Origin of the sequence: Klebsiella sp. JN_Kp127 (assembly GCF_040062505.1) — a bacterium.
In the GTDB taxonomy this organism is placed as follows: Bacteria; Pseudomonadota; Gammaproteobacteria; order Enterobacterales; family Enterobacteriaceae; genus Klebsiella; species Klebsiella quasipneumoniae.
Map to the genome: position 1 here is coordinate 1 of NZ_JBEAHS010000010.1, position 42,253 is coordinate 42,253.

Here is a 42,253-nt window from a genome sequence, read left to right on the forward strand (position 1 = left end):
GCTGCGCCTTACCCGGCCTACCTGTCCGGGTCTGACTGCCAGTAGGCCCGCGCAAACTACGCTGAAGCCGCAGATAACATAAAGGACTTCCCGCGGCGAAACCGTTGCAAACCGCTTGCAGTCTCAATGGCTCAAGAAACGGCCAACAGAGCGCCAGCGGTCAATTTTCCGCCATTACGCCGGGAAATCCCCCTGCTGGCGCGCCACCAGGGTCAGAATGGAATACAGCGCCACCGCCTGCTGGTGCTGGTTGAAAATCTCCACCGCCCATTCCACCACGCCGGTAGCTTTCTCCTCGGCGCTACGCTGACGTTTAACGGTTTTCCGCTTACAGGTCAGACGCACCTGGATGGTGTCTCCCGGCTTGACCGGTTCAATAAAGCGCAGGTTTTCCATGCCGTAGTTGGCGATAACCGGCCCGACGCCGGCATCGACGAACAGACCGGCCGCCGCGGAGATCAGGAAATAACCGTGGACCACGCGCTCGCCGAAAATCGAGTCGGCGGCGGCGATTTTGTCCATGTGGGCGTAGAAATGGTCGCCGCTCAGACTGGCGAAGTTAACGATATCCGCTTCGGTCAGGGTCCGCCGCGGGGTCAGCAAACTGTCGCCGGGCTGGATCTCTTCGAAATATTTGCGGAACGGATGAATGCGGTCTTCGCTCACCTGGGCGCCGCGCACCCACTGCTGGCCAATGGTCGCCAGCATCGTCGGGCTACCCTGGACGGCGGTGCGCTGCATATAGTGTTTCACCGAACGCAGTCCGCCGAGCTCTTCGCCGCCGCCGGCGCGGCCGGGGCCGCCGTGCACCAGCTGCGGCAGCGGCGAACCGTGGCCGGTTGACTCGACCGAGGACGCCTCGTTCAGTATCTGAATACGGCCATGGGCGCGGGCGGCGCCGAGGATAAACTCGCGCGCCAGTTCGCCGCTGGCGGTGACCAGCGTGCCCGCCAGGCTGCCGCCGCCGGCACGAGCCAGCGCCAGGGCATGCTGGCGATCCTGGTAGGGCATCAGGGTCGCCACCGGACCAAAGGCTTCAATGGCGTGAACCGCCGGGGTTTCATCCGGCTGCGCGCAGTAGAGCAGCGTCGGCGGGAAAAAGGCCCCGGCCGCGCTGAGGTCCGCCTGTCCGCCAAGCAGCGCTTCGCAGCCGGCGGCAATCAGTTTATTGACGCTTTCCTGAACGTCCTGACGCTGCTCGTGATTAACCAGCGCCCCCATCTTAATCCCTCCCTGCGCCGGGTCGCCGACGGTCACTTTATGCAGGCGGGCGATCAGCGCATCGCTAACCGCATTGATCTGCGCCAACGGGACGATGATGCGGCGGATAGCGGTACATTTTTGCCCGGCTTTCGCCGTCATCTCGCGGACCACTTCCCGGATAAACAGCGCGAACTCCGGCTGCTCCGGCTTGACGTCTTCGCCTAACACACAGCAGTTGAGCGAATCCGCTTCCATGGTAAAGGGAATCGATTTGGCCACCAGGTTGGGGTGCGACCGCAGCTGCTGGCCGGTGGCGGCTGAGCCGGTAAAGGTCACCACGTCCTGGCTGTCGAGATGGTCGAGCAGATCGCCCGCGCCGCCGCAAATCAGGCTGATGGCGCCTTCCGGCACCAGGCCGCTGTCGACAATCGCCTTCACCATGGCCTGGGTGAGCTGGGCGGTGGCGGTGGCCGGTTTAACGATCGCCGGCATGCCGGCCAGCCAGGTGGGGGCCAGTTTTTCCAGCATTCCCCAGCAGGGGAAGTTGAAGGCGTTGATATGCACAGCGACGCCTGATTTTGAGGTCAGCACGTGACGCGCGGCAAAACCGCCCTGTTTAGAGAGCGGGATCAGCTCGTCTTCCGGCCACAGGATATCGTCCGGCAGTTCGCGACTACCGAGCCCGGCATAGGTGAAAAGGGTGCCGATGCCGCCTTCGATATCCACCCAGCTGTCGGCGCGGGTGGCGCCGGTTTGCGCGGAAATCGCGTAGAACTGGTCTTTCTGCTCCAGCAGATGTTTCGCTACCGCTTTTAACATCGCGCTGCGTTCAATAAAGGTCATGGCTTGCAGAGCCTGACCGCCGCGCTCAATTGCGAAGCGGCGCGCCTGCGCCATATCCAGGCCTTCGCTGGTCACCTCCCACAGCGCCGCGCCGGTGATGGCGTGATGGATAGTACGGGCGCGGCCCCGGCCGGTCTGCCAGGCGCCGGATAAGTAGCTGGCTAACTGCTGCATCGCGAATCTCCAAATATGTTACGTGGAATGTCTATAAATAGTTCTTTTATGAATCATAAAATGCAAGCACGTATTTAATAAATTATTAACATTGTGATCGCGATGACGTTATGTTTTCGGCCTAATTAACTGTATTTGTTGTGGTTTACAAAAGGTTTTGCGGAGGCTATCACAAAAAGAGCAAACAAAATTTGTGGTTTTCTTTAACCAATATGTAACCTTCAACAAACAAAGTGATTCACATAAACGATTGTTGTGTGAATATCGGAATCATAAAGGTGATGACGTGACAGAAGAACAACGCTTTGACCAGCGCATCGCGCAGGAAACGGCCATCGAACCGCAGGACTGGATGCCGGATGCCTATCGTAAAACCCTGATCCGTCAGATTGGTCAGCATGCGCACTCGGAAATCGTCGGCATGCTGCCGGAAGGCAACTGGATCACCCGGGCGCCCACTCTGCGCCGCAAAGCGATCCTGCTGGCTAAAGTGCAGGATGAGGCCGGCCACGGGCTGTATCTCTATAGCGCCGCGGAAACTCTTGGCTGCGCGCGGGAAGATCTGTATCAGAAGATGCTCGACGGGCAGATGAAATACTCCTCCATTTTTAACTACCCGACGCTGAGCTGGGCCGATATCGGCGTGATCGGCTGGCTGGTCGATGGCGCGGCCATCGTCAACCAGGTGGCGCTGTGCCGGACGTCCTACGGCCCCTATGCCCGGGCGATGGTCAAAATCTGCAAAGAAGAGAGCTTTCACCAGCGCCAGGGATTCGAAGCCTGCATGGCGCTGGCGCAGGGTAATGACGCTCAGCGGCAGATGCTGCAGGACGCCATTAACCGCTTCTGGTGGCCGGCGCTGATGATGTTTGGCCCCAACGACGACAACTCGCCGAACAGCGCCCGCAGCATGGCGTGGAAAATCAAACTGCACTCCAACGACGAGCTGCGTCAACGCTTCGTCGACAACACCGTGCCGCAGGTGGAGATCCTCGGCATGACCGTCCCGGACCCGGAGTTGCACTTTGATGAAGCCAGCGGCCACTACCGCTTCGGCGAGATCGACTGGCAGGAGTTTAACGAGGTGATTAGCGGCCGTGGCGTGTGCAACCACGAGCGGCTGGCCGCCAAGCGTAAGGCCTGGGAAGAGGGCGAGTGGGTTCGCGAAGCCGCGCTGGCCCATGCGCAAAAACAGCAGGCCCGCAGCGCGGCATAAGGAGAGACAACATGAGCAAAGTTTACTGGCCGTTATATGAAGTGTTCGTTCGCAGCAAACAGGGGCTTTCCCATCGTCACGTCGGCAGCCTGCATGCCGCCGACGATCAAATGGCGCTGGAGAACGCCCGCGACGCCTACACCCGCCGCAGCGAAGGCTGCTCCATTTGGGTGGTGAAGGCCAGCGAAATCGTCGCCTCGCAGCCGGAAGCGCGCGGCGAATTCTTCGACCCGGCGGAAAGCAAAGTCTACCGTCATCCGACCTTCTATACCGTGCCGGACGGCATGGAACACATGTGAGGCGGCGATGAATAACCCCAATCCTGTAGCCACCTACGCTTTGCGTCTTGGCGACAACGGCCTGGTGCTGGCCCAGCGCTTAGGCGCCTGGTGCGGCCATGCCCCGGAGCTGGAGATCGATCTCGCATTGGCCAATATCGGCCTCGATCTGCTTGGCCAGGCGCGCAACTTTTTGAGCTATGCCGCCGAGCTTAACGGCTGCGGCGATGAAGATACCCTGGCCTTTGGCCGCGATGAGCGACAGTTCAGCAACCTGCTGCTGGTGGAGCAGCCGAACGGCAATTTTGCCGACACCATCGCCCGCCAGTTCTTTATCGACGTCTGGCACGTCGCCCTGTACAGCCGGCTGGTGAACAGCCGCGACGCGCAGCTGGCGGCCATTGCCGCCAAAGGGCTGAAAGAGGTGCGCTACCACCAGCGCTTCAGCCGCGGCTGGCTGGAGCGTCTTGGTCACGGCACCGAGGTTTCAAATCGCAAAATGCAGCAGGCGGTCGACAATCTGTGGCGCTTTACCGGCGAACTGTTCCTTGCCGATGACCTGGAGCTCAGCCTGGCCGGGCAGGGCATTGCGGTTGATCCGCGCGAGCTTCAGGCCGAATGGCAAAGCACCGTGCATACCGCGCTGCTTGACTCAGGCTTACCGGTCCCGCAGGAAGCGACCTTTCGCAGCGGCGGCAAACAGGGGCTGCACAGTGAACATCTCGGCCCGCTGCTGGCGGAGATGCAATATCTGCAGCGTTCCCATCCCGGCCTGCAGTGGTAAGGGAGGGGACGATGCAACGTTTAGATGACATCGCTCCCGCCGAGGTGCGCGCCATCTGGGGAGTGTTAAGCGCGATCCCGGATCCGGAAGTGCCGGTACTCACCATCACCGATCTCGGCATGGTGCGCAGCGTCGCGCGCCACGGCGACGGCTGGGTGATTGGCTTTACCCCGACTTATTCAGGGTGCCCGGCGACGGAGCATCTGCTGAGCGAGATCCGCGCGGTGATGAGCGAGCATGGTTATCTGCCGGTCCACATCGTCCTGCAGCTGGACCCGCCGTGGACCACCGACTGGATGAGCCAGGAGGCCCGCGAGCGCCTGCGCCAGTACGGCATCAGCCCGCCGCAGGGGCACGCCTGCCACGCGGAAATGCCCGCCGAGGTGAGCTGTCCGCGCTGCGGCAGCACCCGCACCTCGCTGATTAGCGAATTCGGTTCCACGGCCTGCAAAGCGCTCTATCGCTGCGACAGCTGCCGGGAACCCTTTGATTACTTTAAATGTATTTGAGGTTGCCATGACGACGTTCCATGCGCTTAAGGTCGCGAGAGTCGAGCCGGAAACCCGCGATGCGGTGACCATTACGTTTGCGATTCCGCAAGCCCTGCAGGCGGAGTACTGCTTTCGTCCGGGCCAGCATCTGACGCTGAAAGCCCGGCTGGGCGGTGAAGAGCTGCGCCGCTGTTACTCCATCTGCCGCAGCCCTACGCCGGGAGAGATCAGCGTCGCGGTCAAAGCCATCGACGGCGGGCGCTTCTCGCGCTTCGCCCAGCACGCTATCCAGCAGGGGATGGAGCTGGAGGTAATGGTGCCGCAGGGGCATTTCGGCTATCAGCCGCAGGCCGGACGGCAGGGCGACTATCTGGCGATCGCCGCCGGCTCCGGGATCACGCCGATGATGGCGATCGTTAGCGCCACCCTGGCCACCGAGCCGCACAGCCGCTTCACGCTGATCTACGGCAACCGCAGCAGCCACAGCATGATGTTCCGCCAGGCGCTGGCCGATTTAAAAGACCGCTATCCGCAGCGCCTGCAGGTGGTGCATCTGTTCAGCCAGGAGTCGATGGACAGCGATCTGCTGCAGGGGCGCATCGATGGCGACAAACTGCGCCAGCTCGCGGACCATCTGCTGGATTTCAGCCGTTTCGACGAGGCCTTTATCTGCGGCCCGGCGACGATGATGGATGAGGCGGAAACGACCCTGCGCGAGCTCGGTGTGCCGGAGCACGCCATTCATCTCGAACGCTTCAATACGCCGGGCGGCAGCGTTAAGCGCGCCGCCGGGGTGCAGGCGGAAGGGCGCACGGTAACCATCCGCCAGGACGGGCGCGATCGGCTGATCGCCCTCAGCGCCGAAGACGACAGCATTCTGGATGCCGCATTGCGCCAGGGGGCAGACCTGCCGTTTGCCTGCAAGGGCGGAGTGTGCGCCACCTGTAAATGTAAAGTGCTGCGCGGCGAAGTGGCGATGGCCGCCAACTATAGCCTCGAAGCGGATGAGCTGGCGGCGGGTTACGTGCTGAGCTGCCAGGCGCTGCCCACCAGCGGCGACGTGGTGGTCGACTTTGACGCGCGGGGGATGGCATGAGCGAGCTGATGATCCACCGCCATGGCCGGGTGCTGCAGCTGACGCTCAACCGTCCGCAGGCCCGCAACGCGCTGAACAATGCCTTATTAACCCGGATTGCCGAGGCGCTGGAGGCCGCGGCCGCTGATGACAACGTCAGCGTCTGCGTCATCAGCGGCAATCCGCGCTTCTTTGCCGCCGGAGCCGACCTGAACGAGATGGCGGAGAAAGATCTCCCGGCGACCCTGGATGATATCCGCCCGCGGCTGTGGGCGCGTATCGATGCCTTCCCCAAACCGCTGATCGCCTCGGTCAACGGTTACGCCCTCGGCGCGGGCTGCGAGCTGGCCCTGCTGTGCGACCTGATTGTCGCCGGGGACAACGCCCGCTTTGGCCTGCCGGAAATTACCCTCGGCATCATGCCGGGCGCTGGCGGCACCCAGCGGCTGATCCGCAGCGTTGGCAAGGCGCTGGCCAGCCGGATGGTGCTGAGCGGCGAGAGTATTGACGCCCGTCAGGCGCAGCAGGCCGGACTGGTAAGCGATATCCATCCGGCGGCGTTAACCAATGAATATGCCCTGCAACTGGCGACCACCATCGCCCGCCACGCGCCGCTGGCGCTCCGGGCGGCGAAACAGTCGCTGCGCCTGTCGCAGGAGGTGAGCCTGCAGGCCGGTCTCCAGCAGGAGCGCCAGCTGTTCACCCTGCTGAGCGCCACCGAAGACCGCCGCGAAGGCATCGACGCCTTCTTACAAAAACGTACCCCGGACTTTAAAGGACGCTAATCGTGGAAGCTTTCATTCTCAGCGCAGTGGAACAGGGCGTCATGACCATTACCCTCAATCGCCCGGACCGCCTCAACAGTTTTAACGACCTGATGCATCAACAGCTGGCGGAATGCCTGAAGCAGGCCGAGCGCGACGACGGCGTGCGTTGCCTGCTGATCACCGGCGCCGGCCGCGGCTTTTGCGCCGGCCAGGATTTGAACGACCGCAACGTCGACCCCAGCGGCCCGCCGCCGGATCTCGGCCTGTCGGTGGAACGCTTTTACAACCCGTTAGTGCGTCGTCTGGCGGCGCTGCCGAAACCGGTGATTTGCGCGGTCAACGGCGTAGCCGCTGGCGCAGGGGCCACCCTGGCGCTGGGCTGCGATATCGTGCTGGCCGCGCGTTCGGCCAAGTTTGTGATGGCCTTCAGCAAGCTCGGGCTGGTGCCGGACTGCGGCGGCAGCTGGTTCCTGCCGCGGGTGGCCGGCCGCGCGCGCGCCATGGGGCTGGCGCTGCTGGGCGATAGCCTCAGCGCGGAACAGGCCGCGCAGTGGGGGATGATCTGGCAGCTGGTGGATGATGCCGAACTGGCGGACACCAGTCTGCAGCTGGCGCGCCATCTGGCGGCTCAGCCGACGTTGGGTCTTGGGCTGATTAAAAAGGCGCTGCTGGCGGCGGAAACCAACGGTCTCGACGCGCAGCTGGACCTGGAGCGCGATTATCAGCGCCTCGCCGGGCGCAGCGATGATTACCGCGAAGGGGTCAGCGCATTTCTGGCCAAACGGCCACCACAGTTCAGCGGGAAATAGATGATGACGACATCCATAGCCAACGTGGCGGTGATCGGCAGCGGCACCATGGGGGCCGGCATCGCCGAAGTGGCGGCTGCCGCCGGGCATCCGGTGCTGATTTACGACATCGATCATCAGGCCATCGCCCGGGCGATCGAGGGTATTGCCAGGCGGCTCGCCTCACGGGTCGAGCGAGGCAAACTGGCGTCAGAGCAGGCCGACGCGCTGCTGGCACGCCTGCATCCGGCCCACGATTTAGCCGCGCTGGCCGACGCAGATTTAGTGATCGAAGCGGCCTCTGAACGCCTGGAGGTAAAAACGGCGCTGTTCGCGCAGCTGGCGGCGATCTGCGCGCCGTCAACGTTGCTCACCAGCAACACCTCGTCGATTTCGATTACCGCCATCGCCGCCGGGGTAAAGCATCCCGAACGCGTCGCCGGGCTGCACTTCTTTAATCCGGCGCCGGTCATGAAGCTGGTGGAGGTCGTCAGCGGCCTGGCGACGTCTGCGGAAGTGGTGGAGCAGCTGTGCCAGTGCGTGAGCGGCTGGGGGAAATGGCCGGTGCGCTGCCGCTCGACGCCCGGCTTTATCGTTAATCGCGTGGCGCGTCCATTCTACGCCGAAGCCTGGCGGGCGCTGGAGGAGCAGGTGGCCGCCCCGGAGGTCATCGATGCCGCTTTGCGTGACGGCGGCGGTTTCCCGATGGGGCCCCTGGCGCTGACGGACCTGATTGGCCAGGACGTCAACTTCGCCGTGACCTGCTCGGTATTTAACGCTTTCTGGCAGGACCGCCGCTACCTGCCATCGCTACTCCAGCAAGAGCTAGCGCTGGCCGGGCGGCTGGGCAAAAAGAGCGGCCATGGCGTCTATCGCTGGCCTGCGGAAGTCAGGACGGCGGCGGCGCTGCCGCCGGTTGCCCATGGCGCTCAATCCGTCATCACTATAAGTGACAGTGTCACTGAGCTGGACGAGCTGCTGTTGCTGGAGACCGAAGGCGAGACTGCCCTGGCGCTGAGCGTTAAGCATCGCCGTCCGGTGGTGGTGTATGACCTGTGCGCCAGCGATACGGTAGTGCTGGCCGCAGCGGCGACCAACGCGCCGGCGGCGACGGACAAAGCGGTGCACTACTTCCAGCAGCAGGGCAAGAACGTGCTGCGTATCGCCGATTATCCCGGCCTGCTGGTGTGGCGCACGGTGGCGATGCTGATTAACGAAGCGCTGGATGCACTACAGAAAGGGGTGGCCAGCGCACAGGATATCGATACCGCCATGCGTCTGGGCGTCAATTACCCGCAGGGCCCGCTGGCGTGGGGGGACAGCCTCGGCTGGCGCCGCGTGCTGCGCCTGCTGGAGAACCTACACCACCATTATGGCGAGGAGCGCTATCGCCCCGGCTCCCTGTTGCGCCAGAAGGCGCTGATGGAGAAGCACCATGAGCAATGACGCCTGGCGCAACGCGCGCGCGATGTACGAAAAAGATACCTGCGCCAGAACGATGGGGATCGAACTCATCGAGATGGACGACGGTTTTGCGCAGATGACCATGACCGTCTCGCCGGACATGCTTAACGGCCATCAAACCTGCCACGGCGGTCAGCTATTTACCCTTGCCGATACCGCTTTCGCCTACGCCTGTAACAGCCAGGGGCTGGCGGCGGTGGCTTCGGCGGCCAGCATTGATTTTCTCCGCCCGGCGTTTGCCGGCGACCGGCTGGTCGCCACCGCCAGAGTCAAACAGCAGGGCAAGCTGACCGGGGTCTACGACATTGAAATTGTTAATCAACAGCAAAAAATTGTGGCCCTCTTTCGCGGCAAATCGCACCGCATCGGCGGCACAATCACAGGAGAAGTGTAATGCGCGAGGCCTTTATTTGTGACGGGATCCGCACGCCGATTGGCCGCTACGGCGGCGCGCTGGCCAGCGTGCGCGCCGACGACCTGGCGGCGATCCCGCTGCGTGCGCTGCTGAGCCGCAACCCCCGGCTTGACCCGACAGCGATCGATGATGTGATTTACGGCTGCGCGAATCAGGCGGGCGAAGATAACCGTAATGTGGCGCATATGGCGACGCTGCTGGCCGGCTACCCGCACACCGTGCCGGGTACCACCCTCAACCGCCTGTGCGGCTCCGGGCTGGACGCCGTCGGTTTTGCCGCCCGGGCGATCAAAGCCGGCGATGCCGATCTGCTGATCGCCGGCGGCGTGGAGTCGATGTCGCGCGCGCCGTTTGTGATGGGGAAGGCCAGCGCGCCGTATCAGCGTCAGGCGGAGCTGTTCGACACCACCATTGGCTGGCGTTTTGTGAACCCGCTCATGGCGCAACACTTCGGAACTGACAGCATGCCGGAAACCGCCGAGAATGTAGCCGAATTGTTAAATATCAGCCGCGCCGATCAGGATGCTTTCGCCTGGCGCAGCCAGCAGCGCACGGCGCAGGCCCAGCGCGACGGCATTCTGGCGCAGGAGATCGTGCCGGTGCAGGTTGTCGGCCGGAAAGGGGCGCTTAGCGACGTGCGCGAGGACGAGCATCCGCGACCGGAAACCACGCTTGAGCAGCTGGCGCAACTGAAAGCGCCGTTCCGTCAAGGCGGCGTCATTACCGCGGGCAATGCTTCCGGCGTCAACGACGGCGCCGCGGCGCTGATCATCGCCAGCGAACAGCAGGCCGCTAGCCAGGGGCTCACGCCGCGGGCGCGGATCGTGGCGATGGCGACGGCGGGCGTCGAGCCGCGCCTGATGGGGCTGGGGCCGGTACCGGCGGTGCGTAAAGTGCTGGAGCGGGCGGGGCTCAATATTAACGATATGGATCTGATTGAGCTGAATGAGGCCTTCGCCGCCCAGGCGCTGGGGGTGCTCAGACAGCTCGGCGTGCCGGACGATGCGGCGCATGTGAATCCCAACGGCGGCGCCATCGCTTTAGGCCATCCGCTGGGCATGAGCGGCGCGCGTCTGGCGCTGAGCGCCAGCCTTGAGCTGCAGCGCCGCGGCGGGCGCTATGCGTTGTGTACGATGTGTATTGGCGTGGGTCAGGGCATCGCCATGATCCTCGAGCGAGTGTGAGCTAATTTACCTGCGAGTACCCTACAATGATAACTACTACAAAATTAGATCCGATTGAAACCGCCTCGCGTGATGAGCTGCAGGCCCTGCAAACCCAGCGTCTGAAGTGGACGCTGAATCATGCGTATAACAATGTGCCAATGTATCGTCGTAAATTCGACGCCGCAGGCGTGCACCCTGACGACTTCCGCGAACTGAGCGACCTGACCAAATTCCCGTGCACCACCAAACAGGATCTGCGCGACAACTATCCCTTCGATACCTTCGCGGTGCCGATGGAGCAGGTGGTGCGCATTCATGCCTCATCCGGCACCACCGGCAAACCGACGGTGGTGGGTTATACGCAAAACGATATTGATAACTGGGCCAATATCGTCGCCCGTTCGCTGCGCGCCGCCGGCGGCACGGCGAAAGATAAAATTCACGTCGCCTACGGCTACGGCCTGTTTACCGGCGGCCTTGGCGCGCACTACGGCGCGGAACGCTTAGGCGCGACGGTGATCCCGATGTCCGGCGGACAGACCGAAAAACAGGCGCAGCTGATCCGCGATTTCCAGCCGGATATGATCATGGTGACGCCGTCATACTGTCTGAATCTGATTGAAGAGCTGGAGCGCCAGATGGCCGGCGATGCCCGCGGCTGTTCATTACGCGTCGGCGTCTTTGGCGCCGAGCCGTGGACCCTGGCGATGCGCGCGGAGATCGAGCGCCGGCTGGGGATCACCGCCCTGGATATTTACGGTCTGTCAGAGGTGATGGGCCCGGGGGTGGCGATGGAGTGTCTGGAAACCGTTGACGGCCCGACCATCTGGGAAGACCACTTCTTCCCGGAAATCGTTAACCCGGACGACGGCACGCCGCTGGCCGATGGCGAACACGGCGAACTGCTGTTCACCACGCTGACTAAAGAGGCGCTGCCGGTGATCCGCTACCGTACCCGCGATCTGACGCGCCTGCTGCCGGGCACTGCGCGCACCATGCGCCGTATGGACCGCATCAGCGGACGCAGCGACGATATGCTGATCATCCGCGGGGTTAACGTCTTCCCGTCGCAGCTGGAAGAAGAGATCCTTAAGTTTGAACACCTGGCGCCGCACTACCAGCTGGAGGTGAATCGCCGCGGCCATCTCGATTCGCTGGCAGTGCGCGTGGAGCTGAAAGAGAGCGGGCTGGCGCTGAGTCACGAGCAGCGCTGCCAGATTTGTCACCAGCTGCGCCACCGCATTAAGTCGATGGTCGGGATCTCCACCGATATCACCATCGTCAACTGCGGCAGCATTCCGCGCTCTGAAGGCAAAGCCTGTCGCGTATTCGACCTGCGTAAAGCGGTGGTCAGCGGTTAATTCTCACCCCGATAACCCGGCTGAGGCCTTTACGCCGTAGGCCGGGAATTTCCTGTGCTATGATTCATAAAGGAAAAATATAACAACAGAATGAATCAGATGAGTAAACTCGACGCCTTTATTCAACAAGCGGTGACGGCGACGCCGATCAGCGGCACATCATTAATCGCCTCGCTGTATGGCGACGCCTTATTACAACGCGGTGGGGAAGTGTGGCTGGGCAGCGTCGCGGCGCTGCTGGAAGGATTAGGCTTCGGCGAGCGTTTCGTCCGCACCGCGCTGTTTCGCCTCAATAAAGAGGAGTGGCTCAATGTCGTCCGTATCGGCCGCCGCAGCTTCTATCGTCTGAGCGATAAAGGGCTGCGCCTGACCCGACGCGCGGAACATAAAATTTATCGCGCGAACGCTCCGGAATGGGACGGCACCTGGCTGCTGCTGCTTTCGGAAGGCCTGGAGAAAAATGTGCTGGCCGACGTCAAAAAGCAGCTGCTGTGGCAGGGGTTTGGCGCGCTGGCGCCGAGCCTGTTAGCCTCGCCGTCGCAAAAGCTGGCGGATGTCCAGTCGCTGCTCCATGAAGCGGGGGTCGCCGAAAACGTCATCTGTTTTGAAGCCCACTCGCCGCTGGCGCTCTCCCGGGCGGCGCTGCGCAGCCGGGTGGAGGAATGCTGGCATCTCACCGAACAAAACGAGATGTATGAGGCTTTTATCTCGTTATTCCGGCCGTTACTGCCGCTGCTGCGCGACTGCGACCCCGCGGAGTTAACGCCGGAACGCAGCTTTCAGATCCAGCTCCTGCTGATTCATTTCTATCGCCGGGTGGTGCTCAAAGATCCGCTGCTGCCGGAAGAGCTGCTGCCGGCGCACTGGGCGGGGCAAACCGCCCGCCAGCTGTGTATCAATATTTACCAACGGGTGAGTCCCGGCGCGCTGGCGTTCGTCAGCGAGAAAGGTGAAAGCTCGGTCGGCGAGCTTCCCGCGCCGGGCCCGCTCTATTATCAGCGCTTTGGCGGTTTGCCGGGCGCATAAGGAGGTTGCATGCCGATTTATCAGATTGATGGACTGACCCCGGTGGTGCCGGAGGAGAGTTACGTCCACCCGACCGCGGTGTTGATTGGCGACGTGATCCTCGGCAAAGGGGTCTATGTTGGGCCTAACGCCAGCCTGCGCGGCGATTTTGGCCGCATCGTGGTCAAAGACGGGGCCAATATTCAGGACAACTGCGTGATGCACGGCTTCCCCGGCCAGGATACGGTGGTGGAAGAGGACGGACATATCGGCCACGGCGCTATTCTGCACGGCTGCGTGATTGGCCGCAACGCGCTGGTGGGGATGAGCGCGGTGATTATCGACGGGGCGACCATCGGCGAAAACAGCATTGTCGGCGCCTCGGCCTTTGTCAAAGCCAACGCCGAGATGCCCGCCAACCATCTGATCATCGGCAGCCCGGCAAAAGCGATTCGCGTCCTGAGCGAACAGGAGCTGGCGTGGAAAAAGCATGGCACCCGTGAATACCAGGTGCTGGTGGAACGCTGTAAGCAGACGCTGCATCAGGTTGAGCCATTACGGGAAGTGGAAGAGGGGCGTAAGCGGCTGGAGTTTGATGAAAACCTGCGGCCAAAATCCTCAACCTGAGGGGGAAATATATGGCAGAGAAATTATCCGCTCACTGTCACTGCGGTGCGGTGGCGTTTACCGTTGAACTCAGCGACGGCTTCAATACCGCTCGGCGCTGTAACTGCTCATATTGTCGAATGCGCGGGGCGGTCGCGGTCTCTTCGCCGCGTTCAGGCATAGAGGTGGTACGCGGAAGGGATAAGCTCACCGAGTATCGCTTTAATACAGGGGAAGCCGTGCACTTTTTCTGCTCGGTATGCGGGATCTACACCTTTCATCAACGGCGTTCAAACCCACAGGAGTATGGGGTGAATGTGGCCTGCATTGATGGCGTTTCGCCTTTCGATTTTTCCTGCGTGGAGGTCAACGACGGGGTGAATCATCCAAACGATGGCGGCGGAGGCGTGGTGGGGTATTTGCGCTACGAGAAAAAGTAAAACACTCCTCCCGCAAGAAGCGAGAGGAGTGAAATATTAGGCTGCAACCACGCTGTCGATGGCCGCTTTCGCGTCAGACTGCGCTTTGGCCGCGACTTCCGGGCCGTAAGCGATACCTTCGGCGAACACGAAGTTCACGTCGGTGATGCCGATAAAGCCGAGGAAGGTGGACAGGTACGGGGTGACCAGGTCGGTCGGGGTATCTTTATGGATACCGCCGCGGCTGGTCACGACGACCGCGCGTTTACCGGTCACCAGACCTTCCGGCCCTTTCTCGGTGTAGCGGAAGGTCACGCCGGCGCGAGCCACCAGGTCAAAATAGTTTTTCAACTGCGTCGGAATGTTGAAGTTGTACATCGGCGCAGCGATAACAATCACATCATTGCCTTTCAGTTCGGCGATCAGCTCGTCGGAAAGGGCCAGCGCTTCCTGCTGACGCGGCGTCAGCGGCGCGTCGCTCGGACGCAGGGCGCCAACCAGTTCACCATCCAGAACCGGGATCGGATTAGCGGCCAGGTCACGCACGGTGATCTCGTCGCCCGGGTGTTTTTCCTGCCATTGTTCAACAAAATAGTCGGAAAGCTGACCAGATTGTGAGTACCCTGCCAGAATACTGGATTTCAGAACTAATACTTTGCTCATGGGTGTTTCCTTTTTTAATGTGATTGACGGGCCAGTGCCCTGGTGCTTGATGACACTGTATTCACAATCGCGCCACAGAGATAGCGCAATATATCGAATCCTATGTTCAGATTTTTTGAACAAGGCACGGATGACACAGATGTGGTACTCTAAGGCAATACTTCAAAAGAGATTTTCCCGGCAGAGCTCTGCCCGATAACGCTATGACAGAACAACAAAAAATCACCTTCCCCCAGCTTTATCAACAGCTCGACGGCCTGATGCTGCGCGACAAAACGCGCTTTGCCCGCCGTCTGCACGGCGTGAAGAAGGTTAAAAATCCTGAATCGCAACAGGCCATCCTCCAGGAGATGGCGCAGGAGATAAGCCAGGCAGCCGGTAAAGTCCTGCTGCGCGAAGCGGCGCGACCGGCCATCACCTATCCGGAAAACCTGCCGGTTAGCCAGAAAAAACAAGAAATTCTCGAGGCGGTACGCGATCACCAGGTGGTGATTGTCGCCGGGGAGACCGGTTCGGGTAAAACCACCCAGCTGCCAAAAATCTGCATGGAGCTGGGCCGCGGGCTAAAAGGGCTGATCGGCCATACCCAGCCGCGTCGTCTCGCCGCGCGAACCGTCGCCAACCGTATCGCCGAGGAGCTGCAAACGGAGCCGGGCGGTTGTATCGGCTATAAGGTCCGCTTTAGCGATCACGTCAGCGACAACACCATGGTCAAGCTGATGACCGACGGTATTCTGCTGGCGGAGATCCAGCAGGATCGCCTGCTGATGCAGTATGACACCATCATTATCGATGAAGCGCACGAGCGCAGCCTGAACATCGACTTCCTGCTCGGCTATCTGAAAGAGCTGCTGCCGCGCCGTCCTGACCTGAAAATCATCATCACCTCGGCGACTATCGACCCGGGACGTTTCTCAAAGCATTTCAATAATGCGCCGATTATCGAAGTCTCCGGGCGGACTTACCCGGTGGAAGTGCGCTACCGGCCGATAGTGGAAGAGGCGGACGATACCGAGCGCGATCAGCTGCAGGCGATCTTTGATGCCGTCGACGAGCTGGGGCGCGAAGGGCCTGGGGATATTCTGATCTTTATGAGCGGCGAGCGGGAGATTCGCGATACCGCCGATGCGCTGAATAAGCTGGATCTGCGCCATACCGAAGTGCTGCCGCTGTACGCCCGCTTATCCAACAGCGAGCAAAACCGCGTCTTCCAGCCGCACAGCGGACGGCGCATCGTGCTGGCGACCAACGTGGCGGAAACCTCGCTGACCGTGCCGGGCATCAAGTACGTTATCGATCCCGGTACCGCGCGTATCAGCCGCTACAGCTACCGCACCAAGGTGCAGCGCCTGCCGATTGAGCCGGTTTCCCAGGCCTCCGCCAACCAGCGTAAAGGCCGCTGCGGCCGCGTCTCGGAAGGGATCTGTATTCGTCTTTATTCAGAAGACGATTTCCTGTCGCGCCCGGAATTTACCGACCCGGAAATTCTGCGCACCAACCTGGCGTCGGTCATCCTGCAGATGACCGCCCTGGGCTTAGGCGATATCGCCGCCTTCCCGTTCGTTGAAGCGCCGGATAAGCGCAACATTCAGGACGGCGTGCGCCTGCTGGAAGAGCTGGGCGCGATCACCACCGATGAGCAGGCCTCCGCCTATAAGTTAACGCCGATGGGCCGCCAGCTCAGCCAGCTGCCGGTGGACCCGCGCCTGGCGCGGATGGTGCTGGAGGCGCAGAAGCACGGCTGCGTGCGGGAAGCGATGATCATCACCTCCGCGCTGTCGATTCAGGATCCGCGCGAGCGGCCGATGGATAAGCAGCAGGCCTCCGACGAGAAGCACCGCCGCTTTCACGATAAAGAGTCTGATTTCCTCGCCTTCGTCAATCTGTGGAACTACCTCGGCGAGCAGCAGAAGGCGCTGTCGTCGAATCAGTTCCGCCGCCAGTGCCGGGTCGATTTTCTGAACTATCTGCGCGTGCGCGAGTGGCAGGATATCTACACCCAGCTGCGTCAGGTGGTGAAAGAGCTTGGCCTGCCGATCAACAGCGAACCGGCGGAATACCGCGAGATCCATACTGCGCTGCTGACCGGTCTGCTGTCGCACATCGGCATGAAGGATGCCGATAAACAGGAGTTTACCGGCGCGCGTAACGCCCGCTTCTCCATCTTCCCGGGGTCCGGTCTGTTTAAAAAGCCGCCGAAGTGGACGATGGTGGCGGAACTGGTGGAAACCAGCCGCCTGTGGGGCCGCATTGCCGCCCGCATTGAGCCGGAGTGGGTGGAGCCGGTCGCGCAGCACCTGATCAAACGCTCATACAGTGAGCCGCACTGGGAGCGGGCGCAGGGCGCGGTGATGGCGACGGAAAAGGTCACCGTCTATGGCCTGCCGATCGTTGGCGCGCGTAAGGTCAACTACAGCCAGATCGATCCGGCGCTGTGCCGCGAGCTGTTTATCCGCCACGCGCTGGTGGAGGGTGACTGGCAAACGCGCCACGCCTTCTTCCGGGAGAACCTGAAGCTGCGCGCGGAAATCGAAGAGCTGGAGCATAAGTCGCGCCGCCGCGACATTCTGGTGGATGACGAGACCCTGTTCGAATTCTACGACCAGCGCATCAGCCACGACGTCATCTCCGCCCGGCATTTTGACGCCTGGTGGAAGCAGGCCAGCCGCGACACCCCGGATCTGCTCAACTTTGAGAAGAGCATGCTGATTAAGGAAGGGGCGGAGCAGGTCAGCAAACTGGACTATCCGAACTTCTGGCACCAGGGCAATCTGAAGCTGCGTCTGACCTATCAGTTCGAGCCGGGCGCCGACGCCGACGGCGTGACGGTGCATATTCCGCTACCGCTGCTTAATCAGGTGGAGGAGGCCGGGTTTGAATGGCAGATCCCGGGTCTGCGCCGGGAGCTGATTATCGCCCTGATAAAATCGCTGCCGAAGCCGGTGCGGCGCAATTTCGTCCCGGCGCCCAACTATGCGGAAGCGTTTCTTGGCCGGGCGACGCCGCTCGAGCTGCCGCTGCTCGACTCCCTCGAGCGCGAACTGCGGCGGATGACCGGCGTGACCATCGACCGCGAAGCCTGGCAGTGGGATCAGGTGCCCGATCACCTGAAAATCACTTTCCGGGTGGTGGATGATAAAAACAAGAAGCTGCAGGAAGGGCGCTCGCTGCAGGCGCTGAAAGAGGCGCTGAAGGGCAAAGTTCAGGAGACGCTGTCGGCGGTCGCTGATGACGGCATCGAGCAGAGCGGGCTGCATATCTGGAGCTTTGGTACCCTGGCGGAGAGTTACGAACAGAAGCGCGGCAACTATAAGGTGAAAGCCTGGCCGGCGCTGGTGGACGAGCGCGACAGCGTGGCCATCAAGCTGTTTGATAATCCACAGGAACAGCAGCAGGCCATGTGGCGCGGTCTGCGTCGCCTGCTGCTGCTTAACATTCCGTCGCCGATTAAGTATCTGCACGAGAAGCTGCCGAACAAAGCCAAGCTCGGGCTCTATTTTAACCCGTACGGCAAAGTGCTGGATCTGATTGACGACTGCATCTCCTGCGGCGTTGATAAGCTTATCGACGAGGCGGGCGGGCCGGTGTGGACGGAAGAGGGCTTTAGCCAGCTGCATGATAAAGTTCGCGCCGAGCTCAACGAGACGGTCGTGGAGATCGCCAAACAGGTCGAGCAGATCCTCACCGCGGTGTTCAATATCAACAAACGGCTGAAAGGCCGGGTGGATATGACCATGGCGCTGGGGCTGTCGGACATCAAAGCGCAGATGGCGGGGCTGGTTTACCGCGGCTTTGTCACCGGCAATGGCTTCCGTCGTCTTGGCGATACGCTGCGCTATCTGCAGGCGATTGAAAAGCGTCTGGAGAAGATGGCTATCGATCCGCACCGCGACCGCGCTCAGATGCTGAAAATCGAGAGCGTGCAGCAGGCGTGGCAGCAGTGGCTGAATAAGCTGCCGCCGAACCGCCGTGAGGACGACGATGTCCGGGAGATCCGCTGGATGATCGAAGAGCTGCGGGTGAGCTTCTTCGCCCAGCAGCTGGGGACCCCGTACCCCATCTCGGACAAACGCGTGCTACAGGCGATGGAGCAGATTACGCCGTAACCTGGCCGGTTGTCCCCGGTGGCGCTGCGCTTACCGGGGCGACGGGCCAGGCGTCCACGCTTAAGCGTTGACCCACGCCAGGGTAAAGCCGTCCCAGCCTTTCGTGCCCACGGTTTGCAGCGCCGTTGCCGTCAACCGTGGCTCGGCGCCCATCATCTCAATGAACTGACGCACGCCCTGAACGCGCTCGTCGGCGCTCTGTGGGTTGACCACTTCGCCGTCGCGTACCACGTTATCGCCAATAATTAAGGTTCCCGGGCGGGAATAACGCAGCGCCCAGCGCAGATAATGGGGGTTATTCGGCTTATCGGCATCGATGAAGATCAGGTCGAAAGCGGGACATTCGCCAAGCGCCTCCAGGGACTGTAGCGCGGGCCCCTCCCGCAGCGTGACCCGCTGGTCAACACCCGCCAGCTGCAGATTCTCCCGCGCCACGCGGGCATGATGCGCGTCGGCCTCCAGGGTGAGGAGTTGGCCGTCGGCAGGAAGCTCGCGCGCCATCCAGATGGTGCTATAGCCGCCGAGGGTGCCGATCTCCAGGATCCGCTTAGCCTGGGTAAGCCGTACCAGCAGGGCGAGAAACTGACCCTGATTGGCGGCGACATCGTGTGCCGGGAGCCCGGCACGATGGTTGTTTTCCAGTACCCGATCGAGCATAGGATTGCTGGGAATTAAGGCCTCAATCAAATAATTGTCTACTGCAGACCACTGTTGTTGCATATGACGCTTCCCCATTTAGCTCCCTGATGAGTCAGACCAGCCGCCTCCCAGCGCCCGGTATAGATCGATCTGCGCCAGCAGCAGGTTATTCTTCACCTGTACCACGCTAAGCTGGGTGGAGAACAGCGTTCGCTGGGCATCAAGCACATCCAGATACGAAGAGTAGCCGTTACGGTAGCGGTTCTGCGCAATGCGCAATGTTTCTTCCGCCACCGCCTCCTGCCCCTGCAGTTCGGTCAGCTGTTCGCCGTAGCGGCTAATGGCGTCCAGGCCGTCATTGACCTCTTTAAACGCGCCGCGCACCGTGTTCTCATAGCTGTACAGCGCCTGGTTGCGCTGGGCCATCGAGACATCCACCTGGGCATTTAACGCCTGGCGGTTAAGCAGCGGCGCCAGGATGCTACCGCCAATGCTCCAGAGTCGCAGCGGGTTGTCCAGCAGATCCGGCAGCGTCCGGTCCTGCAGGCTGCCGGTGGCGGTCAGGTTGATAGACGGCAGCAGCTGCGCCTGGGACGAGGCCAGGGTGGCATCGGCGGCGACCAGCTGACGCTGGGCCTGTACGATATCCGGGCGGCGGTTGAGCAAGGTGGACGGCAGCTGCGAGGGCAGACGCAGCGGGGTGAGCCCGGCGAATTCGCCGCGTTTTATCGCGCCGGGGTTATCCCCCAGCAGCACGCTGAGGGCGTTTTCCTGCTGCGCAATCTGGTGCTGCAGCGGCGGGAGCTGCGCCCGCGTGGAGCGCAGCTCCGAATCCGCCTGCATCAGCTCAAGGCGCGAGGTATACCCGGTTTCATACTGACGTTTGGCCAGGCGCCAGGCGTCTTCCCGCGCCTGGAGCGTCTGCTGCGTGACCCGCAGTTGCTCATCCAGCGACAGCAGCGTCACGTAGCCCACGGCCACCGAGGCGGCGACGCTCAAATTGGCCGCGTCGGCAGCGGCTTTCTGCGCCTCGAGGCTGGCCCCGGCGGCGCTGGCCGCGCTGCGGTTCGCGCCCCAGATATCGACATCATAGCTGGCGGTCAGGCCGCCTTTGTACAGCGTGCTGTGGATCGGCAGGCCGGTGGCGGCGGACTGCGCGCGGGCGCGGGTGCCGGTCAGGCTGGCATCCAGCGAGGGGAAAAGACTGCTGTCGGCGGCATACACCCGCGCCTGATACTCATTCACCCGCTCGCGGGCGATCAGCACATCGCTGTTATAGCGCAGCGCCCGGTCGACATACTGATTCAGCGCGCTGTCATGAAAATTGCGCCACCATACGCCTTCCACCGGGCTGGCAGGGCCAACGTCGGCCCGCCAGGCGGCAGGGATGGCGAGCGTCGGCTGGGCGCGCTGCACATCGGCGGACTGACAGCCGACCAGCGCCAGGACGATGGCAAGGGTGACCGGGCGGATCATGGCTGCTTCTCCGCGCGGGTATCAATGGTCACCTGCACCGACATGCCGGGGCGCAGGCGCTCGCTGTTGCGTTGCCCCTCGTTAACCGTGATGCGCACCGGGATGCGCTGGGCGATCTTGACGAAGTTGCCGGTGGCGTTGTCCGGCGAAATGGCGCTGAACTCCACCCCGGTCGCCGGGGAGATACTCTGCACCTTGCCGTGGAAGGTCTCGCCGTTGAGCGCGTCAACGGTGAAGGTAACCGGCTGGCCGATACGCACATCGGCCAGCTGGGTCTCTTTCAGGTTGGCGATCACCCAGTGCTGCGGCGGCACCAGCGAAGTCAGATGGGTTCCGGCGCTGACGTAAGCGCCAAGACGCACCGAAATCTGCCCCAGCTGGCCGCCGGTGGGGGCGATGATCTGCGTATTCTGCAGGTCAATCTGCGCCAGCTCGAGGGCGGCTTTGGCGCTGGCCACGTCGGCCTCCAGTGAATCGCGATTGACGATGGTCGATTCGCGGTCCTGGCGCGACATCTCCAGCGCCGCTTTCGCCTGTTCAATATCCGCTGCTCCCTGGGCGGCGCTGGCGCGGGCGGAATCCCGCTCGCGGATCGACAGCGATCCATCGGCGGTCAGCTCCTGCACCCGTTTTAAATCAGCCTGGATTTTCAGATTCTGCGCGCGGGCGTTCTGCAGCGCGGCTTCATTTTTGGCGATCGTCGCCTCGGCGCTTTTGCGCTGCTGCAGGTTGTTGCGCAGCGCCGCCTCCTTCATCGCCAGGGTGGCCTGGGCCTGGTGCACCCGCTGCTTATAGATGCGATCGTCTATCTGGAACAGCACCTCGCCCGGCTGAACGATGGCGAAATCCTTGACGTTGACGGCAGTGATGTAGCCGTTGACCTGCGGACTGATAAAGGTGGTCTGCCCGCGCACGTAGGCGTTGTCGGTAAACTGGCTATGGCGGGTGAACGGCGGCAGTTGCCAGGCATAGAGGATCACCAGTACGCCGACGAGGCCTATCGCCGCGGCGGTAAAAATGGAAACCACGCGAATGTTGTTCCGGGTGTTGGCCTGTTGTTTGGCCGCATCCTGCTGACTCATAACGACTCCAGAGATGAAATGATGATAATTATTTGCTGCCGGTGGCGCGTTTTAAGGCGATACGGGCGGTCAGTCGTAAGCGAATTAAGCGCCAGAAAACCCACACTAACGTCCCGGCGGAGATCGCCGCCGTCAGCAGATAGGTGTCATTCCAGGCGAGAATATTGGCCTGCAGCGTCGCGGCGTTTTGCAGCAGGGTGGTGGCCTGGACGTTAAGCAGCGTGCTGTCGCCGATCTGGCTCTGGTACATCTGGCTGTACTGCTGCAGCCGCTCGACGATCAGCGGGTTGAGCGTGGTGATCTGGTCCGCCAGCTGGCTGGAGTGAAATTTCTCCCGCCAGGTCTGGAAGGTGCCGAGTATCGCCGACCCCAGCAGACCGCCGATGTTCTGGCTCATGCCGAACAGCACCGAGAAGCTCACCAGGTTGCGCGGATCGGCGAACACCCCGCCAATGCCGGCGAGCATCGCCGGCGCCAGAAAGAAGGCGCTGCCGAAGCCAAGCAAAAACTGGCTGAACATCAGCTGTTCCGGACGGGTGAGGGCGTTGGACTGGCTGTCGAGCAGCGAGGCCACCATGATCAGCGCCAGGGCGGTGGCGGTCGGCCAGTAGAGCTTCTGCGGGTTAAGCGTCAGGCAGCTGGCGATGATCCCGCACAGAATGCCGGCGAAAATTGACCACGCAAGGTTGGTCATCTGTTCGTTTTGCAGGCCAACGTACTGCAGCCAGCCGATCACCCCGGTATTCTGCTCCGCCAGCACGATGCGGATCAGCAGCATAATCAGACCGAGGCGCAGGATACTGCCGCTGGAGAGCCATTTGGTATTGAGCAGAGGATTGCTGCGGTTATGCTCAAAGGCGATGGCGGCGACGATCAGCACCACCGCCGCGGCCAGCGACCAGCCGATCCACGGCGCTTCGAACCACCACTCGAGCCGCCCCAGCGAGAGCACCGCGCAGACCAGCGCCATGCCGGGGGCCAGCAGGAAGAAGGTAATAAAATCCTTCTTCTCGAACACCTTTTTACGATCGCTCGGCGGCAGCTTCAGGGCGATGACGCAGGCCAGCGACACCAGTGCCAGCCCCAGCTCAAAGAAGTAGAGCCCGCGCCATTCATCGATCTGCAGCAGCTCGGTGGAAAAGAGGCGCGCCAGCGGAATGGCCAGCGACGAGCCGGTGATACCGATAGTCAGCCCTTTCAGGCGGTGGCGTGCGGGCCAGGCCTGCACCTGATAGTAGATCCCCAGCGAGCTGAGCGCCGCGGCCACCATGCCGTGGGCGGCGCGGACCATCATCGCCGAGCTGAGATCGTTGACGAACAGGTGGAAGAAGGTGACCAGCACATAGAGCACCAGAAAGCCTTCGGTAAAGGCGCGCAGCCCGAACTGCTGACGAAATTTCACCAGCAGCAGGTTAATGGAGACGTTGGTCATGACATACACCGCCGGTAGCCAGGCGATCTCCGTCGACCAGGCGGCGAAGGTGCCCTGCAGCAGCTGCAGATTGGCGGTGACCACCGCGTTGCCCAGCGCGCCGGTTAGGCACACCAGCAGCCCGACCACCCCGTAGGCCAGGCGCTTCGCCGGGCTGTGCAGCGGCGTCGATGGCGAGCCGAGCAGGGCCGGTTTTTCATGCGGCGCCCAGTCATGAGGGACGTAGGGGTTACTCTGGCGACGAGGCATTATTTCTTCTCCACTTCGCGCAACAGCTTTTCCAGCACCCGCTGAGTTTGTTCCCGCTCCTGCGGCGTGATCGCCGTCAGGATCTCTTCACGCAGATCGTCCGCCACCGTTTTGACCTGCTCGAAGAGGGCCTGCCCCTGGTCGGTGACCACCAGCAGCCGCTTGCGTTTATCGCGGTCGGTGGTGACGCGCTCCACCAGACCGAGGGCCACCAGGCGGTTGATCAGCGGCACAATGGTTGGGCTCTCCACTCCCAGTTCCTGCGCCAGTTCGCTTTGCGACAGCGGCTGGTGGTGGCGGGCGATGGCGGCGACCGCCACCCAGCTGGCCTGGCTGAGGCCGAGGTTTTTCAGCCGACGATTAACCGCCAGCCGCCAGTGATGGGCGGTCAGATATAAAAGATGGGAGAAGCTAAGCTGTCGATGGTCCATAGGTCGTCTGTCAAAATCGTTAGAGCTCTAACGATTTTATGTCTGATAACCGGCGGAATTCAAGGGAAAGGATAAAAAATGGTTAACGGTGTGTGCGTTTATTGTGGCGACAGGAGGATACCCCCTCAGGCCATTTACTCATGGAGGATGCTCTTATTCTGCGCCATCACCCAGGTGATAAAAGCGCGCAGGGGCGCGGGAATATGTTTGCGACTCGGATAGTAGACGCAGAAATGATCCGCCGGGTAGCGGTAGCTGGGTAATAAGCGAACCAGGCTGCCGGCGTTCAGTTGCGCGGACACCAGCGACTGATAGACAAAGGCGATCCCCAGTCCGCTCTCCGCCGCCTGGATCATCGCCGTATCGGAATCGACGACCAGATCGCCCTTGACGGCGACTTCGCCTGGCTCGCCGTCGGGGCTGATAAATTCCCACCGGTACTTTTCGCCGCTGGGGAAACAGCGGTTAATGCAGCGGAAATTGACCAGCGACTGCGGGGTGTCGGGCGCACCGGCCTCGTGGAGATAGTCCGGGCTGGCCACCGGGATCAGCGACAGCTTCTCGCCAAAGGGGATGGCAATCATATCTTTGGGCACGTCCCGGGAATAGCGAATGCCAGCGTCAAAACCGGACTCGATAATATTCACTTTCCGATCGGTGGTAAACAGCTCCAGCGTCACGTCAGGATAGGCGGTTTTAAAAGCAATAAAATAGCGCTGAAAGAAAAGGTCGAGAACAATGCGCGGTAAATTGACTTTCACCACCCCTTCCGGGGTCAGACGGTGATAATTCAGACTGTCGACCACCCGGCGATAATCATTCACCACCGGCGTCATATTATTAAGAAATTCCTCACCCACGGCGGTTAAAGACAAACTGCGCGTCGAGCGATTGAGCAGGCGCACGCCTAATTTTTCTTCCAGATGATTAATAGCGCTGGTGAGGGCCGGCGGTGAAAGATTTAATGCTCTGGCAGCTTGCCGAAAACTGCCATGTTTCACTATGAGTATTAATATTTCAATTTGTTGCAAATCAGGCAACGTTTTCATTGTTAATTTCCAGCTAACACCGCGTTCGGAATAGATTAATTGTTATCAATGTAAAAGGGAAGTATATATTTAATAACATTCAGCACGTAAGGAAAATAAGGTGAAAACACGTTATCTCGGAAAAGAGAAGTTCCAGGTTTCCGCATTGGGTCTCGGGTGTATGGGAATGAGTTTCGCCTATGGCGGCGCTGAGGAGTCGCAGGCGATTAATACCATCCATGCCGCAGTGGACATGGGGGTGACCTTCCTGGATTCCGCCGAAGTGTATGGGCCTTTTGACAATGAAGTCCTTGTTGGGAAAGCGATTAAAGGCATCCGCGATAAGGTGCAGATTGCCACCAAATTTGGCTTTCGTATTCTGCCGACCGGCCAGGGGCTGGAGCGGATGGCCGGCGTCGACAGCCGTCCGGAACATATTCGCGAGGCGGTGGAAGGGTCGCTGAAGCGGCTGAATATCGAGACCATCGATCTGCTCTATCAGCACCGCGTCGATCCCGCGGTGCCGGTGGAAGAGGTGGTGGGCACCATGGCCGACCTGGTCAAAGAGGGTAAAATTCGCCATATCGGGCTGTCGGAAGTGTCAGCCCAGACGCTGCGCCGGGCCTGCAAGGTGCATCCGATCGCCGCGGTGCAGACGGAATACTCGCTATGGACCCGTGAGCCGGAGGGCGGCATCCTCAAGGCCTGCCGCGAGCTGGGCGTGGGCTTTGTCCCTTACAGTCCGCTGGGCCGCGGCTTCCTGACGGGCCAGATCACCGACCCCGGCGTCTTCGCGGCCGATGATTTTCGTCGCAATCTGCCGCGCTTCCAGGCCGAAACCATGCGCAAAAACCAGCAACTGCTCGACCGTCTGCAGCAGGTCGCCAGCCGCTACGAGGCCACCCTGGCGCAGATGGCCCTCGCCTGGGTGATGAGCAAAGGGGAAGATATCGTGCCGATCCCCGGGGCGCGAAAAATGAACCATCTGCGCGATAATGCCGCTGCAGCCGATATTATGCTCTCCCCTGAGGATATTCTCGCCATCGATCATATTTTCGCTCCCGAAAACGTCGCCGGATTACGCTATAACCAGGGCGACTTTAATTTAATCGATAAATAATCTCCTGAATACGCTCCTCCCGCCGGTCTGGCGGGAGATAAGGTAACTTATGACTATTGCTGTTTCCCGTCCGGCGGGATTGCCTGCGGCGGTGTATGCGCTTTCCGTGGGTTCATTTGGTATTGGCACCACCGAATTTGTGATTATGGGTTTATTACTCGATGTGGCCCATGACTTTCATATATCCATTACGCTCGCCGCCTGGTCTATTACCGCTTATGCCTGTGGGGTGGTGATTGGCGCGCCGCTGCTTACGCCGCTATTAAGCCGTTATCGCAAAAAACCGGCGCTGTTATTTTTAATGATCTTATTTTCCATTGGAAATTTAGGCTGTGCGATCGCCGGTAATATGACCATGCTAATTATTGCCCGGGTAATAACTGCGTTCGCTCACGCCTCGTTCTTCGGAATAAGCTCGGTCTATGCCGCGGAGCTGGCGCCGGTGGATAAACGGGCTTCGGCGGTCTCCGCCGTGTTTCTCGGCGCCACCCTGGCCAATATTCTGGGCGTGCCGCTCGGCGCCTGGGTGGGGCAGTACCTTGGCTGGCGCTATACCTTCTATATGGTCACGCTGATCGGCATTCTCTCCGCCCTGGCGGTGATCGCCCTGGTGCCTGGCCGTCAGGCGCAGCCGTCGGCCCAGAGCCGGATCCGCGATGAGCTGAAGGTGCTCCGTCATCCCGCGGTGCTGCGCAGCCTGCTGATCACCGCCCTCGGGTTCTCCGGCGTCTTCGCCGCCTTCACCTACATCGCGCCGATGCTGAAAACCGTCACCGGGATGAGCGACCACCTTATTCCGCCGGTGCTGATGCTGTTCGGCGTCGGGATGGTCGCCGGGAATCATCTTGGCGGCCGACTGACCGACGGCGGCGTCCGCCGGGCGCTGCTGCTAACTCTCGCCTTGCTGAGCGTCGTCCTGTGTCTTTTTCCGTGGGCGATTCAGACGCTGCCCGGCGCCTGCGCGGCGGTGTTTCTGCTGGGGGCGGCGATGTTCTCCACCATTCCGCCGCTGCAGATGCAGGCCCTGGACAGCAGTGAGAGCGGCAAAAGCATGGTCTCTTCGTGCAATATCGCCGCCTTTAACCTCGGCAATGCCGGCGGCGCCTGGTTTGGCGGGCTGCTGCTCGCCTCCGGCGTTTCTCTCTCGCACATTCCCCTGGCCGGTGCTTGCCTGACCGCCAGCGGATGGGTTATCGCTAGTGTGACGTTGTCACCTTTAAAAGGAAGTCAAGCATGAAGTATCGATATTTAGGTTCCACCGGGCTGTCGGTTTCGGAGCTCTGTTTTGGCGCCATGACGTTTGGCGAGAAAGGGGCCTTTCTCGGCGCGCCGGGGCGCAACTGGTCGGAATTCGGCGTGGTGCCTGAGCAGACGGCCTACGATCTGGTGTACAAAGCGCTGGACGCCGGGATTAACTTTTTTGATACCGCGGACTGTTATAAGAACGGCCAGGGCGAAGAGCTGCTCGGCAACGCGCTGAAGGGAAAACGCCAGCAGGTGATTATCGGCACCAAAGGACGCTGGCAAACCGACCCCAACCCGAACGCGCTGGGGGCGTCGCGCTACCATATCATCAATGCCGTCGAGGCCAGCCTGCAGCGGCTGAAGACCGATTATATCGATATCTATCACCTTCACGGGTTCGATCCGCGCACCGCGCTGGAGGATACCCTGCGCACGCTGGATACGCTGATCCGCGCCGGGAAAATTCGCTATATCGGGGTCTCCAACTACGCGGCCTGGCAGCTGGCGAAGGCGCTGGGGATCTCGGAGCGCCTTGGGCTGGAGAAATTCTGCGTCTATCAGGGCTATTACAATATCGCCGCGCGTGAACTGGAGCATGAGATTATCCCGCTCAGCGTCGATCAGAACGTCGGCATCACCGTCTGGAGCCCGCTGGCCGGGGGCTTTCTCACCGGCAAATACCCACGCAATCAGGCGTTTCCCGAGGGCAGTCGCCTGGCGAACGCCACGCCGTTCGAATCCGCGCCGATCGCCAACCGCGAGCAGGCCTGGCAGACCCTGGAGGTGATGCAGGAGATTGCCCGCCAGCGCAACGCCAGCGTCGCGCAGGTGGCGCTCAACTGGCTGCGTACCCGTCCGGGGATCGCTTCGCTGGTGATCGGCGCGACCAAACTGGCCCAGCTGGAGGATAACCTGGCGGCGCTGAACTGGACGCTGAGCGACGAGGAGACGGCGATCCTCAACAGCGTGAGCGAGAAAGAGAAACCATACCCCTACTGGCATATCTGCAATGTCGCCGGCGATCGTCGTCTGGCCGATGATATCTATCCCTAATCACCCTATACCCAGGCAACACGCGTATGCCCCGCACGGGGCATACAGAGAGGCTCGATCGTGAAAAAAGTACTCATTGTTGGCGCCGGCCCGGTAGGGTTAATCATTGGCTGCTATTTGAATAAGTATGGAATTGATTTTGATATCATTGATAAAAATATCCACAGCACCACCTGGTCCAAAGCGCTGAGCGTCAGTCCGGCGACCATTAAAGCCTTCCACGGCTTAGGCCTTGCCGGGGAACTGATCGCCCAGGGAAAGCAGGTTCAGTCAGTCTACGCTTACTATAAAAACCGCAAATTTCTGCATATCGATAACCGCCGACTCGCCACCTGTTACCCCTTCCATGTCAGTATCCCGCAGCCGCGGACGGAGAAGATCCTCGAAACGGCGTTGGCCGACGCCGGGCGGGAGGTCAAACGTGGGCACCAGCTGGTCTCCTGGCGCCGGGAGGGGGAACGCTATCACGTCTCCCTGCTCGACGATGCCCGCCGGGCCTGTTCCGCCGCTTATGACTATATTATCGGCGCCGACGGCGCGGCCAGCACCGTCCGCGAGCTGGCCGGGATCGGCTTTAGCGGTCATGACTATCCGCTGCATTTTGTGATGGCGGACGTGCAATTCGACCGCGCGGCGGCGCTCCCGGGAACCTCCTACCATATTGATGAGCAGGGCTTTTTGATTTTCCTGCCCATGCCGGACAATCAGGTCAGGATCGTGATTAAAAAAGCCGGGCGCCTGCCGACGCCGCGTCCGGTGCCGGACCTGCAGGAGATCAACGCCGCGCTGGCGCGCTACTGCCCTCAGGTGCCGCCGGCGCAGACGCTCACCTGGTCTTCCAGCGCCAATTTCTATAACCGCATCGCCGATGACAATCTGCAGCATCATATTATGCTGGCGGGAGATGCCTTCCACCTGTTCAGTCCCATTGGCGGGCAGGGGATGAACACCGGCGTCCAGGATGCGGTGAACCTCGCCTGGAAGCTGGCTTTCTATCTGCACGGGGTGGCTACTGACCGACTGCCAGCGTCCTATCGCGCCGAGCGCTTTGCGGCGGTGAGCGGTGTGCTGCGCTCCACCGATCGCGATACCGGCCTGATTGCCGGTCTGGTGCCGAGAAATCATATCGACGGGGTCTACTTTCCGGAGTTTTGCAACCGTCACTACTATCGTCACCAGCTGCCGCTGCAGTACGCCGGTTTCACCGCGACGCAGGCGCAGCACCCGGACGGCCTGGCAGGGCACCATGTTCCCTGGTACGTTTTTGCCTCGCCGCAGGCGATGTTTCGCAACAGCTATGACGTCTTCGCCAGCGGTAAGGTGGTGATCTTTTCCGCCCGCGCCGCTTGTCCTCCTATGTCCCGCCTGAAGCAGGCCGGCTGGTTTATATTCTGCCCCCTCGAACCGGCGGACGAGGCGTTTCTCGAAGCGCTACAGATCGGCCCCGATGACTATGCGGTGGTCAATCCCGATGGCTATGTGGGCTTTACCGGCAGCGAAGCCGGGACACGGCAGTATCTTTCCTCGCTCTACGTAATGGAATAATCATGAACAAAGTCTATATCGTCGCGGCCTGCCGTACGCCGGTGGGGCGCTTTCTTGGCGCCCTGAAAACGGTCTCCGCGGTGGAGCTGGCCGCGCTCACCGTCAGGCACAACCTGCAGCAGGCCGGCATTGACCCGGCGTGGATCGATGAGGTGATCTGCGGCTGCGTCCTTGCCGCCGGGCAGGGGATGGGACCGGCGCGTCAGGTTGCGCTGCGGGCGGGGATCCCGGTGCAAAAGCCGGCTTACACCCTGAATATGATCTGCGGTAGCGGCATGAAAAGCCTGACCGAAGGGGCGATCCATATCCAGAGCGGTTATGCCGACCTGGTGGTCGCCGGCGGAATGGAAAATATGAGTCAGGCGCCGTTTTTGCTGCGGGGAGAGATAAGGGGCGGGATGAAATTCGGCGCGTTCAGCAGTGAGGATGTGATCCAGCGCGACGGATTAACCGATCCGCTGCTGCAGATCCCGATGGGGGAAACGGCGGAGGCCATCGCCGCGCAGGAGCAGATCTCGCGCGCGGCGCAGGACCAGTATGCCCTGGAGAGCCATCACAAAGCCTCCGCCGCCAGCCGCGCCGGCTATTTTGCCGATGAGATGGTGCCGGTGACGGTCAGCGCGAAGCGGGGCGTCAGCACGGTCCGCGAGGATGAGCCGATCCGCCATGATCTTAGCGCCGAGCAGCTGGCGGCGTTGAAACCGGCCTTTCGCGCTGACGGCAGCGTCACGGCGGGCAATGCCTCCGGGCTGAACGATGGCGCCGCGTCGGTGATCCTCGCGTCGGCGCGCGCCGTTGCCCGCTATGGCCTACAGCCGCTGGCGGAGATTGTCTCCTTTGGCGAGGGCGGCGTTGACCCGTCCATGATGGGGCTTGGCCCGCTGCCGGCGATAGCGTGCGCCCTGCGCCGCGGGCGTTTTCAGCTCAGCGATATGGCCCGGCTGGAGATCAACGAAGCCTTTGCCGCGCAGGTGCTGGGGGTGGTCAAGGGACTGGCCAGAGCGCATCAGATGACGGAGGAGGAGATTGCTTCCCGGCTGAACGTCCACGGCGGCGCGATCGCCCTCGGCCATCCGCTGGGCAGTTCCGGGACGCGGATTGTGGTCAGCCTGGTGCACGCGCTGCGCCGGGAGAATCAACCGACCGGCCTGGCGTCGCTGTGCATCGGCGGCGGGATGGGGATTGCGTTACTGGTGAAAACGATCTGAGGAGACAAGCGCCATGGAAAAATTAATTGTGGTGGGTGAGAAATTTACCGATTTTGCCCGGCGGCATGAGAATGTGCTGACGGTGAATGAGTTTGAACGGTTTGTCTGGAGCGGCGAGCTGGCCGGGGTCGATAAAATCGTTATCGGTCAGGGGGTACAGCTCGACGACATCTCCCGCACCATCTGCATTATTCGTCAGCACTATCCGGACACAATGCGCCAGATCGTCAATCTGCAGGATCTCTATTATCAAAACAATCGCGATCATCAGCGGCTGGTACATAAACGTAAAAAAGCGAATATCCTCATCACCTCGCCGGAAAAACGCGATGAGGATAGCTATTGCGCGCGCCTGATCCTGCAGGATGCCTCTGAGCTGCTCTGCGACCACCAGACCGGGCAACATATTCAGGGGATGGTGCTGATCGAGGCGGCGCGGCAGACCATCATCGCCACCACGGAAAAATTCCTGCTGGCGGAGGCCGGCGTGGCGATGGCGGAGAAGTACTTTACCCTGAGCTCGCTGCAGGTGGCCTTTTCCTGCTTTGTTTTTCCGCTGCCGGTGACCATTGTCCTCAACGTGGTGTCGCGCAAAAGTTCAGCCCATGGACGCTTCACCTGTGAATGCTCGGTGGGGTTTGACCAGACCGGCACCCGCAAAGCGGAAGTTGGCTTTAGCTTCAGCGTCTATGACCTTAACTACATCACTCGCAAAGAGTGCGAGCAGGCGGCGCAGTGCCATCAACATTATCTGGTCAGTATTGAGCAGGGGGACGGGGATGAGCATCGCCTTTTTTGATGTGGATGAAACGCTGATTACCGGCAAAAGTATGTTCCTGTTTCTGCACCGCTATGCCGCGGAATATCCGCTGCAGTGCGGTTTGACGGCCGCGGCGATTGTCCGGCAGCTGCAGGCGCTCAGCGAAGCGGGTCAGCCGCGGGAGGCGATCAACCGCTACTATTACTCGCTGTTTCGCCACGAGTCGCGCCCCCGGGTGCGGGCGGTCGCCGAGAGCCTGTATCGCGAAGGCGGATATGGTTTTCACCGCGAGGTGGCGGCGCGCCTCAGGCAGCACCAGGCGCGGGGGGATGACGTGGTGTTTGTCTCCGGGTCGATGACCGACATTCTCTGGCCGGCGATGGCGGCGCTGGGGGTGGAGCATGCCCTGTGCTCAGAGCCGGTCGTGGTGGATGACCGCTATACCGGCGAACTCTGGCGGACCGCCATCGGCGAACACAAGGCGGCGCATGCCCAATGCTATGCGCAGGAACAGGGCCAGCCGCTGGCGGCATGCTACGCCTTCGGCGATCATATCTCGGATCTGCCGCTGCTCGCCGCGGTCGGCCACCCCTGTGCGGTGAATCCCTCTCCGGGGCTGCTGGCGGAGGCGCAGCGTCGGGGATGGCCAGTGCTGTGGTCCACCGGCGGCTGACGGCGCGACGGCAAAAAAAAGGGGCGGCGCAATGCCACCCCTGATTCACTCCCTGACGGGGATCAGCCCGGGTAGATGCCGCGGTCTTTACGCGCCATCAGGATGCGCTCGCAGGCCACGATATAGGCGGCGGTACGCAGGGTACATTCTTTCTCGGCCGCTTTATCGCAGACGTGAATAATGGCATCGGTCATGATGCGGTCCATCTTGGCGTTGATCTCCTCTTCGCTCCAGAAGAAGCTGGCCATGTCCTGCACCCACTCAAAGTAGCTGACGGTCACCCCGCCGGCGTTGCAGATAACGTCCGGCACCACGATCACCCCGCGCTCGGCCAGCACATCGTCCGCTTCCGGATAGGTTGGGCCGTTAGCCCCTTCCAGCACCAGTTTGCAGCTCAGTTTCTCAGCGCGCTCGCGGGTGATTTGCCCTTCCAGCGCCGCCGGGATCAGGATGTCCATCGGGGTGGTCCAGAATGCCTCTTTATCGATCTCCTGGGCGCCCGGGAAACCGGCGATCTGCTTTTTCTCCGCCTGCCAGGCGGTGAGGGCGGCCATATCAATCCCGCCTTCGTTGTACAGGGTGGCGGTGTGATCCTGAATGACCACTACGCGGGCGCCGACGCCGGCGAACAGGCGCGCCGCTTCGCTACCGACGTTACCAAAGCCCTGCAGCGCCACTTTAGCGCCTTCAATTTCGATGCCGGCGCGACGGGCCACTTCCCGGCCGGTGACGAACACGCCGCGTCCGGTGGCTTTTTCACGACCGAGGGAGCCGCCGAGGTGGATCGGCTTGCCGGTGACCACGCCGGTGATGGTGGTGCCATGGTTCATGGAGTAGGTGTCCATCATCCACGCCATCACTTTGCCGTTGGTGCCAACGTCCGGCGCCGGAATATCTTTCTGCGGCCCGATGATAATGCCGATTTCGCTGGTATAGCGGCGAGTCAGGCGTTCCAGTTCACCTTCCGACAGCGAGAAGGGGTCGACACGGATGCCGCCTTTGGCCCCGCCGTAAGGAATATTGACCGCGGCGCACTTAATGGTCATCCAGGCAGAAAGTGCCATGACTTCGTTAAGATCAACATCCGGATGGTAGCGAACACCACCTTTACCCGGCCCACGCGAAAGATTGTGCTGAACGCGATAGCCCTCGAAGTGGCGAATGGTGCCGTCGTCCATCTGCACAGGGATGTCGACGATCAGCGCACGCTTCGGATGGCGCAGGGTTTCCACCCAGTAGGCAAGATCGCCGAGATAAGGCGCGACACGGTCGATCTGGCGCAGGTAGGTGGTCCATGGAGATGTACTACTTTCAGATGCGTAAGATAACTTTTCCATAAGAGTCCTGTTTCTCAGTGTTATTTATGTCGTGTAAAACCGTGGAATAGCTACAGCAGTAAACTCTGTGCAATGAATGGTATCACCAATTTTATAAAGCGGTATTTGACGGCAATTCCGATTTTTAAATTTTTGTTAGAAATTTTATTTTTTAAGTGAATAACTACGCACGAGAACCACCCGCAAGCTGTGCATTTTAATTCACTTTTTATTCACTTAAGTGCATAAGAAAATATTTTTTCTATGTTTTTCATTATCTTGATGATCTTCAAAAAGTGAATAAATTGCGTTTCCCCATATTGACAATCTTATTGTTCACAGGCCAGCATTAGCCCACACAACAACATGGCGTTAACCATGAATTAACAAATACCCGTAAAAAGAATAGGGCTTAAGTTTTCTGTGGTGAATATTTTTACCATCGCAGCGGGCGCGCTCGTGCCCAAAATAAGCCGAGGGTCAGGGTTAATGTCGATTGTCCAACGCGGCGGGAGCGTTTTCCGTCGTCTTACGTTCCGGAGATGAATGATGTCAGGCAGTATGACTCGCGAAGATTTTGACGCTTACCTGGTTCCCTGTTTTGCCCCCGCGCCGTTTATTCCGGTGAGGGCGGCGGGCTCCCGCGTCTGGGACCAGCAGGGGAAAGAGTATATCGATATGGCCGGCGGCATCGCAGTGAACGCCCTCGGCCATGCCCACCCGGCGCTGGCTGAGGCCCTGCAGGGGCAGCTGGCGAAACTGTGGCATATCGGCAATGGCTATACCAACGAACCGGTGCTGCAGCTGGCGAAAACCCTGGTGCAGTCCACCTTTGCCGACAAGGTGTTCTTCTGCAACTCCGGCGCTGAAGCGAACGAGGCGGCCCTTAAGCTGGCGCGGAAATATGCCCACGATAAGTTCGGCGGTGAAAAAAGCGAAATCATCGCCTTCAACCACGCCTTCCATGGCCGCACGCTGTTCACCGTCTCCGTCGGCGGCCAGCCGAAATATTCCAGCGATTATGCGCCGCTGCCGCAGGGCATTACCCATCTGCCCTATAACGATATCGAGGCGGTCACCGCGGCGATCTCCTCACGTACCTGCGCGGTGATCGTCGAGCCGATTATCGGCGAAGGCGGGGTGATCCCGGCGGACCCGGCGTTCCTCCAGGCGCTGCGCGCCCTATGCGATCGCCATCACGCCACCCTGATATTCGATGAGGTGCAGACCGGCGCCGGGCGTACCGGCCATCTCTACGCCTACCAGCATTACAACGTCGTCCCGGACATCCTCACCAGCGCCAAAGGGCTGGGGGGCGGCTTCCCGATCGGCGCGATGCTGGCGAAAGAGGCCTGGGCGCAGGTCTTCCAGCCAGGCACCCATGGCACCACCTTCGGCGGTAACCCGCTGGCGGCGACCGTCGCCAACGCCGTGCTGGACCATCTGGATGCGCCGCTGCTGGCGGGCGTCGGCGAGCGCCATGCGCTGATCGTCGACCAGCTGAATGCCCTCTCTGCCCGCTACGATGCGTTCAGCGCCGTGCGCGGCGCCGGTCTGCTGATCGGCGCCGAGCTGGCCGGACCGCTGCGCGGGAAGGCCAAAACCCTGACCAACCTGGCGGCGGAAGAGGGGGTGATCGCCCTGATTGCCGGTCCGGACGTGCTGCGCTTCGCGCCGGCGCTCAATATCCCGCTGGCGGATATTGAGCAAGCCTTCGTGCGCCTTGATCGCGCCGTTGCCCGCTTAACCCGCTAACCGGGAGGACGGCCTGTGATGCTATTTCGTCCCGTAAGGGAAAACGATCTTGACGACATCGTCCGCCTTGCCGCGCGGGCGGGGGTCGGCATGACCTCTTTACCCCATGATGCTGGGCGCCTGGCCGCCCGGATACGCCGCAGCATTGACACCTTCGCCGGCGCGCTGCCGCGCGGCCAGCAAGGCTTTCTGTTTGTGCTGGAAGACACCGCGCTGGAGCGGGTAGTGGGGGTCAGCGCCATTGAGGTGGCGGTGGGCCTGGACGAGCCCTTTTACAATTTTCGCATTCAGAAAACGGTTCGCGCCTCGAAAGCGCTGGGAGTCTATAAGCCTCAGGAGCTGCTCAATCTGAGCTATGACCACACCGGTCACAGCGAGCTGTGTACGCTGTTTCTCGACCCCGGGTATCAGCGCAACCGCAACGGTCTGCTGCTCTCCAAGGCGCGGTTTTTGTTTATCGCCGCCTTCCGCGAGTGGTTTTCGCCGCACCTGTTTGCCGAACTGCGCGGCTGCAGCGATGAGCAAGGGCAGTCGCCGTTCTGGGATGCGCTGGGCCATCACTTCTTCGAGATCCCGTTCGCCGATGCCGACCGGCTGACCGGCACCGGCATGAAAACCTTTATTGCCGAGCTGATGCCGGCGTACCCGATCTATATCTCGCTGCTGCCGGAGAATGCCCGTCAGGTCATCGGTCAGGTGCATCCCAACACCGCCCCGGCGCGGGCGATCCTCGAGAAAGAGGGGTTCAGCTGGCGCGGCTCGGTGGATATTTTCGATGCCGGTCCGGTGCTGGAGGCGGAGACCGATCAGATCCGCGCCGTGCGCGACTGCCAGTGCCTGCCGGCTCAGCAGCTGACGGGCACGCTGTCGGCGCCTACGCTGGTCGCCAACGGTCAGTTCGACAATTTTCGGGCGCTGCTGGTGGCCCACGAAGAGCAGGTCTCACTGGACGCCGCCGCGCTGGATGCGCTGCAGGTCACTGAAACCGACCGCGTTTACACGGTAACCCTGAACCCAGAGGAAAACAGATCATGGCGGTAAAAGCACAGTTCATAGCCGGGCAGTGGCAGCCGGGCAGCGGCGCTACGATGAGTAAACTGGCCCCGGAGGATCAATCTCTGCTGTGGCAGGCGGCCAGCGCGGGGGCTGACGACGTCCAGGCGGCCTGCGCCGCGGCGCGCGCGGCGTTTTATCCCTGGTCGCACCGCCCGCTGGCCGAGCGAATTGACGTCGTCCAGCGTTTCGCCGCGCTGCTGGAGACGCACAAAGAGGCGCTGGCGACCCTGATTTCCCGGGAGACCAGCAAGCCGCTGTGGGAGACCCGCACCGAAGTGCAGGCGATGATCGGCAAAGCCGCCATCTCCGTCGAGGCCTATCACCAGCGGACAGGCTTTCACGAGTCGACCCTGCCGGACGGTAAAGCGCAGCTGCGCCACAAGCCGCACGGCGTGATGGCGGTCTTCGGTCCCTACAACTTCCCGGGCCATCTGCCCAACGGGCATATCATTCCGGCGCTGATCGCCGGTAACACCGTGGTGTTTAAACCCAGCGAGCTGACGCCGGCCACTGCGGAACTGACGGTCCAGCTGTGGCAGCAGGCGGGCGTCCCCGACGGGGTGATTAACCTGCTGCAGGGCGGGAAAGCCACCGGCCAGGCGCTGCTGGAAAACCGCGATATCGACGGCGTGCTGTTCACCGGCAGCGCGGCGGCGGGTTTCCACTTCCATCGCTACTTCGGCGGTCAGCCGGAGAAGATGCTGGCCCTCGAGATGGGCGGCAACAACGCGCTGATCGTGGCCGACGTGGCCGATGTCGATGCGGCGCTGCATGTGATTATCCAGTCGGCGTTTATCTCCGCCGGACAGCGCTGCACCTGCGCGCGCCGGCTGATCGTTCAGCGCGGCGAGCAGGGGGATGCGCTGCTGCGGCGACTGGTGGAGGCCAGCGCGCAGATCCGCGCCGGGAAATGGGATGACCAGCCGGCGCCGTTTATGGGCGGGGTGATTTCCCTTGAGGCGGCGCAGAACATGCTGGCGGCGCAGCAGAAACTGGAGGCGCTCGGCGGCAAGGTGCTGCTGCGTATGCGCCAGCCTGACCCGCACTCCACGATGCTGACCCCGGGGATCGTCGATGTCACCGGTATCGAGGTGCCGGATGAAGAGTACTTCGGTCCGCTGCTGACGGTTATCCGTTACGACGACTTCCCGGAGGCGATTCGCCTCGCCAACCAGACCCGCTATGGCCTGGCCGTGGGGCTGATCTCCCGCGATGCGGCGCAGTTTGACCAGCTGGCGGACGAGGCGCGAGCCGGGATCGTCAACTGGAACAAGCCGCTGACCGGCGCTTCCAGTAAAGCGCCGTTTGGCGGGGTGGGCGCCTCCGGCAACCACCGGGCGGCAGCGTGGTACGCCGCCGATTACTGTGCCTGGCCGATGGCCTCTCTGGTCAGCGACACGCTGACGCTTCCGGCGAACGTATCGCCGGGCCTGCCATTCTGATAACGGATCCTGTGAGGACATATGTCTGGTTTTGAAGCTAACTTTGATGGCCTGGTCGGCCCGACGCACCACTACGCCGGACTCTCCGTCGGCAATGAAGCCTCGCAAAATAACCGCGATGGTCTCTCTAACCCGAAAAAGGCCGCGCTGCAGGGGCTGTATAAAATGAAAGCCCTGGCCGATCGCGGATTCGTGCAGGGGATCCTGCCGCCGCAGCCGCGGCCGAACCTGCGCCTGCTGCGCGACCTGGGATTCGAGGGCAGCGATGAGCAGGTCATCCGCCAGGCGGCCCAGGCGGCGCCGCAGCTGCTCTCCGCCTTCAGCTCCGCCTCGTCGATGTGGACCGCCAACGCGGCGACCGTTTCGCCGTCGGCGGACAGCGCCGATGGCAAAGTCCATTTCACTGTCGCCAACCTGAACAATAAGCTGCACCGCATGCAGGAGGCGCCCACCACCTCGGCGATCCTGCGCGCCACCTTCGCCGATCCGCGCTTCTTCGCCCACCACGCGGCGCTGCCGCAGCATGGCGACCTCGGCGACGAAGGGGCGGCCAACCATAACCGCTTCTGCCGGGAGTACGATCGTCAGGGCGTGCAGCTGTTTGTCTACGGTCGACGCGCCAGCGGCGGCATCGCCCCGGTGAAGTATCCGGCGCGGCAGACCCTGGAGGCCAGCGAAGCGGTGGCCCGTCTGCACCAGCTGGATCCGCGCTATACGGTGTTTGCCCAGCAGGCGCCGCAGGCTATCGATCGCGGCGTGTTTCATAACGACGTTATCGCGGTCAGCAATCGCCATGTGCTGTTCCACCATCAGCAGGCGTTTGTCGATCAGTCGACAGTATTGGCGACGCTGCGGGCAAAAAGCGACCGTCTCGATATCCCGTTTACCAGCGTGGAAGTGCCGGACGAGCGGGTGTCGCTTGATGACGCTGTGGCCTCCTATCTGTTCAACAGCCAACTGCTGAGCAAACCCGACGGCAAGATGCTGATCGTGGTGCCAGAGGAGTGCCGGCAGCGGGAAAACGTCTGGCGCTACCTGGGCGACCTGGCGGCCGACAGCGCCTCGCCGATCGATGAAGTGGCGGTTTTTGACCTGCGGGAAAGTATGCGCAACGGCGGCGGCCCGGCCTGCCTGCGGCTGCGGGTGGTGCTCAACGAGGCGGAGCGCGACGCGGTCAACGCCCACAGCCTGATGAACGACGAGCGTTACCAGCAGCTGAAGGCGTGGGTGGAAAAACACTACCGTGACCGGCTGCACGCCCGCGATCTGGCGGACCCGCAGCTGCTGCGCGAGGTTTATCAGGCGCTGGATGAGCTGACGCAGATCCTGCGTCTGGGCCCTGTCTATGATTTTCAGCGTTAAGGAGCGGCAGATGGAGCATCTGGTTAACGATTTACTGCACTGCCGCCTGCAGGAGTGGACCTTTCCGGCGGACATCGAGGCCCGCTGGCTGGGCGAGGGCATCCTGCAGCTGTTGCCGTCCACGCCGTGGCGTCAGGCGACGATCCTCTCCGCTGGCGTCCATGGCAATGAGACCGCGCCGACCGAGCTGCTGCTGCAGCTGACCCACGATCTGAGCCAGGGGCGGCAGCCGCTCACCCAGGCGCTGCTGATCGTCTTTGGTAACCTGCCGGCGATCCGCGCCGCGCGTCGCTATCTGCACAACGACCTCAATCGCCTGTTCGGCGGCCGCCATCTGGCGGTCTCCCCGGGCAATGAGTCGCGGCGGGCTTTTGCCCTCGAGCAGGCGGTGCAGGCCTTCTATCGCGCCGCCGATGCGGCGGGGCCGGTCAGCCGCAGTCATCTCGATATGCATACCGCCATTCGCGGGTCGCTGTATCGCCAGTTTGCGCTGCTCCCGGCCCACGCGGAGGATTTTTCGCCCGGCTTCTACCAGCTGCTGCAGGCCAGCGGGATGGACGCCATCGTGCGCCATACCGAAGCGGGCGGCACCTTCACTCATTTCACCTGCGAAAAATTCGCCGCGCAAAGCGCCACCCTTGAGCTGGGAAAAGTGATGCTGTTCGGCGCCAACGATCTCAGCCTGTTCGCCGCCGCCGACGCGGCGATCCGGGCCTGGATTTCTGACGCGCCGCTGCCCACGCGCGACAAAGCGCCGGTGGATTACTTCCTGGTCGAGGAGAGCATCATCAAGCGCGAAGGGGAATTTACGCTCAATCTGGCGGCCAACGTCGAGAACTTCACCGCGCTCCCGGCAGGGTATGAGATCGCCCGCCAGGCAGAGAAACGGTGGGTGGTGCAGGCCCGGGCCCCCTATATCCTCTTTCCCAATGCCGGGGTCGCCACCGGCCAGCGCGCCGGGCTGCTGCTCCGCGCCGCGGCGCTTCGCCTCCCGCAACCAGCCTGAGGAAACACCATGACTGAACATCAACATCAGGCGCCATCTGCCGCCGGAGGTGAAGGCGCGTCACAGCTTAAGCGCGGGCTTGGCGCCCGCCATATCCAGATGATCGCCCTCGGCGGCGCCATCGGCACCGGGCTGTTTATGGGGGCAGGGCGCAACATCGCCGTCGCCGGCACCTCGATTCTGGTTATCTATGTGCTGGTCGGGTTCTTTACCTATATGGTGATGCGGGCGATGGGGGAGCTGCTGCTCACCCGCCATGACTACCGCTCGTTTGCCGACTTTGTCGGCGAGTATCTCGGACCGCAGGCCAGCTTTTATCTCGGCTGGACCTACTGGCTGAGCTGGGTGGTGACCTGTATCGCCGACGTGGTGGTGTGCGGGAGCTATATGCAGTACTGGTTCCCCGAGCTGTCAGCGTGGATGCCGGCCCTCAGCATGCTGGCTATCCTGTTTCTGCTCAACCTGCTGTCGGTGAAAATGTTTGGCGAGGCGGAGTTCTGGTTCGCCCTGATCAAGGTGATCACCATTATCGCCCTGATCGCCACCGGCGGCTGGATGATTGCCACCGGCTGGACCTCTCCGGACGGCGTGACGGCTTCTCTGAGCCATCTCACCGACCCGACGGCCTTTATGCCTCACGGTATCACCGGCTTTTTCGCCGGCTTCCAGATAGCGATCTTCTCCTTTACCGGCATTGAACTGCTGGGGACGATGACGGCGGAGACCCGCGATCCACAGCGCATTTTGCCCAAGGCGATCAATGCCCTGCCGCTGCGGATTATCATCTTCTATCTGCTGTCGATGGTGGTGATCATCGCTGTCGCCTCCTGGCCGGGAGTGTCGGCGGAGACCAGCCCCTTCGTGACGCTGTTTGCCAAAGCCGGGCTGCCCGCGGCGGCGGCGGTGATTAACTTCGTGGCGCTGACCTCGGCGATGTCCTCGGCCAACAGCGGGGTCTTCTCCAGCACCCGCATGCTGTACGGCCTGTCGGTGGAGAAGCATGCGCACTGGCAGTTCCGTATTCTGTCGCGCAGCACCCGCATCCCGGTGCGCAGCCTGCTGTTTTCCTGCTTCTGTATGCTGATCGGTACGCTGCTGCTGTTCCTGGTGCCGAATGTGATGACCCTGTTTACCATCGTCTCGACCCTGGCGGCGATTATGGTGGTGTTCAGCTGGGGGATGATCCTCGTGGCCTATCTGGTTTATCGCCGTCAGCGTCCGGACCTGCACGCCGGTTCGATCTTTAAGATGCCCTTTGGCGTGGCGATGAGCTGGGTGAGCCTGCTGTTCTTCGCGTTCGCCATCTTCATCATGATCTTTGACCCGGACACGCTGCTGGCGCTGCTGGCTTCTCCGCTGTGGTTTATCGCGCTGTGGGCCTTCTGGAAGCTGAAGCAGCGGCGCGAGGGGCAGCTTCAGCTGGACAATCAGAGCGCCTGACACCCGCCGGCCCTGGCGGCCGGCTACAAGTCGTCTTAACCGTTGTTCTCGTTTGTCTGCCCGGTGGCGGCTGGCGCCTTACCGGGCCTACTGTCTTACTGAGCCTGGGAT

At 61.6% G+C, this 42,253-nt stretch carries 37 protein-coding genes and 1 pseudogene; 28 read left to right on the top strand and 10 right to left on the bottom strand.

The annotated features are described in order from the left end of the window. Nucleotides 1–174: 174 nt before the first annotated feature. Complete coding sequence (paaZ, locus tag ABLV04_RS06600; RefSeq protein WP_180266308.1) at nucleotides 175–2,220, bottom strand: phenylacetic acid degradation bifunctional protein PaaZ; 2,046 nt, start codon at nucleotides 2,218–2,220, stop codon at nucleotides 175–177. A 286-nt stretch (nucleotides 2,221–2,506) separates the two neighbouring features. On the opposite strand from paaZ, the gene paaA reads away from it, so the two are divergent. The 14 genes from paaA (at nucleotide 2,507) to ABLV04_RS06670 (ending at nucleotide 14,076) form a co-directional block, all read left to right on the top strand. Further along, a complete protein-coding gene (paaA, locus tag ABLV04_RS06605; RefSeq protein ID WP_032452647.1) occupies nucleotides 2,507–3,436 on the top strand; it encodes a 1,2-phenylacetyl-CoA epoxidase subunit PaaA in 930 nt (309 codons plus the stop codon). An 11-nt stretch (nucleotides 3,437–3,447) separates the two neighbouring features. Further along, entirely contained in the window at nucleotides 3,448–3,735 is a 288-nt protein-coding gene (gene paaB / locus ABLV04_RS06610) for a 1,2-phenylacetyl-CoA epoxidase subunit PaaB (RefSeq protein WP_023289451.1), read from the top strand. A 7-nt stretch (nucleotides 3,736–3,742) separates the two neighbouring features. After that, nucleotides 3,743–4,498 carry a 1,2-phenylacetyl-CoA epoxidase subunit PaaC gene (gene paaC, locus ABLV04_RS06615; protein ID WP_110211258.1) on the top strand — a complete coding sequence of 252 codons (756 nt, stop codon included), beginning with the start codon at nucleotides 3,743–3,745 and terminating at the stop codon, nucleotides 4,496–4,498. An 11-nt stretch (nucleotides 4,499–4,509) separates the two neighbouring features. Next, entirely contained in the window at nucleotides 4,510–5,007 is a 498-nt protein-coding gene (gene paaD, locus ABLV04_RS06620) for a 1,2-phenylacetyl-CoA epoxidase subunit PaaD (protein WP_023289453.1), read from the top strand. A gap of 7 nt (nucleotides 5,008–5,014) precedes the next feature. Beyond that, entirely contained in the window at nucleotides 5,015–6,085 is a 1,071-nt protein-coding gene (gene paaE / locus ABLV04_RS06625) for a 1,2-phenylacetyl-CoA epoxidase subunit PaaE (protein WP_044522626.1), read from the top strand. After that, nucleotides 6,082–6,849, top strand: a complete 768-nt coding sequence (gene paaF / locus ABLV04_RS06630) for a 2,3-dehydroadipyl-CoA hydratase PaaF (protein ID WP_049013331.1) — start codon at nucleotides 6,082–6,084, stop codon at nucleotides 6,847–6,849. The genes paaE and paaF overlap by 4 nt, the downstream gene beginning before the upstream one ends. 2 nt (nucleotides 6,850–6,851) lie before the next feature. After that, nucleotides 6,852–7,640 carry a 2-(1,2-epoxy-1,2-dihydrophenyl)acetyl-CoA isomerase PaaG gene (paaG, locus tag ABLV04_RS06635; protein WP_050534152.1) on the top strand — a complete coding sequence of 263 codons (789 nt, stop codon included), beginning with the start codon at nucleotides 6,852–6,854 and terminating at the stop codon, nucleotides 7,638–7,640. Continuing rightward, nucleotides 7,641–9,065 (top strand): 3-hydroxyacyl-CoA dehydrogenase, encoded by a 1,425-nt coding sequence (locus ABLV04_RS06640; RefSeq protein WP_180266307.1) that lies wholly within the window; start codon nucleotides 7,641–7,643, stop codon nucleotides 9,063–9,065. Beyond that, the gene (gene paaI, locus ABLV04_RS06645; RefSeq protein WP_023289458.1) at nucleotides 9,055–9,477 is read left to right on the top strand and encodes a hydroxyphenylacetyl-CoA thioesterase PaaI; all 423 of its coding nucleotides are present in this window, start codon (nucleotides 9,055–9,057) and stop codon (nucleotides 9,475–9,477) included. The genes ABLV04_RS06640 and paaI overlap by 11 nt, the downstream gene beginning before the upstream one ends. Further along, entirely contained in the window at nucleotides 9,477–10,682 is a 1,206-nt protein-coding gene (gene pcaF / locus ABLV04_RS06650; protein ID WP_044522629.1) for a 3-oxoadipyl-CoA thiolase, read from the top strand. The genes paaI and pcaF overlap by 1 nt, the downstream gene beginning before the upstream one ends. A gap of 26 nt (nucleotides 10,683–10,708) precedes the next feature. Beyond that, on the top strand, nucleotides 10,709–12,025 hold the full coding sequence (gene paaK / locus ABLV04_RS06655) for a phenylacetate--CoA ligase PaaK (RefSeq protein ID WP_023289460.1): 1,317 nt from the start codon (nucleotides 10,709–10,711) through the stop codon (nucleotides 12,023–12,025). Nucleotides 12,026–12,124: 99 nt separating this feature from the next. Then, the gene (gene paaX, locus ABLV04_RS06660) at nucleotides 12,125–13,051 is read left to right on the top strand and encodes a phenylacetic acid degradation operon negative regulatory protein PaaX (RefSeq protein ID WP_180266306.1); all 927 of its coding nucleotides are present in this window, start codon (nucleotides 12,125–12,127) and stop codon (nucleotides 13,049–13,051) included. Between the two features lie 9 nt (nucleotides 13,052–13,060). Then, nucleotides 13,061–13,657: a phenylacetic acid degradation protein PaaY gene (gene paaY, locus ABLV04_RS06665; RefSeq protein WP_023289462.1), complete on the top strand. Its 597-nt coding sequence runs from the start codon at nucleotides 13,061–13,063 to the stop codon at nucleotides 13,655–13,657. Between the two features lie 11 nt (nucleotides 13,658–13,668). Continuing rightward, a complete protein-coding gene (locus tag ABLV04_RS06670; protein ID WP_023289463.1) occupies nucleotides 13,669–14,076 on the top strand; it encodes a GFA family protein in 408 nt (135 codons plus the stop codon). A 36-nt stretch (nucleotides 14,077–14,112) separates the two neighbouring features. Here ABLV04_RS06670 and azoR read toward each other — a convergent pair whose 3' ends face one another. After that, nucleotides 14,113–14,718, bottom strand: a complete 606-nt coding sequence (gene azoR, locus ABLV04_RS06675) for an FMN-dependent NADH-azoreductase (protein ID WP_002902889.1) — start codon at nucleotides 14,716–14,718, stop codon at nucleotides 14,113–14,115. Between the two features lie 203 nt (nucleotides 14,719–14,921). On the opposite strand from azoR, the gene hrpA reads away from it, so the two are divergent. Next, nucleotides 14,922–18,824: an ATP-dependent RNA helicase HrpA gene (hrpA, locus tag ABLV04_RS06680; protein ID WP_180266305.1), complete on the top strand. Its 3,903-nt coding sequence runs from the start codon at nucleotides 14,922–14,924 to the stop codon at nucleotides 18,822–18,824. A gap of 60 nt (nucleotides 18,825–18,884) precedes the next feature. Here the strand turns inward: hrpA and ABLV04_RS06685 are convergent, their stop codons facing one another. From ABLV04_RS06685 to ABLV04_RS06710, 6 genes are all read right to left on the bottom strand, one after another. Then, nucleotides 18,885–19,559: an O-methyltransferase gene (locus ABLV04_RS06685; RefSeq protein ID WP_348815514.1), complete on the bottom strand. Its 675-nt coding sequence runs from the start codon at nucleotides 19,557–19,559 to the stop codon at nucleotides 18,885–18,887. Next, nucleotides 19,560–20,939 (bottom strand): efflux transporter outer membrane subunit, encoded by a 1,380-nt coding sequence (locus ABLV04_RS06690; protein ID WP_348815516.1) that lies wholly within the window; start codon nucleotides 20,937–20,939, stop codon nucleotides 19,560–19,562. It abuts the gene before it with no gap. After that, entirely contained in the window at nucleotides 20,936–22,021 is a 1,086-nt protein-coding gene (locus ABLV04_RS06695) for an HlyD family secretion protein (RefSeq protein WP_032452665.1), read from the bottom strand. The genes ABLV04_RS06690 and ABLV04_RS06695 overlap by 4 nt, the downstream gene beginning before the upstream one ends. A 28-nt stretch (nucleotides 22,022–22,049) precedes the next feature. Then, nucleotides 22,050–23,702 (bottom strand): MFS transporter, encoded by a 1,653-nt coding sequence (locus ABLV04_RS06700; RefSeq protein WP_032452666.1) that lies wholly within the window; start codon nucleotides 23,700–23,702, stop codon nucleotides 22,050–22,052. Then, nucleotides 23,702–24,133: a MarR family transcriptional regulator gene (locus ABLV04_RS06705; protein WP_048297412.1), complete on the bottom strand. Its 432-nt coding sequence runs from the start codon at nucleotides 24,131–24,133 to the stop codon at nucleotides 23,702–23,704. The genes ABLV04_RS06700 and ABLV04_RS06705 overlap by 1 nt, the downstream gene beginning before the upstream one ends. Nucleotides 24,134–24,267: 134 nt before the next feature. Beyond that, nucleotides 24,268–25,182, bottom strand: coding sequence for a LysR family transcriptional regulator (locus ABLV04_RS06710; RefSeq protein ID WP_023289470.1), 915 nt, complete (start codon nucleotides 25,180–25,182; stop codon nucleotides 24,268–24,270). Nucleotides 25,183–25,282: 100 nt separating this feature from the next. Between ABLV04_RS06710 and ABLV04_RS06715 the strand changes: the two genes are divergently transcribed. The 7 genes from ABLV04_RS06715 to ABLV04_RS06745 are packed head-to-tail and all read left to right on the top strand — an operon-like array spanning nucleotide 25,283 to nucleotide 32,765. Further along, on the top strand, nucleotides 25,283–26,281 hold the full coding sequence (locus ABLV04_RS06715; protein ID WP_023289471.1) for an aldo/keto reductase: 999 nt from the start codon (nucleotides 25,283–25,285) through the stop codon (nucleotides 26,279–26,281). Between the two features lie 49 nt (nucleotides 26,282–26,330). Continuing rightward, nucleotides 26,331–27,518 carry an MFS transporter gene (locus tag ABLV04_RS06720; protein ID WP_023289472.1) on the top strand — a complete coding sequence of 396 codons (1,188 nt, stop codon included), beginning with the start codon at nucleotides 26,331–26,333 and terminating at the stop codon, nucleotides 27,516–27,518. Further along, nucleotides 27,515–28,579, top strand: a complete 1,065-nt coding sequence (locus ABLV04_RS06725; RefSeq protein WP_023289473.1) for an aldo/keto reductase — start codon at nucleotides 27,515–27,517, stop codon at nucleotides 28,577–28,579. The genes ABLV04_RS06720 and ABLV04_RS06725 overlap by 4 nt, the downstream gene beginning before the upstream one ends. A gap of 60 nt (nucleotides 28,580–28,639) precedes the next feature. Beyond that, complete coding sequence (locus ABLV04_RS06730) at nucleotides 28,640–30,124, top strand: FAD-dependent monooxygenase (protein WP_180266302.1); 1,485 nt, start codon at nucleotides 28,640–28,642, stop codon at nucleotides 30,122–30,124. Nucleotides 30,125–30,126: 2 nt separating this feature from the next. Next, complete coding sequence (locus ABLV04_RS06735) at nucleotides 30,127–31,332, top strand: acetyl-CoA C-acyltransferase (protein WP_023289475.1); 1,206 nt, start codon at nucleotides 30,127–30,129, stop codon at nucleotides 31,330–31,332. A gap of 13 nt (nucleotides 31,333–31,345) precedes the next feature. Continuing rightward, on the top strand, nucleotides 31,346–32,131 hold the full coding sequence (locus tag ABLV04_RS06740; RefSeq protein WP_023289476.1) for an AfsA-related hotdog domain-containing protein: 786 nt from the start codon (nucleotides 31,346–31,348) through the stop codon (nucleotides 32,129–32,131). Further along, on the top strand, nucleotides 32,112–32,765 hold the full coding sequence (locus tag ABLV04_RS06745) for an HAD-IB family hydrolase (protein ID WP_050534160.1): 654 nt from the start codon (nucleotides 32,112–32,114) through the stop codon (nucleotides 32,763–32,765). Before ABLV04_RS06740 ends, ABLV04_RS06745 begins: the two co-directional genes overlap by 20 nt. 62 nt (nucleotides 32,766–32,827) lie before the next feature. Here ABLV04_RS06745 and ABLV04_RS06750 read toward each other — a convergent pair whose 3' ends face one another. Continuing rightward, nucleotides 32,828–34,102, bottom strand: coding sequence for a Glu/Leu/Phe/Val dehydrogenase (locus ABLV04_RS06750; protein ID WP_023289478.1), 1,275 nt, complete (start codon nucleotides 34,100–34,102; stop codon nucleotides 32,828–32,830). Nucleotides 34,103–34,314: 212 nt separating this feature from the next. After that, nucleotides 34,315–34,461, bottom strand: a pseudogene (locus ABLV04_RS06755) (hypothetical protein). A gap of 169 nt (nucleotides 34,462–34,630) precedes the next feature. Here ABLV04_RS06755 and ABLV04_RS06760 point away from each other — a divergent pair. From ABLV04_RS06760 to ABLV04_RS06785, 6 genes are read left to right on the top strand one after another with little or no spacing between them, the layout of a single operon-like run. Next, entirely contained in the window at nucleotides 34,631–35,836 is a 1,206-nt protein-coding gene (locus ABLV04_RS06760) for a bifunctional succinylornithine transaminase/acetylornithine transaminase (protein ID WP_180266310.1), read from the top strand. An 18-nt stretch (nucleotides 35,837–35,854) separates the two neighbouring features. Next, nucleotides 35,855–36,877, top strand: a complete 1,023-nt coding sequence (gene astA / locus ABLV04_RS06765; RefSeq protein ID WP_023289480.1) for an arginine N-succinyltransferase — start codon at nucleotides 35,855–35,857, stop codon at nucleotides 36,875–36,877. Then, a complete protein-coding gene (astD, locus tag ABLV04_RS06770; RefSeq protein WP_348815519.1) occupies nucleotides 36,868–38,334 on the top strand; it encodes a succinylglutamate-semialdehyde dehydrogenase in 1,467 nt (488 codons plus the stop codon). The genes astA and astD overlap by 10 nt, the downstream gene beginning before the upstream one ends. A gap of 21 nt (nucleotides 38,335–38,355) precedes the next feature. After that, complete coding sequence (astB, locus tag ABLV04_RS06775; RefSeq protein ID WP_180266300.1) at nucleotides 38,356–39,696, top strand: N-succinylarginine dihydrolase; 1,341 nt, start codon at nucleotides 38,356–38,358, stop codon at nucleotides 39,694–39,696. A gap of 10 nt (nucleotides 39,697–39,706) precedes the next feature. Further along, on the top strand, nucleotides 39,707–40,702 hold the full coding sequence (gene astE / locus ABLV04_RS06780) for a succinylglutamate desuccinylase (protein ID WP_348815521.1): 996 nt from the start codon (nucleotides 39,707–39,709) through the stop codon (nucleotides 40,700–40,702). A 9-nt stretch (nucleotides 40,703–40,711) separates the two neighbouring features. Beyond that, nucleotides 40,712–42,142 (top strand): amino acid permease, encoded by a 1,431-nt coding sequence (locus ABLV04_RS06785; protein WP_032452677.1) that lies wholly within the window; start codon nucleotides 40,712–40,714, stop codon nucleotides 42,140–42,142. Nucleotides 42,143–42,253: the final 111 nt, after the last annotated feature.

What these genes read in the sequence shown, in the direction of transcription:
- paaZ (WP_180266308.1), bottom strand. Translation starts at nt 2,220, where the DNA reads ATGCAGCAGTTAGCCAGCTACTTATCCGGCGCCTGGCAGACCGGCCGG.
- paaB (WP_023289451.1), top strand. Translation starts at nt 3,448, where the DNA reads ATGAGCAAAGTTTACTGGCCGTTATATGAAGTGTTCGTTCGCAGCAAA.
- paaC (WP_110211258.1), top strand. Translation starts at nt 3,743, where the DNA reads ATGAATAACCCCAATCCTGTAGCCACCTACGCTTTGCGTCTTGGCGAC.
- paaD (WP_023289453.1), top strand. Translation starts at nt 4,510, where the DNA reads ATGCAACGTTTAGATGACATCGCTCCCGCCGAGGTGCGCGCCATCTGG.
- paaE (WP_044522626.1), top strand. Translation starts at nt 5,015, where the DNA reads ATGACGACGTTCCATGCGCTTAAGGTCGCGAGAGTCGAGCCGGAAACC.
- paaF (WP_049013331.1), top strand. Translation starts at nt 6,082, where the DNA reads ATGAGCGAGCTGATGATCCACCGCCATGGCCGGGTGCTGCAGCTGACG.
- ABLV04_RS06640 (WP_180266307.1), top strand. Translation starts at nt 7,641, where the DNA reads ATGATGACGACATCCATAGCCAACGTGGCGGTGATCGGCAGCGGCACC.
- paaI (WP_023289458.1), top strand. Translation starts at nt 9,055, where the DNA reads ATGAGCAATGACGCCTGGCGCAACGCGCGCGCGATGTACGAAAAAGAT.
- pcaF (WP_044522629.1), top strand. Translation starts at nt 9,477, where the DNA reads ATGCGCGAGGCCTTTATTTGTGACGGGATCCGCACGCCGATTGGCCGC.
- paaK (WP_023289460.1), top strand. Translation starts at nt 10,709, where the DNA reads ATGATAACTACTACAAAATTAGATCCGATTGAAACCGCCTCGCGTGAT.
- paaX (WP_180266306.1), top strand. Translation starts at nt 12,125, where the DNA reads ATGAGTAAACTCGACGCCTTTATTCAACAAGCGGTGACGGCGACGCCG.
- paaY (WP_023289462.1), top strand. Translation starts at nt 13,061, where the DNA reads ATGCCGATTTATCAGATTGATGGACTGACCCCGGTGGTGCCGGAGGAG.
- ABLV04_RS06670 (WP_023289463.1), top strand. Translation starts at nt 13,669, where the DNA reads ATGGCAGAGAAATTATCCGCTCACTGTCACTGCGGTGCGGTGGCGTTT.
- azoR (WP_002902889.1), bottom strand. Translation starts at nt 14,718, where the DNA reads ATGAGCAAAGTATTAGTTCTGAAATCCAGTATTCTGGCAGGGTACTCA.
- hrpA (WP_180266305.1), top strand. Translation starts at nt 14,922, where the DNA reads ATGACAGAACAACAAAAAATCACCTTCCCCCAGCTTTATCAACAGCTC.
- ABLV04_RS06685 (WP_348815514.1), bottom strand. Translation starts at nt 19,559, where the DNA reads ATGGGGAAGCGTCATATGCAACAACAGTGGTCTGCAGTAGACAATTAT.
- ABLV04_RS06690 (WP_348815516.1), bottom strand. Translation starts at nt 20,939, where the DNA reads ATGATCCGCCCGGTCACCCTTGCCATCGTCCTGGCGCTGGTCGGCTGT.
- ABLV04_RS06695 (WP_032452665.1), bottom strand. Translation starts at nt 22,021, where the DNA reads ATGAGTCAGCAGGATGCGGCCAAACAACAGGCCAACACCCGGAACAAC.
- ABLV04_RS06700 (WP_032452666.1), bottom strand. Translation starts at nt 23,702, where the DNA reads ATGCCTCGTCGCCAGAGTAACCCCTACGTCCCTCATGACTGGGCGCCG.
- ABLV04_RS06705 (WP_048297412.1), bottom strand. Translation starts at nt 24,133, where the DNA reads ATGGACCATCGACAGCTTAGCTTCTCCCATCTTTTATATCTGACCGCC.
- ABLV04_RS06710 (WP_023289470.1), bottom strand. Translation starts at nt 25,182, where the DNA reads ATGAAAACGTTGCCTGATTTGCAACAAATTGAAATATTAATACTCATA.
- ABLV04_RS06720 (WP_023289472.1), top strand. Translation starts at nt 26,331, where the DNA reads ATGACTATTGCTGTTTCCCGTCCGGCGGGATTGCCTGCGGCGGTGTAT.
- ABLV04_RS06725 (WP_023289473.1), top strand. Translation starts at nt 27,515, where the DNA reads ATGAAGTATCGATATTTAGGTTCCACCGGGCTGTCGGTTTCGGAGCTC.
- ABLV04_RS06735 (WP_023289475.1), top strand. Translation starts at nt 30,127, where the DNA reads ATGAACAAAGTCTATATCGTCGCGGCCTGCCGTACGCCGGTGGGGCGC.
- ABLV04_RS06740 (WP_023289476.1), top strand. Translation starts at nt 31,346, where the DNA reads ATGGAAAAATTAATTGTGGTGGGTGAGAAATTTACCGATTTTGCCCGG.
- ABLV04_RS06745 (WP_050534160.1), top strand. Translation starts at nt 32,112, where the DNA reads ATGAGCATCGCCTTTTTTGATGTGGATGAAACGCTGATTACCGGCAAA.
- ABLV04_RS06750 (WP_023289478.1), bottom strand. Translation starts at nt 34,102, where the DNA reads ATGGAAAAGTTATCTTACGCATCTGAAAGTAGTACATCTCCATGGACC.
- ABLV04_RS06760 (WP_180266310.1), top strand. Translation starts at nt 34,631, where the DNA reads ATGTCAGGCAGTATGACTCGCGAAGATTTTGACGCTTACCTGGTTCCC.
- astA (WP_023289480.1), top strand. Translation starts at nt 35,855, where the DNA reads ATGCTATTTCGTCCCGTAAGGGAAAACGATCTTGACGACATCGTCCGC.
- astD (WP_348815519.1), top strand. Translation starts at nt 36,868, where the DNA reads ATGGCGGTAAAAGCACAGTTCATAGCCGGGCAGTGGCAGCCGGGCAGC.
- astB (WP_180266300.1), top strand. Translation starts at nt 38,356, where the DNA reads ATGTCTGGTTTTGAAGCTAACTTTGATGGCCTGGTCGGCCCGACGCAC.
- astE (WP_348815521.1), top strand. Translation starts at nt 39,707, where the DNA reads ATGGAGCATCTGGTTAACGATTTACTGCACTGCCGCCTGCAGGAGTGG.
- ABLV04_RS06785 (WP_032452677.1), top strand. Translation starts at nt 40,712, where the DNA reads ATGACTGAACATCAACATCAGGCGCCATCTGCCGCCGGAGGTGAAGGC.